The organism is Arsenicibacter rosenii, from assembly GCF_001870735.1.
GTDB classification, from domain to species: domain Bacteria; phylum Bacteroidota; class Bacteroidia; order Cytophagales; family Spirosomataceae; genus Arsenicibacter; species Arsenicibacter rosenii.
This window is the reverse complement of the sequence record NZ_MORL01000006.1, coordinates 230,685-288,355: the sequence shown is the minus strand read 5'-3', so window position 1 is coordinate 288,355 and position 57,671 is coordinate 230,685. Positions and strand designations below refer to the sequence as shown.

Annotated in this window: 42 protein-coding genes and 2 pseudogenes (2 of these 44 cut by a window edge); 19 read left to right on the top strand and 25 right to left on the bottom strand. The window is 54.4% G+C overall.

Going from position 1 to position 57,671, the window contains the following annotated elements; translation table 11 throughout:
* The 13 genes from BLX24_RS33395 to BLX24_RS14085 form a co-directional block, all read right to left on the bottom strand.
* Positions 1–1,462, bottom strand: the 5' end (the start) of a protein-coding gene (locus BLX24_RS33395) for a sodium:solute symporter family transporter (RefSeq protein ID WP_218160694.1). 1,493 nt of this gene lie to the left of the window's left edge; the window shows 1,462 of its 2,955 coding nt (coding positions 1–1,462); the start codon lies at positions 1,460–1,462; its stop codon lies beyond the left edge, outside the window.
* A gap of 15 nt (positions 1,463–1,477) precedes the next feature.
* Positions 1,478–2,623: a four-carbon acid sugar kinase family protein gene (locus tag BLX24_RS14140; protein ID WP_071503797.1), complete on the bottom strand. Its 1,146-nt coding sequence runs from the start codon at positions 2,621–2,623 to the stop codon at positions 1,478–1,480.
* A 184-nt stretch (positions 2,624–2,807) separates the two neighbouring features.
* Positions 2,808–3,869 (bottom strand): 4-hydroxythreonine-4-phosphate dehydrogenase PdxA, encoded by a 1,062-nt coding sequence (gene pdxA, locus BLX24_RS14135; RefSeq protein ID WP_071503796.1) that lies wholly within the window; start codon positions 3,867–3,869, stop codon positions 2,808–2,810.
* A 122-nt stretch (positions 3,870–3,991) separates the two neighbouring features.
* Positions 3,992–4,900: a dihydrodipicolinate synthase family protein gene (locus BLX24_RS14130; RefSeq protein WP_218160693.1), complete on the bottom strand. Its 909-nt coding sequence runs from the start codon at positions 4,898–4,900 to the stop codon at positions 3,992–3,994.
* An 8-nt stretch (positions 4,901–4,908) separates the two neighbouring features.
* A complete protein-coding gene (locus BLX24_RS14125) occupies positions 4,909–6,057 on the bottom strand; it encodes an iron-containing alcohol dehydrogenase (RefSeq protein WP_071503794.1) in 1,149 nt (382 codons plus the stop codon).
* 3 nt (positions 6,058–6,060) lie between these two features.
* On the bottom strand, positions 6,061–7,200 hold the full coding sequence (locus tag BLX24_RS14120) for a sialidase family protein (RefSeq protein WP_071503882.1): 1,140 nt from the start codon (positions 7,198–7,200) through the stop codon (positions 6,061–6,063).
* A 13-nt stretch (positions 7,201–7,213) separates the two neighbouring features.
* The gene (locus BLX24_RS14115) at positions 7,214–9,973 is read right to left on the bottom strand and encodes a glycoside hydrolase family 78 protein (protein ID WP_071503793.1); all 2,760 of its coding nucleotides are present in this window, start codon (positions 9,971–9,973) and stop codon (positions 7,214–7,216) included.
* A 5-nt stretch (positions 9,974–9,978) separates the two neighbouring features.
* Positions 9,979–11,412 carry a sialate O-acetylesterase gene (locus BLX24_RS14110; RefSeq protein WP_071503792.1) on the bottom strand — a complete coding sequence of 478 codons (1,434 nt, stop codon included), beginning with the start codon at positions 11,410–11,412 and terminating at the stop codon, positions 9,979–9,981.
* Positions 11,413–11,523: 111 nt separating this feature from the next.
* Complete coding sequence (locus tag BLX24_RS14105; protein ID WP_071503791.1) at positions 11,524–13,362, bottom strand: sialidase family protein; 1,839 nt, start codon at positions 13,360–13,362, stop codon at positions 11,524–11,526.
* Positions 13,363–13,681: 319 nt separating this feature from the next.
* A complete protein-coding gene (locus BLX24_RS14100; RefSeq protein WP_071503790.1) occupies positions 13,682–14,593 on the bottom strand; it encodes a glycoside hydrolase family 43 protein in 912 nt (303 codons plus the stop codon).
* On the bottom strand, positions 14,590–15,978 hold the full coding sequence (locus BLX24_RS14095) for a glycoside hydrolase family 140 protein (protein ID WP_071503789.1): 1,389 nt from the start codon (positions 15,976–15,978) through the stop codon (positions 14,590–14,592). Before BLX24_RS14095 ends, BLX24_RS14100 begins: the two co-directional genes overlap by 4 nt.
* 6 nt (positions 15,979–15,984) lie before the next feature.
* Positions 15,985–19,113 (bottom strand): DUF6298 domain-containing protein, encoded by a 3,129-nt coding sequence (locus tag BLX24_RS14090; protein WP_071503788.1) that lies wholly within the window; start codon positions 19,111–19,113, stop codon positions 15,985–15,987.
* Between the two features lie 264 nt (positions 19,114–19,377).
* Positions 19,378–21,021, bottom strand: a complete 1,644-nt coding sequence (locus BLX24_RS14085) for a pectate lyase family protein (protein WP_071503787.1) — start codon at positions 21,019–21,021, stop codon at positions 19,378–19,380.
* 264 nt (positions 21,022–21,285) lie between these two features.
* On the opposite strand from BLX24_RS14085, the gene BLX24_RS14080 reads away from it, so the two are divergent.
* The 3 genes from BLX24_RS14080 to BLX24_RS14070 all read left to right on the top strand — a co-directional run bounded on the left by BLX24_RS14080 (position 21,286) and on the right by BLX24_RS14070 (position 27,222).
* Entirely contained in the window at positions 21,286–22,716 is a 1,431-nt protein-coding gene (locus tag BLX24_RS14080) for an alpha-L-fucosidase (protein ID WP_083421979.1), read from the top strand.
* On the top strand, positions 22,691–24,349 hold the full coding sequence (locus tag BLX24_RS14075; protein WP_071503786.1) for a glycoside hydrolase family protein: 1,659 nt from the start codon (positions 22,691–22,693) through the stop codon (positions 24,347–24,349). Before BLX24_RS14080 ends, BLX24_RS14075 begins: the two co-directional genes overlap by 26 nt.
* A gap of 161 nt (positions 24,350–24,510) precedes the next feature.
* Complete coding sequence (locus BLX24_RS14070; RefSeq protein WP_071503785.1) at positions 24,511–27,222, top strand: alpha-d-galacturonidase; 2,712 nt, start codon at positions 24,511–24,513, stop codon at positions 27,220–27,222.
* Between the two features lie 125 nt (positions 27,223–27,347).
* On the opposite strand, the gene BLX24_RS14065 is transcribed toward BLX24_RS14070, so the two are convergent.
* The 3 genes from BLX24_RS14065 to BLX24_RS14055 form a co-directional block, all read right to left on the bottom strand.
* Entirely contained in the window at positions 27,348–29,459 is a 2,112-nt protein-coding gene (locus BLX24_RS14065) for a hypothetical protein (protein ID WP_071503784.1), read from the bottom strand.
* Positions 29,460–29,589: 130 nt separating this feature from the next.
* Positions 29,590–30,336 carry a 3-oxoacyl-[acyl-carrier-protein] reductase gene (gene fabG / locus BLX24_RS14060; protein ID WP_071503783.1) on the bottom strand — a complete coding sequence of 249 codons (747 nt, stop codon included), beginning with the start codon at positions 30,334–30,336 and terminating at the stop codon, positions 29,590–29,592.
* Positions 30,337–30,463: 127 nt separating this feature from the next.
* Positions 30,464–31,630, bottom strand: a complete 1,167-nt coding sequence (locus BLX24_RS14055) for a hypothetical protein (protein WP_071503782.1) — start codon at positions 31,628–31,630, stop codon at positions 30,464–30,466.
* A gap of 218 nt (positions 31,631–31,848) precedes the next feature.
* On the opposite strand from BLX24_RS14055, the gene BLX24_RS14050 reads away from it, so the two are divergent.
* The 4 genes from BLX24_RS14050 to BLX24_RS14035 are packed head-to-tail and all read left to right on the top strand — an operon-like array spanning position 31,849 to position 33,936.
* Positions 31,849–32,772 (top strand): aspartate carbamoyltransferase catalytic subunit, encoded by a 924-nt coding sequence (locus BLX24_RS14050; RefSeq protein ID WP_071503781.1) that lies wholly within the window; start codon positions 31,849–31,851, stop codon positions 32,770–32,772.
* 54 nt (positions 32,773–32,826) lie between these two features.
* Positions 32,827–33,057, top strand: coding sequence for a hypothetical protein (locus BLX24_RS14045; protein ID WP_071503780.1), 231 nt, complete (start codon positions 32,827–32,829; stop codon positions 33,055–33,057).
* Positions 33,054–33,476, top strand: a complete 423-nt coding sequence (locus tag BLX24_RS14040; protein ID WP_071503779.1) for a PIN domain-containing protein — start codon at positions 33,054–33,056, stop codon at positions 33,474–33,476. Before BLX24_RS14045 ends, BLX24_RS14040 begins: the two co-directional genes overlap by 4 nt.
* 4 nt (positions 33,477–33,480) lie before the next feature.
* The gene (locus BLX24_RS14035) at positions 33,481–33,936 is read left to right on the top strand and encodes a DinB family protein (protein ID WP_071503778.1); all 456 of its coding nucleotides are present in this window, start codon (positions 33,481–33,483) and stop codon (positions 33,934–33,936) included.
* Between the two features lie 192 nt (positions 33,937–34,128).
* Here BLX24_RS14035 and BLX24_RS14030 read toward each other — a convergent pair whose 3' ends face one another.
* Both BLX24_RS14030 and BLX24_RS14025 read right to left on the bottom strand, forming a co-directional pair.
* Positions 34,129–35,910: an ABC transporter ATP-binding protein gene (locus BLX24_RS14030; protein ID WP_071503880.1), complete on the bottom strand. Its 1,782-nt coding sequence runs from the start codon at positions 35,908–35,910 to the stop codon at positions 34,129–34,131.
* 638 nt (positions 35,911–36,548) lie between these two features.
* On the bottom strand, positions 36,549–37,193 hold the full coding sequence (locus BLX24_RS14025) for a hypothetical protein (RefSeq protein ID WP_143092671.1): 645 nt from the start codon (positions 37,191–37,193) through the stop codon (positions 36,549–36,551).
* A 165-nt stretch (positions 37,194–37,358) separates the two neighbouring features.
* Here BLX24_RS14025 and nusB point away from each other — a divergent pair, with 165 nt between their 5' ends.
* From nusB to BLX24_RS13965, 12 genes and pseudogenes are all read left to right on the top strand, one after another.
* Positions 37,359–38,495 carry a transcription antitermination factor NusB gene (gene nusB, locus BLX24_RS14020; protein WP_083421978.1) on the top strand — a complete coding sequence of 379 codons (1,137 nt, stop codon included), beginning with the start codon at positions 37,359–37,361 and terminating at the stop codon, positions 38,493–38,495.
* An 89-nt stretch (positions 38,496–38,584) separates the two neighbouring features.
* A complete protein-coding gene (locus tag BLX24_RS14015; RefSeq protein ID WP_071503775.1) occupies positions 38,585–38,887 on the top strand; it encodes a YtxH domain-containing protein in 303 nt (100 codons plus the stop codon).
* Positions 38,888–38,968: 81 nt separating this feature from the next.
* The gene (locus BLX24_RS14010; protein WP_071503774.1) at positions 38,969–39,427 is read left to right on the top strand and encodes a DUF1573 domain-containing protein; all 459 of its coding nucleotides are present in this window, start codon (positions 38,969–38,971) and stop codon (positions 39,425–39,427) included.
* 46 nt (positions 39,428–39,473) lie between these two features.
* Positions 39,474–39,782, top strand: a complete 309-nt coding sequence (yajC, locus tag BLX24_RS14005) for a preprotein translocase subunit YajC (RefSeq protein ID WP_071503773.1) — start codon at positions 39,474–39,476, stop codon at positions 39,780–39,782.
* 101 nt (positions 39,783–39,883) lie between these two features.
* Positions 39,884–40,576, top strand: a complete 693-nt coding sequence (locus BLX24_RS14000) for a YbbR-like domain-containing protein (protein WP_143092670.1) — start codon at positions 39,884–39,886, stop codon at positions 40,574–40,576.
* Positions 40,577–40,582: 6 nt separating this feature from the next.
* Positions 40,583–41,194 carry a dephospho-CoA kinase gene (coaE, locus tag BLX24_RS13995; RefSeq protein ID WP_071503772.1) on the top strand — a complete coding sequence of 204 codons (612 nt, stop codon included), beginning with the start codon at positions 40,583–40,585 and terminating at the stop codon, positions 41,192–41,194.
* A 92-nt stretch (positions 41,195–41,286) separates the two neighbouring features.
* On the top strand, positions 41,287–42,948 hold the full coding sequence (locus BLX24_RS13990; protein ID WP_071503771.1) for an amidase: 1,662 nt from the start codon (positions 41,287–41,289) through the stop codon (positions 42,946–42,948).
* A 158-nt stretch (positions 42,949–43,106) separates the two neighbouring features.
* Positions 43,107–43,514 carry an inner membrane protein YiaA gene (gene yiaA / locus BLX24_RS13985; protein WP_071503770.1) on the top strand — a complete coding sequence of 136 codons (408 nt, stop codon included), beginning with the start codon at positions 43,107–43,109 and terminating at the stop codon, positions 43,512–43,514.
* An 8-nt stretch (positions 43,515–43,522) separates the two neighbouring features.
* Positions 43,523–44,023 (top strand): DUF1648 domain-containing protein, encoded by a 501-nt coding sequence (locus tag BLX24_RS13980; RefSeq protein WP_071503769.1) that lies wholly within the window; start codon positions 43,523–43,525, stop codon positions 44,021–44,023.
* Between the two features lie 38 nt (positions 44,024–44,061).
* Entirely contained in the window at positions 44,062–44,913 is an 852-nt protein-coding gene (locus BLX24_RS13975) for an alpha/beta hydrolase (RefSeq protein WP_071503768.1), read from the top strand.
* 219 nt (positions 44,914–45,132) lie between these two features.
* Positions 45,133–45,228: pseudogene (locus tag BLX24_RS33900) on the top strand (hypothetical protein); the annotation flags it as partial.
* A 17-nt stretch (positions 45,229–45,245) separates the two neighbouring features.
* A complete protein-coding gene (locus BLX24_RS13965) occupies positions 45,246–45,548 on the top strand; it encodes an alpha-L-fucosidase (RefSeq protein ID WP_071503766.1) in 303 nt (100 codons plus the stop codon).
* A 25-nt stretch (positions 45,549–45,573) separates the two neighbouring features.
* Here the strand turns inward: BLX24_RS13965 and BLX24_RS13960 are convergent, their stop codons facing one another.
* The 7 genes and pseudogenes from BLX24_RS13960 to BLX24_RS13930 all read right to left on the bottom strand — a co-directional run.
* Complete coding sequence (locus tag BLX24_RS13960) at positions 45,574–47,523, bottom strand: heparinase II/III domain-containing protein (RefSeq protein WP_071503765.1); 1,950 nt, start codon at positions 47,521–47,523, stop codon at positions 45,574–45,576.
* A gap of 226 nt (positions 47,524–47,749) precedes the next feature.
* A pseudogene (locus BLX24_RS34235) lies at positions 47,750–48,808 on the bottom strand (endo-acting ulvan lysase-like protein); the annotation flags it as partial.
* 1,539 nt (positions 48,809–50,347) lie between these two features.
* A complete protein-coding gene (locus tag BLX24_RS13950; RefSeq protein ID WP_071503763.1) occupies positions 50,348–51,334 on the bottom strand; it encodes a DUF4466 family protein in 987 nt (328 codons plus the stop codon).
* 11 nt (positions 51,335–51,345) lie between these two features.
* Positions 51,346–51,741: an SGBP N-terminal domain-containing protein gene (locus BLX24_RS13945; RefSeq protein ID WP_071503762.1), complete on the bottom strand. Its 396-nt coding sequence runs from the start codon at positions 51,739–51,741 to the stop codon at positions 51,346–51,348.
* 38 nt (positions 51,742–51,779) lie between these two features.
* Positions 51,780–53,531: a RagB/SusD family nutrient uptake outer membrane protein gene (locus tag BLX24_RS13940; RefSeq protein WP_083421976.1), complete on the bottom strand. Its 1,752-nt coding sequence runs from the start codon at positions 53,529–53,531 to the stop codon at positions 51,780–51,782.
* Between the two features lie 14 nt (positions 53,532–53,545).
* Positions 53,546–57,007, bottom strand: a complete 3,462-nt coding sequence (locus tag BLX24_RS13935; protein ID WP_229201798.1) for a SusC/RagA family TonB-linked outer membrane protein — start codon at positions 57,005–57,007, stop codon at positions 53,546–53,548.
* 11 nt (positions 57,008–57,018) lie between these two features.
* A protein-coding gene (locus tag BLX24_RS13930; protein WP_071503761.1) for a FecR family protein crosses the window boundary here: on the bottom strand, positions 57,019–57,671 show its 3' portion. It continues 385 nt past the right edge of the window; only the last 653 of its 1,038 coding nucleotides appear in the window; its start codon lies off the right edge, out of view; it ends in the stop codon at positions 57,019–57,021.

The window sequence follows — 57,671 nt, the reverse complement described above, 5'->3', positions numbered from 1 at the left end:
CGCCCACAACGACCAGGTGGCTGTACACGCCTAACATCAGTTTATGGTGTGAGAAATTGTAAGGTCCCAGGTCGAGGAGCAGCTTCTTATCTTCTCCGTACCCGATTTCAGTAGAGGTCAGAAAAGCATAGGACGTAAACAGGATGCAGACCAGAATGGCAATGTTAACCCCCTGCCAGTTGGCGCGCGGGCTGAAAATGCCCAGCAGAAAAATACCGACGATACCGCCCGAGAAAATGGCGTACAGCGTAAAGACAATGCCCAGCACGCCTTCATTGCCTGCGTTCAGGTAAATGGCCCCGATGCCGATGGCAATCAAACCCGATACGACCACAATCAGCTTACTGACCGTCAGATAGGTCTTGTCGGGTGCGTTGGGACGTAGTTTTTTGTAAAAATCTTCGAGGCCTACGGCCGCCAGCGAGTTCAGGTCGGCGCTGAGACTACAAATGGCCGCCGAGATCATGGCCGCCAGAATAAATCCGATTACCCCTTTCGGGAAATGGGTCATGATGAAGTACGGAAATACGGCATCGGGGCGCATGGCTTCCGGCAACGGATGCTGGCGATAATAGACAAACAGCGCCGTACCGATAAACATAAACAGGCTCCAGACCGGCACCGTCAGCGAGATACCGAGAATCGACGCACGGATGGCGGCTTTATCGGTCTTTGCCGTCAGATACCGCTGCACCACCGTCTGGTCGGTACCGTATTTCTGAATGGCATAAAACGCCCCGTTGATGACCATGACCACGAACGTCAGCTGCGTAAAATCCATGTCGTAGGGCCCGAACCCTGCCCTGCCGTTTGCCGAAGCCACCTCCAGAATTTCAGGCAATCCGCCGTCTACCGAAAAAATCAGTACGGCAACGCACAGGATACCGCTGGCAAACAGCATAAAACCCTGAAACACGTCCAGCCAGATTACGGCTTCGATCCCCCCCAGCAGATTAACCGCAATGATAATGAGTCCGACAACGACAATGACGTAGAACGTATCGGCACCGGTCATGCGGCTCAGCGCCACCGCCAGCAGGAAAAAGACGGTACCCATGCCCGAAAACTGCCGGAGCACAAAGGCAATGGAACTGTAATAACGCGCTACGGTACCGAACCGCTTCTCAAAATATTCGTAGGTACTGAGGCCGATGACTTTCCGGTAGAGCGGAACAATAAACCAGATCGTGCCGAGCAGGACAACGGGCACCATCAGGCCCTGCACCAGCAAAATCCAGTTGTTGGAATAGCCCTCGCTGGGGTAGCCCAGAAACGTGACACTGCTGATCAGGGTCGCCAGCAAGGACATCCCGATCGCCCACGCCGGCACGCGGCCTTTGGCAGCAAAGTAGTTCTCGGTCGTTTGCTGGTTACGGGCATACCGTAAGCCGAAAAACAGGTTAATCAGCAGCACAATGCCGATGATCAGGTAATCAATTACGCTCAGGGTCTGGGTTGGCATGCGTTCAGAAACAAATCAAAAAGTCCAAAGGGTTTCGGGCCATGCATAGCTGCCCGGCTTCATAGTAATGTGCAGGGCCGGCCGCTCAATGGCCTGCATCCGGATCACACCCGGCCCCAGCTCCTGCACCGGAGCCAGCCGCTGAATGCCCAGCTGCCGGAGAATTGCCGACGCCGTTGAGCCGCCTTCGATGATCAGCTCCGGCACCGGCGCTTTATCGAGCACCTGCGCTACGGCCAGCGCCATACATTGGCGGAGATGCAGGGCGTCAAACGTTTCTGTTTCGTTTGGCCGGATGGCCATAATCACCGGCTCCTGTAACAACAGATTCGCTGCCACCAGCGATGTCCACACCTTCAGACCGGCCTCGGTATACGTGCCGGCCCGCATCAGGGGAACAGGCATATAGCTTACAACATATCCTTTGTCAGCAGCTTCTTTCACCAGCGCGACACTCTTGCCAAAGGCCGTCCCACACACAAACAAAGCCGTTTTGGGCGAATAGGACGGTTCCGGCCCGGCCGGTTTCCGTAAGCCATGGGCTTCGAGCAGGGCGGTAAAAAAACCGGCGGCCCCGCCCAGAAACACCTCCGGCCCGACGGCCTGTGCCCACACGGCCAGATCGCTCACCGACGCCGCTTCACCGATGGCAATGCCCCGCTCCGGCAGAAGACTACCGGTTGGGCGGACAAATACCTTCGTACGGTCGGCCCGCAGGCGGGTCAGCACATGGGCGTGCCAGACCGGGAATTCGGGGTCCTGCGCAAAATGTGTTTCGGCAATCGGGACGCCGTTGATGTAGTAAATCCCATCCGTCAGCGTTCGCCCGAGTGCCGGATTGGCAGAAACCAGCAAAGCGTTCGGCCTGCCCGTAACCTCCATCTGGGCAAACACCTCCGCCAGCACATGGCCCCGCATCACGGAATCCATTTTTTTATAGAGCAGGGACGGCTTCAGGGCCTTTATGGCTTGTGTTGCCGCGGTCATCTGCGCCACGGCTTCCGGTTCGGCCACCGACCTTGCATCAGTCGACACCACCAGTAAATCAGCGGTCGACGCCGGATTGGCAGTCATCGCCAGTTCGACCCGCAGGCCGTATGTCATTCCAATACCCGCCAGCTCGGCGGCACCGGTTAAGTCATCAGCAATTACAGCAATCATATTTTTTAAAGAGTGAAAGAGCGATAGAGTGAAAGAGCGACTGCTATGCAGCAATTAGTGCTAAAGCGATTTCAGGCACCCATTACAAGAGGCTAATGTTGCATAGCGTTATTTTGTTCATAACGGCAAATATTACCTTCCCACTTACTCTTTCGCTCTTTCATTCTATCGCTCTTTATCTCTTTCACTCTTTATCACTTTCACTCTTTATCTCTTTCACTCTCTGTCTGGCAAGCTTCACTGCCGACTCAATGGCCAGCAGCATGGCGTCGGGGCTGGCAACACCTTTGCCGGCAATTTCGAAGGCTGTCCCGTGATCAACCGACGTGCGGATAATGGGTAGGCCCATCGTGATGTTAACGCCTTTTACACTGTCCATCTGCTGTTTGGCGGCATTCCATTTAAAGCCGGTCAGTTTGAACGGAATGTGTCCCTGATCGTGGTACATCGCCACAATGCCGCCGTAGTAGCCGGTCGCCGCTTTTGAAAACAGCGTATCGGCCGGCACAGGGCCATCGACATCGTATCCGCGACGGTGGGCTTCTTCGACCGCCGGCAGGATTTCCTGATCGTCTTCGGTGCCGAATAAGCCCGAATCCCCGGCGTGCGGGTTCAGCCCGGCCACACCGATTTTCAGGTTTTCTTCCCCCAGTGATATCAGTCCGTTGTGCAACAGGTCGATTACTTCCAGAATCCGGTCTTTTTTTACCAGATCACAGGCTTGCCGCAGAGACACGTGAGTGGATACGTGGATGACCTTCATCTGCTCCTCCACCAGCAGCATCCCGTACTTTTTGGTGTTGGTATAGTGGGCGTAAATCTCGGTGTGCCCCGCAAAATGGTGCCCCGCTTCGTTGATCGATTTTTTGTTGATCGGACCGGTTACGGTGGCATCTACCGCACCGGCCAGTGCCAGTTCGATCACCGTTTTTACGGCCGCAAACGCCGCTCCTCCGGCCATGGCCGAAATCTCGCCGAACCGCAGCTGACTCAGGTCAACGTTGTTCAGGTCATAGACATCGACCGTTCCCGGCGTAAAGAAGGCGTCGCTTACCTGCGTCACCGGATGGATACTGACGGCAAGGCCCAGCCGTTGCGCAATGTCGGTAAACACACCGGCATCACCGACCAGAATCGGGTTACAGCTGTCGTAAACGGCCGGATCAAGTAGGGCTTTTATCGCAATTTCGGGGCCGATGCTGGCGGGGTCGCCCATCGTTATGCCCACGATTGGTTTTGTTGTCATAATTTTTTCGGGCGACCACGCGGGGTCGGGTTTATCGGTTTCGGGCGACCACGTGGGGTCGCCCCTACGGGGTTGCCCCCCTCCCCTTGTTTTAAGGGGAGGGGTCGGGGGTGGGGTTTATGTTAAACGTTCTCTTTAACCAATAACTCTTCCAGACCGGCGATTAAGGCGGCGGCTTCTTTGACCGACATCGGCTGCAAAGGCGGCATTACGTGCGACTGGCACAAATTAGTTTCCTGCATCAGTATTTTAAGCGCCCATAACGACTCACCCAGTGTACGGCCGCTCTGGTAGAGACTGCCAAAGATATCGGATTGATGCTGACACGAATAGGCCCGTTCATGGTCACCCAGCGCAATGGCTTTCTGCATTTCCTGATAAATAGACGGAAACAGGTTACCGGTACTTGGCACCAGTCCATCACTGCCGTTAATCAGCGCGTAGGCTGATTTGGCGGCCCAGCCCAGAAAATGGCTGAAATCCGGGCGGTTGGCCCACAACTTCAGCGACCGGTCGAGCCGCTCGGTGCTACGCTCCGAATCTTTCGTGCCCACAATATTCGGGTGGTAACTCAGTTCATCCAGCACTTCCAGCGGAATCGACATATGGGTCGTTGCGGTGATGTTGTAAATGATCATGGGACCTTTCACCTTGTCGGCCAGCTGTTCGAAGTAACGCTGCATCTGGCTTTCCGAAAGCGCATAGTACGACGGCAGGGTCGCCGCTACCACATCCACGCCGGCATCGAAACTCTCATGGGCAGCCGCTACCGACTCTTCCAGACAGTTGGACGAAATACCGGCATACAACACCGTACCGGCCGGTTTTACCCGGGCAGCGGTCCGGATAAATTCCCGTTTCAGCTCATTGGGCAACGAAGCCGCTTCGCCGGTTGTCCCCAGAATAAACGGCATGGCTCCGTGGCGATACAGATTCGCCATAATTTTTTCAACGCCCGCCTTGTCTAACGCAAATGTTTCGGTCAGCGGGGTAACCATGGGAACGATGACGCCCCGGTATTTCTTTTTCATAGTCATCTTCAGTAGGCGGCCTCGTATATGGTTATGGCATCGGCGAGGGTAATCTCCCGCGGATTATTCTTCAGCAATCGGGTAATTTTCAGGGCATCTTCCGCCATTTCCGGAATCACATCGTACGGGATATTCACCTCACGCAACCGCGCCGGAATGCCGCATGCCTGATTCAGCTCCCGTATTTTGTCAATTCCCCGCCGCGCCGTTTCTTCATCCGTCTCCCCCCGTTCACAGCCAAGAGCCAGCGCGACCTGCGCGTAACGGGCCGGTGCGGCCGGGGCATTGAACGCCATCACATACGGCAGCAGCAACGCATTGGACAACCCGTGCGGCAGATGGAACAAGCTACCCAGCGGGTAGGCCAGTGCGTGTACACCCGCCGTGTTGACTGGTCCCAGACAAAAACCACCCAGCAGACTGCCCATCGCCACCTGCGACCGGGCTTCTTCGTCGGCTCCGTTGGTCACCGCCCGCACCAGATGCGCGGCAATCAGGCGCATGCCTTCAAACGCATATACGTCGATCAGCGGCTGGGCAAACTTGTTGGTGTAGGCTTCCAGACAGTGCGTCAGGGCATCAATCCCGGTGGCTGCCGTGATGGCCGGAGGGACGCTCAGGGTCAGTAACGGATCGACATACACCATGTCGGGTACCAGAAACGGGCTGATTATCCCTTTTTTCTGGCCATCCGTCTCGTCCACGAGGATCGCATTCGGCGACACTTCGCTGCCGGTGCCTGAGGTAGCCGGTACACAAATCAGTGTCCGGCTGCGGCCTGCCAATAAGCCGATGCCTACGTAGTCGGTCAGCGTTTGGGTATTCCCCAGCTGCGCGGCAACCAGCTTGGCCACGTCGAGGACACTGCCGCCCCCGATCCCCAGCACCACCTCCGGGTCGAAAGGTTCGGCCACGGCCATCAATGCCCGGCAATCGGCAAAGGTCGGTTCCCGCACAATGCTCGTATCGGTCTGCACCGCAATGCCCCTGGCCGTAAGCTGCGCGATCAAGGGTTCCAGTTGCCCCAGCAACGGACTGATGGTCACGATAAACACCTTTTTTTTGCCCATACCGGCCAGATCACCGGCCAGTTGGGAAAGCGTGCCGTTCCCGAAGACCAGCTTACCGGGAAAATGTATGTGTAATGCCTGCGTCATGCGTTAATCTTTTGTAATTTCTCCGGCTACAGGTGGCGTATAGCCGTCCAGGGCAGGCCAGGTACCGTTTTCAATCGTTTTGGTTTTCAGCTTCTTCGGGTTCACGACCGCGTGTTTGATCTTCTGCCGGCGCCAGGTATAAATGACATGCACCATCCCGTCTTTCGTCTGAATCACCGATGGGTATGAATACTGGCTGATCGGCGAATCTTCCAGAATCATCGCCGCTTTCCACGTCTTGCCGTCGTCCGAGACGGACAGGTTCAGCGGGGTGCGGGGACCTTTGGCCAGCGTGCCGGGGGGCAGCACGTGGTTATAGACCAGCACCTGCCGACCATCGCGGAGCGTCACCGCATCCGTCCCCGAATTATTGTTCGGCAGACTGGTTTTAGCCAGTGGCGACCAGGTTTCGCCGTTATCCGACGACCATGCTTCGAGCAATGCCCGGTCGCGGCTGCGCGCCAGTATCTGTAGTTTGCCGTTTTTATGTACCAGCACACTTGGCTGGATACCGTTCAGGGTTTTGCCATCGTTGATCGGCCCTACCTTGCGCCATGTTTTGCCGAAATCCGGCGTTACCTCAAAGTGAATCTTCCAGCCATCGCCTTCCGTGCTTGTCGGGCAGATCAGGTTACCGTTTGCCAGCAGAACCGGCTTATTTTTGACGGGCCCGATAAACCCGTCCGGCAAGGGGTTGGCCGCCGACCAGGTTTTCCCGCCGTCTGCCGACGTTTTCAGCCAGCCTTTCCACTTCGACGGGCTCGGGCCGATTTTGTAAAACAGCATCAGCTCGCCCCCCGGAATCTGGTACAATACCGGATTCCAGCACGCATACCGCAGGGTGTCGTTGACAATGCCGTTGGCTACGTTTTGGGGCGCACCCCACGCCCCGTTTTCGTACCGGCTGACCCAGATACAGACATCCGGATTTCGCTCTTTAGTACCGCCAAACCACGCGGATACCAGGCCATTGTGGGTTTCGGCAATCGTGGCCGCGTGGCTTTCCGGAAACGGCGGATTCTCCACCACAAACTCGTCCTTTATCAGCCCCGTTTGCCATTTGGCCAGCTGTGCCTGACTCAGATGCCCGATACTCAGGCAAACCAGCAGGGGCAGCAGTGCTTTTATTCCATTCAGTTTCATATGCATCATTCGTTTACAGGCTGCTGCTGAACCTATACGTTCCCGACCCAACCTCAAAAACAGCCCGTCCGGCCCCGGTTTTTACCAGTTTTATCCCCGCTGCCGAACCAGCCTTCCTGCCGCCTTCCAGCACCCGGCCCGCATCCTGCGCCGGTATATGCACCAGAGCTTTGGTATTGGCCGGTATCGTTATGTTCCAGCTAAAGCTGTTTTTCTCCCGCTTCCAGTCCGACACAATCTGCCCGTATGGTGAGCGGTAGGCAGCCTTAACGGCATTCAGCCCCGCCGGTAGTTCCGGCTTCATGACAATCGTTTTAAACGCCGGTGCATCCGGCGCCGACTGAATCCCTGCCAGGTGTTCGTAGTACCACACCAACAGGTCGCCCAGCAGCATAATGTGGTTGCCGGAGTTCATTTCAGGATTGGCCGTATCGCCGTTCCAGAGTTCCCAGATGGTGGTAGCCCCGTGATCGGCCATATAGCCCCAGCCCGGGTAATCGCGGTTGGTGGCAATCCGGTAGGCAATATCTGTCCGGCCGTTATCGGTCAGGCCACGCATCAACCATTGGGTGCCGATGACACCGGTGCTGATATGGCCTTTGTTTTCGTTCAGAATTTTATCGGTAATACAGGCCATTACCTGCGGCTTTACCGTTTCCGGCACAATGCCGAATACCAGCGGCAACAGGTTGGCCGTAACGGTATTGTTGCCGTACTGACCCGCCGTCTGGTTCAGGAAGCGCTGGTTGAACGCCGTTTTCATGGTGGTGGCTGTTTTGGTAAAGGTTTCGGCATCGGCCGGTACATCCAGCAGGCGCGCAAACCGCTCCATGGTTTGCAGCAGATGGATGTATGTCGCCGAAGCCAGCAACGCTCCTTCGGTAATCCGCGCCGGATCCTTCGCGTGAATCAGTTCCTTCGCTTCCGGCGGCACGCACCAGTCGCCGTATTTATCTTTGGTCACCAGACCGTTTTCGGTGTAGCGGTCTGCCATGTACAGCATCCACTTTTTCATCGACGGATAATGCTTCCGGACCGTTTCGAGGTCGCCAAACTGCCGGTAAAGCATGTCGGCCACATTCAGGTAGGTACCCGGCCAGGTCACGTTATCACCGTAATAGCGCCAGAAGGCCGGTGCCACATCCGGAATACTGCCATCGGCTTTCTGCGACTGTGCAATGTCATCGAGCCACTTGGCATACAGCCGGCTGTTGTCGAACAGGAAGCTTTCGCCGTAAGAGCCGGTACTGCGGTCGCCCAGCCACGGCTGGCGTTCGTTCCGCTGCGGACAATCGACCGGCATGCCCTTGTAGTTGCTCAGGATACCCCAGTACGCATTCCGGTGAATCTGATTCAGCGTCGGGTCTGAGCTGGTGAAGGTGCCGATGGTAGCCATGTCGTCGTAGACAACCCGCCCGTCGAAGTCGTTCAGGGTCGGGGTACCCGGATAACCGGTAATCTCAACGTACCGGAAACCGTGGTAGATAAAGGTCGGCTCCCAGCTTTCAACAGCCCCGCCTTTGAGGGTATAGATGTCCGTTACTTTGGCGTCGCGCAGGTTCCGGACGTAGAGTTCACCGCCGGGTTGCAGGGTTTCCGCGAACCGCAGTTTCACCTGCGTGCCGCGTTGTCCCGTTACCCGCATCCGTAGCCAGCCCGCCATATTCTGGCCCATATCGAGGATATAGCGTCCGTCGGGCAGGCGGGTCAGCCGCACCGGCCGGATGGTCTGCATCACCTTCATGTTGGGATTCATCTGCGCTTCGTACTGCCCCCCCGGCTCCTGCACCGGTTCAGCCTTCAGCCAGTTTTTATCGTCGAAACCGGCGGTGGTCCAGCCCGTCAGTTCTTTGGTAGCATCGTATTCTTCACCGTCATATTCGTTATTGGTCCGGATCGGTCCTTCGGCCGTGACTTTCCATGACTCGTCGGTCGTGATTACTTCCCTGCTGCCGTCGGCATAGGTAATATCCAGATTCAGCAGCAGCTTTGGATAGCCGAACGTCTTGATTTTGTAGGGTTTATAGTTCTGCCGCATGGCATAATACCGCCCGTTGCCCAGTACGGTTCCGATGGCATTCGCGCCGTTGCGCAGCAGTTTTGTTACATCAAAGGCGTTGTACTTAACGCCCTGTGTATAATCGGTCGGGCCGGGAGCCAGCACCTGATCGCCGACTTTCTGGCCGTTCAGATACAGTTCGTACAGGCCCAGTCCAATGATATAGGCCGTCGCCTGACTGATTTCTTTTTTTGCGGTGAACTCCTTACGGAAATATCGGGCCGACAGCCGGGCGAATGTTTTTTCATCGTCCCACGCAAAGGCACGGTCCAGCCCGATCCAACGGCCTTTCCATTCGACATAATGCAGCATACCCATACTCCAGTAAGCCGGTTCGCTCCAGCTGGTTTCGCCCTGGTTTGTCCAGACTTTTACCTTCCAGAAACAGCGGGTCCGGCTTTTCAGCGCCTTACCGGCATACCCCATATGCAGGCTCTGTGCGGTATTCAGTTTGCCCGAATCCCATAAATCACCCTGGTTGGCCGCCAGTTTTTCGGCGCTCGACGCAACCAGCACCTGACAGGCCGTCTGCACAATCCCCCGGCCCGTGCCGGTAATGGTCCAGCTTAGCCGTGGCCGCAGCGCATCAATACCTTCCGGATTGGTCAGCAGTTCGCACCGCAGCTCACCCGCCGATACGCCGGTATCCGACGCCCCGACGGTTGTCAGCCAGCACCCCATCAGGGTAATCAGAAAAAGACAAGCTCGTTTCATGTTCGTTAGTTCAAGGTCCCGGCCAACGGATTATCTGTCCGGAACGGTCGGGCCGGTAAGCCTTCCTTGTTGATTAAATTCGGCTGTGCCGCTTCGTCCCAGCCGAAGCGCACCGCCACCGGTTTACGCACCGCCTCAGCCCTGACCACCACCGTACGGCCGTCGATGGTGGCCTGCGCCGGATGAAAGACGCCGTCTTTGCCCGCCACCACAAATCCCGTCAGCGGTTGTCCGTCCCGGCTGACCAGGCCAGTGCCCTGGTTGTCAAACGTCAGCACGGCCGCCTGACCTTTCCGTTTCATCTGCCGGAAGGTTGGTCCCGAAGCAACTATCTCCGTGAGACCGTAGGTTTTGTTGAGCGCCACCAGCGCCAGCCGCCGGCCGATTTCCCACTTGTAGGACGGGTGAATGTCCGTGAGGTCGTCGGCCAGATCGGTCGTGACGATCATGCCCGTGTTGGGCAGTTGCAGCACCAGTTCCTGTGCCTCGCGGAAGGCAGGCAGTGTTTCTCTGGTCAGTACCACTTTATTCCCCTTCGACTCCGAGTACATAAACGGAGCGATTGCGACATAGTAAACCGGTAGACCGGCATCCTGCCAGGCAGTTCGCCAGCTGGTAATCAGGGCTTTCATTTTTTGGGCATAAGTCGTTGTTTCGTTCAGGAAACAGTTCGACTCGCCCTGGTACCAGAGAAACCCCGCCAGTCCGAACGGCACCAGCGGCCGGATCATGGGTTCATAAAACTTCCCTGGCTCGCCTTCCAGCTTCTGGTTTGCGAAAAACGGTTCGGCGCGGAACCCCTCTTCCGGAATCCACGGCTCAATCCGGCTCCCCGGCACAGCCGACGAAATCACGCCGACGGGCACCTGCAACCGTTTTTGCAGCTCTTTGGCAAAGAAGTAGGCGGGTGCCGAAAACGACCGCAACGCCGAGTCGCGGGCAACGCTCCAGCCACGGTGCAGCGAGTCGGGTTTGATCAGCTCCTTGCGGTTCACCAGAAAAATGCGGATAGCCGGATTGTTGGCAACCTCCAGCTCATCGACCGGATTCGGGCCATCTACCAACGGCCGCTTCACCTTGCTGTTTTTCCGCATCGTAAACTCCATATTCGACTGCCCCGAACACAGCCACACCTCCCCCACCAGAATGTTTTCCAGCCGGATGGTATTGGTGCCCGTGATCACCATGGCGGCCGGTACGTTCGACGCTGTCAGCGGCTGCAACACCACCTGCCAGCGCCCCTGTGCATCGGCCGTTGTTTCGGGCCGCTGACCGGTAAACTGCACCGACACCCGTTCACCGGCTGTGGCCTTGCCCCAGATCGTCAGCGGCTTGTTCCGTTGCAGGACCATGTTATGCCCCAGAATCCGCGGCAACACCACGGCCCCTTCCACGCGGGCTGATGCTAACAGAGTCAGTATAAGGAGGAATCGGATCATATCTTTTTAATGAGCGAAAGGATGAAAGAGCGGGCGCTACGCGTTCCGGCCACGGGACGATCCGTACGGTGGCCATTCTTTCAACACTGCGGCGGGCGGCTCTTTTGTCTTTCACTCTTTAGTTACAACTCGTTTAATCACATACACCGCTTCCGGGTCCTGATCGCCGGCGTTGGGCAGATCGTAGGCCTGATCAGTCGGCGTGTCGGCATCCGGGAAACGGCGCACACCGCCGGTCCGGAACACCACGCGGCGGAACGATGCTACCGGTGCAAAAAACAACCGGGTGCCCTTCGCCTGGCCATTGACCGAAATCGTGAACATGCGTTTAGCCCGGTCCAGCTCCACGCGGACATCATATGCCTTACCCGCTTCGTATTTCTGAATCCCCGAGTCACGGTAGCCAACCTTGGCTTTAAACGTACTGTCGGCGTCGAACATCAGCCGGACGGCGGGAGTCCCTTTTTCATCCTGAAACTCAATCTGTAACGTACCCTTGTCGGCTTGCTGCGGCACCACCGTAAACGCTACCGTCAGCTTTTTCGACGCCGGAATCACGCGTTCGGCTTTAGCATAGTCGAACTTATCCTTATCGCGAAGTACCAGGGCCTTGCTGCCGTCAGGCTGTTTTTCGATTTTTACCGTTGCCTGTAACGGGCTGTAACTATTCCAGTTGGCCAGTTCGTTACCGGCTGGCAGCTGGTTGAAGTCTTCGTTGGCGTGCGTCGTTACAACATCTGTAACGGGCACCGGAATTTTTGACACCCAGATGTCTTCCTTGTTCATGCTGTAGGTTACCCACAGGTTGCCATCGGGCGGCGTGCCGTTGCCTTCTTCGATGCCACGCACGTATTGCGGGCCATATGATTTGTACGCGCCGCCGTAGCGCATGGGCGAGATTTCGCCGTTTACCAACAGCAGATTCGTGTAATTCAAGCCGTCGGTGCTGGTCGACAGGGCCAGTGGCCAGCGGAACTCCGACGGATTATAGACCGTCACATAGCGACCGTCGGCCGTGCGCTGTCCCCAGATTTTGGCGTTGCTGTTCACAAAGCCGGGTGCCCGCAACGGACTGTAGGCCCATGTTTTGCCGTTGTCGCTGCTGATCGAGGTAAGGGCGTGTTTCCACAAACCGACGACCCGGCCATCGGGCAAATGGTAGTAGCTGAACGCCTTTACCTCTTTTTTGAGCGGGATAAGCGGGTCGTTCCGGTCGGCTTCTTCTACCCACTGCTGCATCATCAGCGGGTTGGCCAGCAGTTCGTTGCAGGCCTCCACAAAGCCTTTATCCTTCGATGTTGTATAGAACGGGTACGCCGATTTGCCGGCATCCCAGGACGAATTGTGGCGGATGAAGTAAATCGGACCCATGCTGCCATCGGCGTAGATTTCGCGGACCACGCGGCCAATGCCGTTACCGTCGTTCGGGTCGTCTTTCGGGCCCATGACAATACCATAAAATGCCAGCGTCAACAGGCGCTTATTTTTTGCCACGAAAAAGCCCATCCGCTGGTGCATGACCGCATCCAGTTTACTGGCCACTTCCGGCCGCCCCGCTTTTTTGAAGCCATCGGGCAGGCGGTAGACGGGAAAAATAACAGCCGGTTTGGTCCAGGTATAGCCGTCTTTCGAGGTCATCAGCAGGGTCTGTCCCGGCGGCACATGCTCACCGACCGGATTGCTCAGGTACTGGAGGTAATACGTGTTATTCCAGTAGGCCAGCATCGGCGCATGGTTGTAGGTCCAGTTGTTGCCCCCTGCCCACTCCGGATGCTCGCGGTTGGCGCGGAATACCTGTATGTTATGTACCCCGACAACCGGACTCAGCTGACCGTGGTGGTAATCCACGTTCGACAGCGTGGTGCCGGTATACCGAACCGTATCCTGGGCCCAAAGCTGCGGGCCACAGAACAACAGGAACAGGCAGAGTATGTGTATGTCTTTTTTCATCGTGTTAATTTCCACAACTAACTAGTTTTTCTCCTTTCGCCTCTGCTTCGGCAGTTTGATACGGAGCCTTTTTGTCGCTTTTTACTAACCCCAAACTTCAGTTTGGGGCCTCTGGCAAGCCTCTTAAACCGGCCTTGCATAGCTATAAGTATTGTCGTCAAGCAGCACATTCGTGCTTCGAGACCATCGTCATGCCCGTTTCACTGGCTTTCCGCAAGCAACCCCGGGCGAAAGCACGGGGTTAGTAATTAAGGCTAACACATTAACAGCTCAACCGTCAGCATATCACTACCCATTACACTAAAAATCAAAAACTTAACTAGTTTTCACCCTTCAGCAACCTGGTCAATATCCGCTTTTTTACCCGCAGAATCGTTCCGTGCTTGTGGCCTTCCGGAACACTGACGCGCGCCGACGCATCGGTGAATGTTTTAAAATCGGTGGTGCTGACTGCACCGTATTTTTTGTCCTGGTACGAATCGAAATAAATCAGCCACTCCTTACCGGTATTGACGACCGACGGGCCTTCGGTGAACTTCTTCGTGAAGGCATCCGACACCCCGGTATAGGGGCCGGTCGCCCGGGTTCCAAAGGCCACTTTAATATTCCGGTTCGGGCGCGTATTGTCTTTCAGCACCAGCACATAATCGTCTGTCTTCCGTTTGGTAATCACCGCATCAATCACGCTGAAGCCAGGATCGAGGAAGAGCTTTGCCGGCGAAAACGTCCTGAAATCAGTGGTTGTCGTGTAATACATCCGGTGATTATTCAACTCGTCCTCAATGCCTTTCTCAAAGCGATACGGCACCGTTGAGGCCCAGATAATGATAAACTGACGGGTAGCTGCGTCGTAAAACAGTTCCGGTGCCCAGACATTGACCGTTGTGGCTTCATGCTCCATCACCGGCAAGAACCGCTGTTCCGACCAATGCATGAGGTCGGTTGAGCTGGCGTATCCAAAGCCCTTATCACCCTTCCAGCTGCTGGTCCAGACAAGGTGGAAGGTACCGTCCGGCCCCTGCACCATGGACGGGTCCCGCATCACTTTCTGCTGCCCGATGGCCGGTTTCAGCAACGTGCGGTTCAGGTCTGTCCAGTGGTAACCGTCCTGGCTGTACAGCATCCGAAGCCCTTCATTGGCCGGTTCGTGAAACGACGTAAACAGGTACGCCTTCGGCGAACAGGCCCCGCAGAGCAACGCCCCGATCAGTATTACCGCGAGTTCTTTCATTTAGCTTCCAGCACCAATACCCAGTCATTGCCGTTGGCCGGCTCACCAGGCGGATTAAACGATTGAACACCCGTGTTCGGCACGGCGCCGATGGCCGTAGTCTTACCGGTACGCGGATCAAACCACGACGCGGTCAGGGTCTTGCCCGGCAGTGCGCCCATATTCAATTCAATGTTCCGGCCGGTGTAGGTATACACCAGCGCATAGGCTGCCCCACGGCTGGCCACCAGCCGGTTATACCGCTCGCCTTGTTTTGCAATCAGCTCCTGCGCCGGTACACGGTCGAAAAACGATTTCGACAGCAGCAGGTTTTTCAGATAGATCATCTGACCGGCCCCTTCGGCATCCAGCGCGGGTCGCCAAAGGGTTTTAGCCCCGAAATCGCCGGTTTTGTCGGCGTCCTTATGCATCTGCATCACCGAGTTGTGGCCATAGGTATACCCAAACCCGCCGGCCAGCACCGACCAATACGCATACCGGCGAACATCGGCGGCTGTCCAGCGCGTCTGTCCGAAATCGTGCAGCCCATGCGGAATATCTTCGTATGACGGCTCGGCATCCACGGTCGGCTTTGTCGGTTTCAGCGACAGGTCATGCTGCATATGCCGCCAGTTATCTTCGCCATAATGTACCTTATCGGTTGATGCGGTGTCCTGCGCATAGCTCTTATGGCCCGACTGCACCATGTTGAAATCCAGCCACGGCTCGTTGTGGAACCACTCGGTCGACGAGGCCCGGCCACGCGGATGGAACGTAATCAGGTGGTTCGGGTCTTCACGGTTGATGGTTTCGCCGATCAGGTTCCAGGTCGCCAGGGAGTCGGCACCGCGCACGTCGCCGCCGTTCAGCCAGATGATATTCGACCGGTTTTTATACCGGTTCGCCATAAACGCGGCATAGGTCTTTGCCTGTTGCCGGCTCACATGCCCCGACTTAACATTGGCCCCCCAAACCGGCACCAGCGCCATGTAAATGCCTTTTTGGGCGGCCTTGTCGATCACAAAATCCATGTGATCCCAGTAATCATACTCCGTCGCATTCGCCGGTGAGCTGCCTTTCGTCAGCCGTGGTTTTGCCACATTCTGATTGATCAGGGCCGAATCCCCGTACGCGTTCTGTACGTTCAGCGTGTGCAGCACCATAACCTGCACCACATTAAAGCCTTTCTGCCGGCGGTTTTCGAGATACGTCTCTGCCTCCTGCCGGTCTAATTTTGACAACAGCAACCAGCCGGTATCACCCAGCCAGAAAAAGGGTTTCCCGTCGGCCGTTTGCAGAAAACGACCGTTTGCCGACACCTTCAGCGGCTTTAGCTGTGCCCGGCTCACGGACACACAAAGGGCTGATAGTAGCAGGATAACCAGTATTTTTTTTGTTGTATGCATCACGTGTTACACCTCTTTTATCCTCTTCAGCCAGATCACGCCCTCGCCGGCCACCGTCACCAGACCGCCCCCTTTGACGGTTTCGGGCAGGGTGGTTACGGCTCCGGTTTTCGGATGAATGCGTTTAACGGTATAGGTTCCCGACATCCCCGCTAAATTCAGGGTTACAGAGCCGCCCGTTTCGGTATAAATCACCAGTCCGTTTTTTTCGTTGCCCATCGCCCAGAGGCTGGCTGGCTGGTCAGGTAGTTGTACGGGTTTCATCGCCGCAACCTCAGCCGTAAACGGCGCATCGGCGACCGGCGGAATATTCGGCAACGACCCGCCCGCCAGTAAGACCGCCCAGCCCATGTTATCAAAGCTGTCACCTGAATAGGTCACAGCCTTGCCCGGAAACTGCGTACGGTACTCGCGCACGGCACGGTATACCTGCTCAAATGAGGTCTTCTTCGGCGGGGTCAGCCGGGCATGCTGTCGGGGGGCAAGGTTCTGACCACCTGCCGGGGCATAGGCGGTGCCATTGGCCTGATAATGCCAGTAGCGGATGTCGATCAGGTCAATAACGGCGGCCCGCCTGGCGTCGGCCAGAATGGCATCCTGTACATCCTTCGTTGTACTGAGGCCGATGGTTACCGGTTTACCGGTTTCGCGCTCCCACTCCTGGATGGTATCCAGCCAGAACTGCACAAACGACAGCGGCCCCGTATACTCAGCACTAATCAGCTGAATAACCCCCGTATTGCCGATGAAATTTGTCAGACACTGCCGGATATAGGCCTTGTGCAGCGCACGGCGCACCGGATGGGTAACGTCGTAAAACTGTTCGGCCATGAAAATGCGCTTGTCACCCGCGTACGGCACCGGTTCCGGAAAACCGGTATTGTTAATGTTATTGGCGGGCCGCCACGGAAAATCGGCGTAGTGGGCACCGGCCTCAATGATGTTATGCTGAAAATAGTTTTCGTGCATCAGCACCAGCCCTTTCTGATCGGCCAGATCGGCGAACTGCTTCAGCCGCCCCCAATACCATTTGTTGTAGCGCGTCAGGTCGTACTTACTCAGGCCGTCCCAGGCCGTTTCGCGGCCGCTGCGGGCAAACGGTAGTTCGTAGAACGGTGCCCAGACCTCACCATCCATCCGCCGGATCCGCTCATGATCGTCGCGCCGGCGCTCATACCACAAGCCGTAGTTATGGTCAATCACCGTTGTGTTCGTACGTTTCATGGAATCGGTCATGGCCTCCAGATCATCGGTCAACCCACGGCCGGTCATCCCCGGCACAAACCGGGTAATGTGTGGTTTGGCCCCCGCCAGCCCATACGGCCGGGCGCTGCCATTCCACCACGGCACTTCCTGGCGGCGACCGGTCAGCAGGGCATTACCCCGTACCAGTACCCCCTGCCGGATCTGCATACCACCCGCCAGCACCGGAGCCGGTGCGGCCGGTACGCCGATAGCATCAATCGTTTTGGCTGATGACTCGACCGGAAGCGGCTGGCGCACCGAAGCGGCGTCGATAAAGGCGGCCAGTGTCGGAGCCGGGTTAACGGCCTGTCTGGTCAGCGCGGCGGCTACCTCGATTTTGGGACTGCTCGATGCTTCCGATTCGACCGGGAGCAGGATGGTCCGGGCCGCAACGCCTTCGCCTAACCGCTCCCGAAGCTGGGCGTAATACAGGCTTCGCGGCTGAATGTGTTCGTTGGACATATCCCAGTAGCCGTCGCCGCTAAACTGGGCCCAGGTTCCGAACGCCCAGTTTTGGGCCGTTGGCGGCCGGAAACACTCCACCCGTGCCGCACTGCACTGCCAGAAGACGCTGTTGGCCACGGCCCAGCCTGCCCCCTGCCCGTCCTGCCCGAGATTGGCAAACCGGAGGGCATGACCGTCGACGGTAACGATGTCGAACAGGACACCGGATGCCCAGCTGTCGATGCCGCCGCTGAAGCTGTACGGCACATGCGATTCACACTGCACAAAGACATTCGGGCCGGTAGCGCAATACCCTACGGCAAAGTCATGGTAGCCCGATTCGGCATAGAGTCGCTGGCAGAGCACCTGCTGCCCTTTTACGTAAAAGGTATTGCGGCGCTCGTTACCGATTTCTGACACCGGCGCGAGCGATTGGCAGTCTTCGACCGTAATCCGGCGGGCGGTCTCCTGTATATTTACCGCCGAACCGGCGAAATGGGCAAACACCACCTGCCGTACCCACGCATCCTGCACATTTTCCAGCGTGATGGCGGTCCAGCGGTGCTCTTCATCTTTCGGCTGCGCCTTATCAAAGGTTGACTCCAGCCGGAGGTTTTCGATACCCGCCTGCTGAATCCGGCCGGGCCACTGGTATTTTGCGACCATGCCTCCGCCGTAGGCCGAGTCCAGGGCAGTTGTCAGGGGGGCGTCCAGTGTCAGTTCAGTTCCCTGAACGGCGACAACGGTACGGTCCCAGAACAGATCGCGCTGGCTGGGCTTCCAGCCAAGGGCCGTTACGCCCCCGCCAAAATGATCGGTGCCTACTGCCTGAATCCATTCTTTGGTCGACGGCCGCTGAATCTGTACCGGATCGCCCACGGCAAACGGCTGTCCGCCGGGCACCTGAATGGTGCGGGCATTAACCGGCACATAGGCATTCGTGATCCGCACCGGCGGTTCGGTCCGGCGATCCGGTTTACCCGAAACAGCCACCAGACTTTCGCGGGAAATACCGGTGCCGAGCAATGTTGTTGCTTTTGTGCCTGAGCCGCGCAAGACGACGCCTGAAGCGGTAATCCGCAAGCTACCGGCCACCTCAAAAACCCCTTTACCGAGCAACACGGCTCCACGGAAGCCATCGGCGCCAACGGGCAGCGTCGCGACGTAGTCCAGGGCTGCCTGAATCCGGCGCGTGGCATCGCCTTTCTGCGCGGGAACCACGACGCGGATGTTCACTGTCGGAATCGCCCGTTCACCGGCCTGGTATCCGGCATACGAAAAGTCGGGAATGCGGTTTCCCCGTTCGTCGGGGGCATAGGTCAAATGCCCGTCCCGCGCGGCGGCTACGGGTGGTACCGGCACGGGCTTTTTCCCCTGCGCTTTTACAGCAGGAGGCAACAGCAGCGAACCGGCAACAAGTCCTATCAGGAATCTGACCTTATTCATACGATATACCCCTTACACTGTCAAAGCACCGGGAGTCTGTTTAGCTTTTTACTATTGTTACTTATTCCTGCCCCTGCCCCCTCCAGAGATACGTTTGTAGGGGTCTTAGCCGTATTTTACCTCACCCCCTGCCCCCTCCCGAATCGTCGGTCCGGCCTGAAAAACAGGAGAGGGGGTACGTTTCAGGGCTCTAAAGCCCCTCCCCTTAATTCAAGGGGAGGGGTTGGGGTGGGGTAGATAGCCGAAGAGCTGATGATTCCGCCACTACTTGCCCGGTTTTACCTGAGCGACCGGTACTACACTGTTCAGGTATACCTCGATGTTGGTATAACCGTCTTTACCCCGCACCTTGCCCGCATCGGAGGCATCTTTCGGGTTCAGACCGTTTTTCGACTCCCAGCTGTCGGGCATGCCGTCGCTGTCAGAATCCACATAAGGCGTACCTTTGTATTCCGGATACCCCCCTACCTGGCTGATGTCGGTGATGATACCGTTTTTGTACGAATCGATTGGCAGGCGACGGTGTTTAAACTGCGTCTCCGGCAGCTTCACATTCGGGAGGTAGTTGATTTTTCCCGTACGCACCTGCTCCGTTATGCGGATATCTACCGGGTCGCGTTTCGGCAGGGTAGCACCGGCATTGGCCAATACGTAGCTGAAGGCGTCTTTTGTCGGCAGAATCGTAATTGCCGGCATCGGCAACGGCTCTTTCCAGTAGATTTCGTCTTTGTATTTACCCGCGTTGGCCAGGTCTTCTACCTGTACGCCGCCATCCCAGTTGTCTTTCGTCACACGTTCGTTTCCTTCAACGATATTGCCGTTTACATACGCGCGGCCGAAGGTCAGATACCCCAGTTTGCTACGGCCCGACTCAGGCTTCAGAATGCGGTAAGCGAGCGGGCTGCTGGTTGGCGTTTGCGGCCCCGGTTTAAAGTAGTTATTGATAATATTGTACATTGCCCGGTAGTCGCCGCCATCCACAGAGCGGTGCACCCAGTTGAAGATGACGTTGTTGGCAAAGTTGAAAATTCCGTTCCAGCCAATCGACGGGTTCCGGCCGGCGTTATCGGCCCAGAGGTTCCGCATGAACGTACAGTTTTCGCCGCCCAGCGTACTGCCGAACGCGTGATTCCAAGTGTCCAGGGCTTCCGAGAAAATCGAGTTCTGAATCGTGATGTTTACCGTACCCAGCTTGTCTTCAACGGTCTTGCCGGTACTGTCGTTATACATGTGGCGGTACATCGACATGTTTTCGTCGAGGCCCCAGCTGGCCGATACGTGATCGATCATGATGTTGCCGATCGGGTTGCCGCCAATCGAGTCATCGCGGCGGCCGACAAACGTCTCGCCCCGACGGAAGCGCATGAAACGGATCACGACATCATGCGTATTGATCCAGACCGATTCACCCGCCACGCAGACTCCGTCACCGGGCGCTGTCTGACCGGCAATGGTAATGTATGGTGCCCTGATAATCAGCGGGCTTTTGAGACGGATAATGCCCGCCACGTTGAACACGACGAAACGTGCCCCCCCCTGTTCGCAGGCATCACGGAGCGTTCCCGGACCGCTGTCTTCCAGGCTGGTAACGACATATACCTTACCACCACGGCCACCGAATGAATAAGCCCCGCCCCCTTCAGCCCCCGGAAACGCCGGAATAGGAGCCTGTGGCAAATCAACCGGGCGGGCCGCCCACGGAATATATGGTTTGCCTTCTTTTGCCTCTTTCTGGATAATCGGCCACGCTTTCCGCCAGGCAATATCCGACTGACGGCGGGCTTCGTCCAGCAGCTCATCGCTCGCCTTCTGTACATCAGGCGGAATGGTCGGATACTGCGCCTTCGCAACGTGCGGAAGGGTGCCCGTCAGAACGGCAAAGAGAATAGGAACCAAACGTTTTTTCATGTCAGTTTTATAGTAAGATTGGCTATCGGTTTATCGCTCGAACCAGGTCACGTCAGCCAATGATAGTTGTTGTTGCTTGTGTGTTTTTGTACAACGGCCGATAAGGGCAAACGATCAGAACGTATAATGAACTCAAAATAAGGCTAAAAAAAAGGGTAATATCTATATCATTTTTTCGACAGATTGTATGATATTATCAATCCCCTCCCGGGCTATTTTAATCCGCCCTACCTTTAATGCATAATAGCCATTTTCAGACGATTTATGCGTGTAAAACCCATCCTTGCCGCTATCCTTTCTGTCTTTATTTGCCGGGTTACGCACGGGCAAACCGTGCCCAAACCGTATGAGCCAACCTGGCAATCGCTCGAAAAACATACCGGAGTTCCGGAATGGATCCGTGACGCCAAATTCGGGATTTATTGCCACTGGGGTGTGTATGCCGTACCTGCCTATAATAATGAGCATTACATCCAGCACATGCACAACGAGGCTGATTATGCCAAGCTGGGTACGCACAAACGACATGTAGCGATCTACGGCCCGCTGACTAAATTCGGCTATCACGACTTTATCCCGATGTTTAAAGGCGAACGTTTCAACGCCGACGAATGGGCCGAACTGTTTCAGAAAGGCGGGGCGCGTTTTGCCGGACCGGTCGCCGAGCACCACGACGGTTTTTCGATGTGGGCCAGTAAACTGACGCCCTTCAACGCAAAGGAAATGGGGCCGCACCGCGATGTGGTCGGTGAACTGGCCGTTGCCATCCGCAAGCGTAACATGAAGTTTTTCACCTCGCTGCACCACGAGCTGAACTACACCAACGTCAAGCTCAAGCCGGGCTGGGCCGGAGCCGACCCGAAGTACGCCAAACTCTACGGCTCGCCCATGAAAAAAGAGGAGTGGGACAAGATGTGGATGGATAAATGCAACGAACTGGTCGACAACTACCACCCCGACATTATTTACCATGATGCGTGGCTGGAGCAGGTGCCGGTCAAAAACATACAGACCTACCTTGCCCATTATTTTAACGAAGCCGCCGCCCGCAAACAGGATGTGATCGTGACCTATAAAGGCGAAGACATTCCGAAAGGCATCGGCATGGAAGACCACGAAAACACCAATCCTGACCGCATCATCGAAACGCCCTGGCTCTGCGATTACTCCATTGGCACCGGCTTTTCGTTCTCATGGGGCTATACCGACGGCATGGAAATCCGCACAGCCGAAGACATTGTCCGGAAAATCGTGGAGGTGGTCAGCAAAAACGGGCAGTTGCTGCTGAACCTGTCCCCGAAAGCCGACGGCACATTCCCCGAAGACCAGAAGCAGGTCGTGTATAAAATCGGGCGCTGGATGTGGTCATTTGGTGAGTCGGTCTACGACACGCGGCCGTTCAGCGTCTACGGCGAAAAAACGGCCGACGGAAAGCAGATCTACTACACCCGCAAGGGCAAAACCGTTTACGCTATTGCGATGGAATGGCCGGGTGCCGGTAAGTCGCTGTCCCTGAAGGAAATTACGCCCGCCAGTCTGGGCGGTCGCCTGAAAGCGGTGAACGTGCTGGGCCTGAAAAATCTGGAGCCCTGCACCACCAGGCTGACCGATACCGGCCTTACGATTACGATTCCCCCTAAAACCCGAACCCCTTCTGATATTGCTGCTTATGTTTTCCGTATTGAAACCGAATAAGTGCCGCGCACTGGCGGCCGGGCTCCTGCTCTGGTCTGTGCAGGCAATTGGCCAGCAAGCACCCGCCCGCTGGCAGGAAGCACCGTTTACGGTTGTTTCACCAGCGGCCAAAACCTTTAAAACGGCGGAGATGGGGCACGTTTTCCGTGGTCAGCGACACTGTCTGGTCCGTATTCCGGCCGAACTCACGGGGCTGACCGGCGTACAGATGCCCAAAACCGGCGACAGTCAGCCGCTTACGATTCAGGTGACTCAACCGGTTCAGGTGCTGATCGGGTTGTTCCGTGACTCCACGCGGCAGACGCAGCCCGCCACCTTACTGAACCGGCAACCAGTGCTGACCAACGGGGTGACCGTTACGGGTATGCCGCGCGTCGACGTGTATGCCCTCCCCTACGGACGCGGCAGGCAGGTTATTCAGCCAACGGGCGAGCCCTTTATTGTCCTAGGTGTTATCAAAGGCAATCAGGCGCTGAGCCCCCGCGACGCGGGCTATCCCGACGGCCGGTTGTGGGAGCCTTACATTGTCGAAGGCTTCTCCGACGAAGAACCCCTGTTTGAGATCGTTGGCGGGCCCGACACGCCGGTAGTTGCCAACGGAATGCCCGGTACCGAAGGTATTCAGGGCGGGTTTGAAGGCGGGGCCTGCGTTAAACTCGGCAACACCTACCACATGTTCCCGACCGAGCGGGCCGGTGAACAAGGCATGCCGGCGTATTACGACCGGATCAAAACCCGCATCGGTCACTGGACCAGCAGCGACGCCATTCACTGGACCCGCCAATCGACCATCTACCAGGCAAGCGGCGTGTATGCCATTACCGACGACGACAACCCGATGAACGACCGCCGTGGCGCCATCTGGTCGTATATGCCGGTGTTCAACGAAAAAACAAACCGCTGGAACGGCTTTTACCTTGCCTATACCTGCCACAAAACGATCCACCCCAACCACTCCTTCGGCCGTATCTGGCGGTGTGAGTCGGTCAAGGAAGGCATGGACGGCATCGGCGGCCCCTACCGCGATCTGGGCATTGTGATGGAGCCGGGCCTCGACTCCCAGCTGTGGGAAGGCCGTCAGGGCGTTGATTCGTTTTTCCCGTATAAAGTCGGCGATAAATGGCTGAGTCTCTACGGCGGGGCGTTCCCCTGGGCCAAATGGGCAGACTATCCCGACAAGCCCAAACAGGGCTGGCTGATCGGTCTGGCGCAGTCGAACACCCTCGAAGGCCCGTGGATCCGGATGGATACCACCATCAACCCGGTCCGGTCGATGCACCCCTGGTTTATCGAAAATCCGCTCATCAGCCGGTTGCCCAACGGGCTCTACATTGCCATGTTCGACGGCGGCCCCGACGACTGGGGGCTGCATCTGCCCAACATGTTCGGCTATTCGCTGTCACAGGACGGCATCCACTGGACCGAAGCGCATTACTTCCCGATTCATACGAAGGTGAAGAAATGGTGGGACATCATGCGGACACCGCTCTGCCTGATCCCCGAAGGCAACGACGAGTTTACGGTTGTGTACGCCGCCATCGACAAAAAACAGCGGTACCACCCGATGGGCATGGTCCGCGTCAGACTCAACACCCGCATCGCCGACGCGAAGCTGAAGCAGCTGAGCAACTAATTTATTTACCACATAGGCACATAGAACACTTAAGAAATTAAAAATCTATGTTTTCTATGTGCCTATGTGGTATAAACATTTTAGCAGGTCAGTAAAACCTTACAGATTTCATCTTCCGGATTGATCAGTAGGAGTCAGTAATTAATGCTACATGTAGACATATGCGATACAACAGACACTATAGTTTTTTGATATGGCTGATTGCCATGCTGTGCGGCGTAGCGGCTCTTGCCGAAAACGTGCGGATTGTGCTGCCGGCTAATCCGCATGCACGGATCCGGTTCGGGGCCGAACGCCTCCGGAAAGCACTCGAACAAACCGGCTACACGGTCAGCACCGGTACAGAACCGGCCAAAGGGAAAACCATTATTCTCGGGCTGCTTTCCGACAAACCGGTCGCGCAGGCTTTCCCGGCTCCTGCCCCGAGGCCGGGAAAGGAGGGTTTTGTGGTGCAGCCGACTCCGCAAGGCTTCGTCATCGGCGGGGCCGACCCGTCGGGAACGCTGTACGGCTGTCTGGCTCTGGCTGACGAGATTACCGCGCGGAAGACCTGGCCGACCAACTGGCGGAAGGCCGATCAGCCCGAAATGGTGCTGCGCGGAGCCTGCATCGGCGTTCAGAAAACAATCTATCTGCCGGGGCGGAATGTGTATGAATACCCGTACACCCCCGAAAATTTCCCGTGGTTTTACGACAAGGCGCTCTGGATCCGCTACCTGGATATGCTGGCCGACAACCGGATGAATTCGCTGTATCTCTGGAATGGCCACCCCTTTGCGTCGCTGGTGCGGCTCAACGACTATCCCTACGCCGTAGAGGTCGATGATGCCACGTTTAAAAAGAATGAGGAGATGTTCCGCTTCCTGACCGAAGAGGCCGACAAGCGGGGTATCTGGGTAATTCAGATGTTTTATAACATCATCGTCTCGAAGCCGTTTGCCGAAAAACACAACCTGAAAACCCAGGACCGCAAACGCCCGATTATCCCGGTCATCGCCGATTATACCCGCAAGTCGATTGCCGCGTTTGTTGAAAAATACCCGAACGTGGGCCTGTTGATCGCGTTGGGCGAAGCCATGGAAGGCGACGAAACGGATGTGGAGTGGTTTACCAAAACCATTATTCCGGGCGTGAAGGACGGCTTGAAAGCGCTCGGCAAAACCGACGAACCCCCGATCGTGCTGCGCGGCCACGACACCAACCCGCAGTTGGTGATGAAAGCCGCCCTGCCGCTCTACAAAAACCTGTACACCGAAAACAAATACAACGGTGAGGCCCTGACAACCTATACGCCGCGCGGACCGTGGGCGGAAATGCACCGCGACCTCAGCCGCCTGGGCTCAACCCACATCGACAATGTGCATATTCTGGCCAATCTGGAGCCTTTCCGCTATGGGTCGGCCGATTTTATCCAGAAAAGCGTACAGGCGATGCATGCCATCCACGGGGCCAACGGGCTGCACCTCTACCCCGAAGCCTCGTACTGGGACTGGCCTTACACAGCCGACAACGTAACGCCCCGGCAGCTGCAGATCGACCGCGATTGGGTCTGGTACGAAGCATGGGGCCGCTACGCATGGAACTGCCACCGCAACCGCACCGACGAAGTGGCCTACTGGTCGGCCAGGCTGGACGGGATGTATGGTACCCGGAAACACGGTCAGGATATTCTGGAGGCCTACGAGCAGGCGGGGGAAATTGCGCCCAAGCTGCTGCGCCGCTTCGGCATAACCAACGGCAACCGGCAGACGCTCACGCTGGGTATGTTTGTGAGTCAGCTGGTGAATCCCTACAAATACCGCGTCTGGCCTGACCTCTATACCTCCGACGGCCCCGAGGGCGAAATGCTCATTGAATGGGCCGAAAAAGAATGGAAGAAACAGCCGCATACCGGCGAAACCCCGCCGCAGATTGTCGATGAGGTAGTGCAGCACGGCAAACTGGCCGTCGAAGCGATTGACCGCGCCACGCCGTTTGTCCGGCAAAACAAAGCTGACTTTGACCGGCTGCGCAACGACATCTACTGTTACCGGGCCCTGGCCGATTTTTATGCCGAAAAGGTTAAAGCCGCCACGCTGGTGCTGCGTTACCACTATTCACAGGATATTCAGGATCTGGAAAAAGCGGTCCCGCATCTGGAGCAAAGTCTGGTCCATTTCCGGAAACTCGCCGACCTGACCCGCGATACCTATCTGTATGCCAACAGCATGCAGACCCAGCAACGGCGGGTGCCGATTGGCGGCAATGACGGTTCCAACAAAACGTGGGTGGAATTGCTGCCGCATTATCAGGCGGAGTTGGCGACGTTCAAAAAGAATCTGGCTAAGCTCAAAGCATCACCGGCGACAACCACTAATTCGCTGGCCAGCACTGCCCTGCCCAAAGCAGCCGTAACGCTGACCGGCGAAACCTATCCCCTGACTAATAACCAGTCGCCGTTTACGGATAAGCCGAATGTCATTCAGACCGTTAGTCCGGCGCTGCAAACGCTGAGCGGGGTTCGTTATGGGATGAAGACCCAGACAGAGACACCAACAGTCGTGCGTTTCAGTACGAAACAGCCGGTGCAGCTGTTGGTTGGCTTTTTTAAATCAACCGATAAGACTACTTATTTGCCCGAGCCAAATCTGGAAACCGATGCCAGCGCCAATGATTTCGGGCAGGCGGAGGTAAAAATCGCCAATGCGCTGGTGGTTGCCGATATGCCGCCGGTACAGGTGCATGCCTACACGTTTCCGGCGGGTGACCATGCGCTGACGCTGGGTAAAGGTGTCTGTCTGGTCCTCGGCTTCGTCGACGGTAACTATGCCATTACGCCGTTTGACGCCGGTCTGGCTTCGCGCAAAGGGGCCGACTGGTTGTTTGAGGAGTAATCTCCCCGAGGCAGGGCCGCCTGGCGGTTTAGACCTCTCGGCGAGTTACCAAAATAGAAATAAAAAGTGGTGGCACGACTGAGAGTCGTGCCACCACTAAGATATACTTCCAGGAAGTTGACCAATCAATACCCGCCAAAGTACTTCCGTGCGCCCCACTCGGCAGCGGCAAGGCCAAGGACCATAAAAAACAGCCACCGCCAGTTGATGAGTTCATCCAGTTCTTCGGTGCTTGTCAGGCGGGCCGGGCTTTTCTTTGAGACAATGTCCTTCACCATATTCTGAACAGAAGCCGAATTGTAGAAACGACCACCGGTTTGTTGGGCGAGTTGCCGGAGCATGGCATGATCAGCCGTGGTATTCATGGCTTCGAGCTGCAGGTCGCGCACAATGAACTGCCCCGACGACAGCTCGGCTTTGTTGTTGATCGTTACGCTTGCCTTGTAGCGGTACGCCCCCTGCGGTAACCGGCTGATTTCAAACCGGCTGTTGTCCTGCGTCGGGGTGTAGGTATAATCGCGCGTGATGCCGCCTTCGTCGGTGATTTCCAGCGTTACCAGCTTGTCATACAGCCGCTCATAAATGTCGTTGTAAAGCTCGGTTTCAAACACCACTTTTTCGCCCACATAAAACTCGTTCCGGATCGGATACACCCGCAGTTTCCGGCGATCTTCCTTCACCGAAATCAGCTGAATTACTTTTTGCAGCAGTTCATCGACGACCTCCTGCTTTTCGGTGAGGGCATATTCTTCCAGACGCCACTGCCAGATGCCTTCACCGGCCAGCACGGCGGCTTTGCGGTTACCCGTCACGTTTAAGGCAAGCAACGGCTTGTTGGTCGCTACGGTCCCGACCTGCTGCCACAATACCACTTCTGTGCCCGGCAACAGCTTGTAGTCGCCGTAGGGAGCGGTCATCGGCGGGAATTTACTCAGAATCTCCAGCCGTTCCGGATCAACGTTGATTTGCTTAAATGTCGAATTCAGCCGCGCCGTTACCTTATCGCCCTGCCCCGGCTGCGCGTTGATCTGCATCACCGGATTCGACGTATTAAACGGCCCCACGGCCGACTGATTGCCCAGTACGAACAGCACCGGCGTGGTGTTCTGGGCCAGTAACCGCTGCATAACGGCGGTTCCGACACCGGCATTATCCGGAATCTGGTGCAGAATAATCAGATCATACGTTTTTTCGACGCTCAACGGACCATCGGCGCTCGTCAGAATCCGGACATCGAGTTCGTAGTTCTGGTTTTTCTCAATGATGGCCCGCAAGGCTTTCACGTCCGGATGCGGCGTTGCGGCCAGCAACAGGACTTTCTCCCGGCCGTCAATCACGTCCAGATACACATCCTGCCGGTTGTTTTTAAGGCTGAACTCACCCGCCTGCGGAATAATTTCGACGGTATAGTGCTGCACCCCTTTCTGGGTAGCCGTTGTCTTAAACGATACCTGACTGAACGTTTCGTTCTGCGCAAAACTAACCGGCTGGCGACCCAGCTCACGACCGCCCTGTTTCAGGACAACCGTGGCAGCACGCCCCTGAAAGCCGAAGCTGGTAATTTCGGCCTGAATCGGAAACTCATTGCCCAGATACGCAATCCGGTTGGCAATGATTCCTTTGAGTTGAATGTCTTTTTTGGGAATGGTATCGCCAAGCCCCACCGCATGCACGGCGAACGGATACTGCCCGAACGTGGGCGAAAGACCCTGATTGAAAATACCGTCGGTGACCAGCACCACATCGGTTAAGTGGCGGCCTTCGTAGTCAGAACGAATGTCGGACAGCAGGCCGGAAAGGTTGGTTGTCCGTTGCGTGAAGGGAATCTGGGTCAGGTCGGCATCGGTAATGGTATCGCCGAAGGTGCGCACCGCCACATCCAGCCCCTCGTCGGCCAGTTCCTGCCGTAGTTGCTGCAGATTGGTCAGGGCCGTATTCAGGGCGGGCCGGCCCGCCGCCGCCACCGATTCGGAGTTGTCGACGGCTAACACCACCTTTGGTTTTTCGGTCAGCGACCGGACATTCCGTACCAGCGGGTTGAGGAACAGAAAGCACAACAGGCTTACAACCAGAAACCGCACACCCGTCAGGGCATAGCGCACGCGGTTATCCCATTGACTGACGCTCCCGGCAGATGCCTGGTTGGGCAAGGGCTGATACATGGCCGCGGCATAGATCGCACCTACAGCAAGGCAGGCCAGTATCCACCACGGTGACGTTTGAAAGATGATGTTCATAAAAGGTTGTATTGGCTTGGGAGCGTGGGGCAGAGGGCAGAGAGCGTAGGGCAAGGGGCGTAGAGCGGGGAGTCAGCAGACCCAACACCCTGCGCTAAGCCCTATGCTCCATACCCCATGCCCTCTGCCATTAAGTAAGCATTCCGCCATCGACCTGCAATACCTGTCCGGTAATGTACCGCGACAGGTCTGAGGCCAGGAAAACGCAGGCATCGGCCACCTCTTCGGGTTGCCCGCCGCGTTTCATCGGAATCGACTGTTTCCATTCTTCAACGGCTTTCTCGTTGATTTCGCCGGTCATTTCGGTTTCGATAAAGCCCGGTGCAATGGCATTTGAGCGAATATTCCGCGAACCCAGTTCGAGCGCCACCGACTTGGTAAAGCCGATGATGCCTGCTTTGGAAGCCGCATAGTTCGCCTGTCCGGCGTTTCCGCGCAGACCGACTACCGATGTCAGGTTAATGATTGACCCCGACTTCGCTTTCATCATCGGTTTGATGGCGGCTTTGGTCAGGTTAAATACCGACTTCAGATTAACGTTAATAACGGTGTCCCATTGTTCTTCCGACATCCGCATCAACAATCCGTCGCGCGTAATACCCGCATTGTTGACCACAACATCAACCTTGCCAAAGTCAGCAACCACCTGCGCAATGAGGTCTTCGGCGGCTGTATAGTCCGACGCATCGGACCGATAGCCTTTCACCCGGCCACCAAACGCACTGAGTTCAGCTTCGAGAGCCTGTCCTTTTTCTACACTCGACAGGTAAGTAAATGCCACATCTGCTCCTTCCTGAGCATACCGTGTGGCGATGGCCCGGCCGATTCCCCGTGAGGCTCCGGTAATTAACGCAACTTTTCCTTTCAGTAAATCCATCTTGTTGTACCACAGAACAGCATTCTGTGTTATTAACCACATAACTCATCACAGTCCAGCGTTCTGTGATGCATAGAAGGCCAAAAATAGCGTATTAACGGGGATTGGACAAACGGCTTAGCGCGTGTTACCGAAATACATAGCGTAAAGCGAACTGGTTACCGAGAGAAGCGGAGGCGTATGGTGATATAGTCTCATAACTGTTACCAAGCCGGCTATAGTCAACACCAACACTTGCCAGAGAGGTTTCAATGATAAACCGCTCGCCTAACATATAGGCAAGCCCAAACTGACCATTAAGACCAAAGGTATTGCCTTGTGCCCCAACCAGTTTCGACCAACTGGCTGAAATCCGGTGAAACGGCGTCAGCCGGCTCGTCAGCCAATACGTTTGCACATACGGAACTACCGAAAACCACTTTGACTTACTTACAGAAGCGTTCTCTCCCTCTGTCCTGCGCTCAGTATACTGATACCCTGCTTCGATACCCAGGACAGTTCGTTCCCGAATAAACTTCCCCGCCGATAAACTCACTTTGTAAATACCCGGGTCGTAGGTTAAATTTCTTTCACCGGGTGTTTTAACGGATGTATTACTAATTGAGAAACTACCGCCAGGCAACCATCCCCCTTTTTTGGTCTGATTAGTCTGTGCCTGATTGTCAAGCGTTAATGCATGATCGCCGGTACGGTAAATAAACCCGGCACCGAGTTGGCCGAATGATACAGGGAAAGCATTTGTAGATATTTTGAGCTCCAGTGCCAGATGCTTTGTGACAAAATAATTCAGCCCTGCTTCAAACGAGGGCGAAATGCCGAAACCAAACATTCTGTTTCCGGAAAAGGTGTAGTCCTCAGCCGGAAACTCTTTATCTCTACTATAAAATCCACTCACGGAGACACCAATGCCCCCTCCGACAAAAAGCTGTATGTTGTTCAGCTCCCAGTAACGTCTTACAAATGGATTCAACGAAACAGCATATGACAAATATCGTGTTCCCGATTCATAGTTGTTCTGACCGCCTACAGCAGAGACTATTTTATTTGATCCGGGAGATAATCCAAGTGACATGTTGATGCCGGTCAGCCAGTTGTTTTGTCTGAACTTCCCTACAGTCAGCTGCACGGCTGACGCAGTAAAGCTGCTGTTGTTCTTTACATCAGTATTCAGGTTATGCGAATACGTATTGCGTGACGAAACTGATCCGCCATACAATCGTTCGCCGGGCTGAATCTGGGCAAAAAGTGTGGAGGTCAGTGTGGCAAGGCAGGCGGTAAGGAATTGTGCTTTCATTGGAGTGTTGTGTTATTGTGAATATTGGCCCAAAGAAAACTTTATCCCCGAATAAGTCAAAAAATAAGTATTTAATAATTGTTAACAGGGTACATATTGGGTAGCTGCGGTGATCCGGTCCACCTGGATAATTACAGGGGCTTACTGAACAATATCACCATTCGCTGTCAGAAAAGGTAAATCCGGTTATCTTTGCCCAATTTTTGTGCGTACTCCTCATGGCTGATTCATTAAGCGTTCGACACCTGCTGGGCATTAAAGACCTCAACGAGAATGACATTAATCTGATTCTCGACACGGCTAAGGAATTTAAGGAAGTCATCAACCGGCCGATCAAGAAGGTCCCTTCGCTGCGTGACATTACGATTGCCAACGTTTTTTTCGAAAATTCTACCCGTACCCGTCTCTCGTTTGAACTCGCTGAAAAACGGCTGTCGGCCGATGTCGTGAATTTTTCGGCGTCGGGCAGTTCGGTGAAAAAAGGAGAAACCCTGCTCGATACAGTAAACAACATCCTGGCCATGAAAGTCGATATGATTGTCATGCGCCACAGCAGTCCCGGTGCCCCGCACTACCTCTCCGGCCGGATTCCGGCCAATGTGGTGAATGCCGGCGACGGTACGCACGAACACCCGACCCAGGCCCTGCTCGACTCGTTCTCGATCCGCGAAAAACTGGGCGATCTGGCCGGTAAACGCGTGGCGATCATCGGCGATATTACCCACTCCCGGGTGGCTCTTTCCAACATTTTCTGCCTGCAGAAGCAAGGTGCCGAGGTGATGGTCTGCGGCCCGACAACGCTCATCCCGAAATACATGAGCGAACTGGGCATTAAAATCAGCCACGATGTGCGGGAAGCCCTGAACTGGTGCGATGTGGCCAACGTACTCCGGATTCAGCTCGAACGTCAGCAGATCAAGTATTTCCCGTCGCTGCGCGAATATTCGATGTACTACGGGATCAGCAAAAAGATGCTGGACGACCTCGACCGCCCGATTGTGCTGATGCACCCCGGTCCGATCAACCGTGGCGTAGAACTAACCTCCGACGCTGCCGACTCGCATCACAGCATCATCCTCGATCAGGTCGAAAACGGGGTTGCTGTCCGCATGGCGGTGTTGTACCTGCTGGCACAGATGTAGGTGCCTGTTTCCACTTATTTTTTGTTATCTTTAAGCAGGATAACCTTTACGACAATGCAGGTAACCGTCGAAATCGAAGATCAGGTAGTTCACTCCGTAGGGATCGAAAAAGTAAAAGCCTATTTAAGGGAGTATGCCGCAAAACTTGAGCTAAAAGTTGCCGCGCAGGAAGCTCTTAGTGAACTTGATCAGTTTGATGTCACAAATGATCCGGCATGGCAGGCTGCCCGAAATGCAGCCTGGGAAGATGTTAAGGACCGGGTTCTGTCAAAGATCCGGAAATGACATTCGTTATTGACACTAACGTGCTCATGAGTATACTCATTAGTGGCCGCTCCTATTACAAAACGATTCTCCATTTGTTCCGCTTCTCAACGCCTGGTCAGGCATTGATTGAGATTGATAAGTACAGTGATGTAATTTTGCGAAACACAACGCTGAACGTTCAGGACCACTGCCAGTATGCTCATAGTATTTTCGCTGAGGTAACGATCTTGCCGGATTACCTTATTGACGAAAAAGCGCTTAAAAGAGCAGCTCAGTTAATCGGACAAATTGACCCTAAAGACGTTAATTTTTTAGCACTGGCGATTCAAACAGATACGATACTACTTACACGCGATAAGCCCATCTATGAAGCCGCCCGTAAAAACGGATACAGAAAAATAATGCTGTTTGATGATTTTTTAAGAAGCCTTACCTAACAATATGCTCCAGGACCTTGCCCGCTTATTTGACCGCGATCTGCAGCGGCTCTATCAGGAAATTGACGCCTATCCGACAACAGACGCCATCTGGAAAGTCGTTGATGGGATTGCAAATTCGGCCGGGAACCTAACCCTGCACCTGCATGGTAATCTGCATGAGTTCATTGGCCGTCAGCTCGGACACATCCCGTTTGAGCGCGACCGGCCCCGCGAATTCAGTGCCACGGGTCTGGAGAAAAGTGAACTGCTGGATATGATCCGGGCGACAAAGGAAACGGTCAGTAAAGCGCTACTGAGCCTGCCGGAAAGTGACTTAATCAAGACCTACCCAAGTGAGGTCTTCGGCTACAGCATGAGCGTGCAGTTCTTTCTGATTCACCTCAACGGCCACCTGAATTACCACCTCGGCCAGATTAACTACCACCGCCGTATCCTGTACTATGATTTACATGATTAAATGATTACTATGATTACAGGATTACTATGATTACAGGATTACTATGATTACAGGATTAGTGGATCGCCTGTAATTCATTTTGCTTCGCGCTATTAATAAAAACGACAGGATTACATGATTCACAGGCTGGGCTATCGGCCATCCTGTGAATCATGTAATCCTGTCAGAATATCTCTATATCTTTCCGGTACTCTATACCTCTTCGGCCTGTAGCTGCTTGTCGTACAGCTCGCGGTAGGTGCCGTTGCGGGCCATCAGCTCGTCGTGCGTACCGGTTTCAATGATGTTGCCGTCGTCCAGCACAATAATCTGATCGGCCAGTTTTGCCGACGATACGCGGTGCGAAATAATCACCGACGTACGGTCGGCCATAATCCGCTTCAGGTTGTTGAGGATAATGTTTTCGGTATTGGTATCAACGGCCGACAGACAGTCATCCAGAATCAGGATTTTCGGGTTACGGGCAATGGCACGGGCGATGCTCAGACGCTGCTTCTGCCCGCCCGACAAGGTAATACCCCGCTCGCCGATCCGTGTCTCGAAGCCTTCCGGGAAATCCACAATATTCTGGTACAAATCAGCGTCCCGAACTGCCTGGTCAACGCGTTCCTGCGACATTTCCGGCAACCCGAAGCGGACGTTGTTACTGATAGAATCTGAAAACAGGAAGACATCCTGCGGCACATACCCGATCTGCCCGCGCAGGGTCGGCAGGCCGTATTCTTCTACCGGAACATCATCAATCCGGATGGTTCCCGAGGTCGGATCGTACATCCGGGTCAGCAGGTTAGCAATTGTACTTTTCCCTGAACCAGTTGTTCCGAGAATCGCGACACTTTCGCCCGCACGGACGTTCATCGAGAAATCTTTCAGCGCCACAATACCCGAATCCGGATAGGTAAACCGGACATGCTCGAAGGTAATTTTGCCCTGAATGTCGCGGTTTAGATGCTTTGTTGACACAATTTCAGTCTTCACCTCAAGGAATTCATTGATCCGCTGCTGCGACGCGGCGGCCCGCTGAGTCTGGCTCATGGTCCAGCCAAGGGCCATCACCGGCCAGGTCAGCATGTTTACATACAGGATAAACTCGGTGATGTTGCCAGGCGTCAGCCGCCCCGAAATCACTTCCTGACCGCCTACATAGATCACCAGCACATTGCTCAGCCCAATCAGCAAGACTGTCATGGGCTGCCAGAGGGCATCTACCAGCGTGAGGCGCAGGGATTTAGCCCGGTATTCATTGGTTTCGTGCTCAAATTTCTCCGTCGAGTTTTTCTCCTGCACAAACGACTTCAACACCCGGATTCCGGAGAAAGCCTCCTGTACAAAGGTCGACATCCGCGACAAACTCCGCTGAATTTCTTCGGAGCGCCGGATCACAATGTTTTCTACCAGATAAATCCCGATGGACAAAACCGGAAGCGGTAGCAGAACAAAGAACGTCAGCCGCATGTTGATGCTTGCCATATAGCTGATTACCAGCGCAAACAACACAATCAGGTTCATGCCATACATCAGGCTCGGACCAACATACATCCGGACCTTACTGACATCCTCGGAAATACGAGCCATCAGGTCGCCGGTATTGTGTTTGCGGTAAAAGCTCAGCGGCAGCGTCTGATAGTGATCGTAAATCTCGTTTTTCAGGTCGTATTCGATATGGCGCGACATGACAATCAGCGTTTGCCGCACCAGAAACAGGAAAAACCCTTTCAGTAAAGCCAACGCTAAAATCAGCAGTCCGTACAGCAAAATGCTGAAGGCGAACATACTGTAAATGGACTCCTGGAGTGACGTACCGGCATATAGGTAATAAATGTCCAGCGTTTCGCGCACCAGATCAAGGGCATACCGTACCAGCTGCGCCGGATAAATCCCGAACAGGTTCGAAATAATGGTAAAGAGAGTCCCCCAAATCAGATACCATTTATACTTAACGAGATACTTATTGAGGTAAAGAAGTGCTTTCACGGGAATCAACGGGGCTTGCTACTCCGAACCTAACAGCAATACAGCAGATTTCGTTTCAATCACCAGGTGAGTGATTGAGCGATTGAGTGATTGAGCGAAAGCCCCGGATTTATCCCTAAGCGCCACTCTTTCATTCTTTATCTCTTTCATTCTTTATCTCTTTCATTCTTTATCTCTTTCATTCTTTATCTCTTTCATTCTTTATCTCTTTCATTCTTTATCTCTTTCATTCTTTATCTCTTTCATTCTTTATCTCTTTCATTCTTTATCTCTTTCATTCTTTATCTCTTTCATTCTTTATCTCTTTCATTCTTTATCTCTTTCATTCTTTATCTCTTTCATTCTTTATCTCTTTCATTCTTTATCTCTTTCATTCTTTATCTCTTTCATTCTTTATCTCTTTCATTCTTTATCTCTTTCATTCTTTATCTCTTTCATTCTTTATCTCTTTCATTCTTTATCTCTTTCATTCTTTATCTCTTTCATTCTTTATCTCTTTCATTCTTTATCTCTTTCATTCTTTATCTCTTTCATTCTTTATCTCTTTCATTCTTTATCTCTTTCATTCTTTATCTCTTTCATTCTTTATCTCTTTCATTCTTTATCTCTTTCACTCTTTATCTCTTTCGCTCTTTATTTCATCCCCAAAACGCTTTGGAGCTGGCGAGGGCGGCGAGAGCGACCCAGGCCATGCCGATGACACCGGTGCCGAGCAGAATCGCACTGATGGCCCAGGCCTTACCGCTGTACTGTTCCCGGTTTTTCTGAATTTTTGTCAGACCGGCCACACCGATCAGGGCTGACAGCAGTGGTAAGGTGGTGACAACGACCCAGATCCAGCCGCCGGACACCGACAGGGTTGATACCAGACAGGAAACGGCACTACCGGCAAAAGCACCATGAGCCAGCACCGGCGTCCGGCGCTTACCGGCGACTACCGGTTTTTCCCGGACATAACCGGTTTCGACCGGCGACAGTATTCCTGTTTGCTGAAGCCAGGCTTTGCGGGGTTTACGGTGGCTGTAATCGGGATTTTGCAGATGGCGGGGCGAAGGCTGAATGACCAGCGCCGGGGCAGCAGGGACAACGACAGAATCAGGGCGGGTACTAATCGAGGCAACGGGTGACAGGGTTCGGACCGGGGCAGAAACGGCTTCAGAAACGGTATTTCGGGCCAATGGGTGGGGCTGACTTTGCAACAAGGCATAGCCGGCCGGACGACATGCAGACACTAAACCGAGCAGCACAGAAACAGCCACGGTCGTCCAACGACAGCAAAACATACGGAAAGGTGTTACGTTAGGATTAATCAAAGATGGTTTCGTTGGGAAAACTACTGAAAAAGCGCTACTTTTGCAACGGATTTTCCGAATGTTCTTTTTCTTATTGGTAGAGTAAATAGATTTATAGGCGGGATGTTAAACCGACGATTGCTCCGAATAAAAGTAATGCAGGCCCTGTATGCGCTTCGCCAGGCCGATATATCAAATCAACAACTTGCACTGGATGGTATCTCCGAGTTATTTCAACCTGATCTGAACTCGATGATTCCACAAGACCGCAAACAACTGGAAGGTAACCGCCAGCTGGCTTCAGCTCTCTTCGAAGAAGCCATTAAAACCAATCAGCCCGCGAAAGATGACGACGCGTCGCAGAAAATTCTCAAAGCGGCCAACGACGGGTATTTGTTCTACCAGAATCGCTCCAAAAAAGATCGCCAGCACCTCTCCCAAATGATGGTCGACGAGGTTCAGGGCATCTATGATGATTATATCCGTGTTTTGACGTTGATGAACGAGCTGGCCCGCCAGTCGCAGATCGACCGTGAACGTGTTCACCGCGATCCGGATGAAGTGCCGTTCCCGTTTGAATCGAATCTGGCCGATAACGTTATTATTAAGGCCCTGACCGATTTCCGCCCGCTGGAAAATGAAGCCCTGCGCCGCAGTATTTCGTGGGCCGACGACATCGGCTTTGTCCGGAAAGCATACCGCGAGGTATTGAAAACGGATGACACGTACCGCGCTTACTGCGAACAGATCTCGCACACGCCCGACGAAGACCAGCAACTGGTTCAGTATCTGCTCCGTACCCTGATTTTCAAAGGAGAACTTATCCGTAACTACCTGGCCGAAATCGACCTGAGCTGGGCCGAAAACAGCGATGTGGTACGCAGCCTGGCCATCAAAACGCTTAAGTCGGCCCAAAGCGCAACAGGTCTGGCCCTTGAGCCCCTGACCGACGACTGGGACGAAGATTACTTCTTCATGACCACACTCTACCAGCGTTCGCTCGACAATAACGGCGAATACGAAAGCCTGCTGACCGAGCAACTCCAGAACTGGGATTTACAGCGCGTGGCCCAACTCGATATGATTATCCTGAAACTGGCTGTTTGTGAAATGCTTAACTTCCCCGGCATTCCGGTTAAGGTAACAATTAACGAATATATTGAGCTCGCAAAAGCGTACAGTACGCCCAAAAGCGGTAAGTTTGTGAACGGAATTTTAGACAATCTTTCGACGAAGCTGACAAACACCGGTAAACTTCGCAAGAGTGGCCGTGGTCTGTTAGATAACAAGTAATTGATTGATCGGAAATTAGCCAATCCTTTGCAAGCGGGGTATCCTGCGGGGCGTTAAGGACAGTTTTCGACCATAAACCAGCTAAAGTTATGAGCCGCACAAGTCGCGATTTATTATTTTTCCTGACCGGCGCTGCTACGGGTGCCGTAGTAGGGTTGTTGTATGCTCCGGAAAAAGGAGAAGTCACACGGGATAAACTGTCGTACCGGTTATCAAAATACCGGAACCAGCTGGAGTCGCTGATCACTGATTTGTTGAATTCGGCTGAACTTCCTGAAAACTTTCAGAAAAGTGAAGGCCAGCGCGTGGTGAACGATGCCCGCGAAAAAGCCGAAAAACTGCTGGAAGATGTTGACCGGCTGATGGCACAAATCAAAAAGCAAAACAGCTAAACGGTATCAAAACCGGTTGACTGCCCGGCCGGGTAGTCAACCGGTTTCGGTCCTGCGGTTTTCACTGAAAATGTCGGGTAAATGAAACAACCACTTATCGCACTGCTGCTGATCGGACTGGGTTGGGGCCAGCTGGCCTGCGACAACCGCAAGCAAGGCGAATCGGCCAGTACGGTGGCTTCGGATAAAATGCCGAAAATCACTTTTAAGGAAAAAGGTATCCATGATTTCGGTAATATCACCGAAGGCGATACCATTGAGCATAAATTCCTGTTTACCAATACCGGCGCCTATCCGCTGATCATTAACAACATTACGGCTTCCTGTGGGTGTACGACCCCCGAATGGCCGCGCGAACCCATCGAGCCGGGCGAAGAATCGTTTGTCAAAGTACGCTTCAACAGCCGCAATAAAGAGGGCGAGCAAAGCAAGACCGTGACCATCTTCGCTAATACGGAGCCCGCCATGACCGACCTCCAGTTCAGGGTCTATGTCGATAAACCGGGGACCGCCAAAAACGATTCAACACAATCCAAATAGCTTGTTTCATGCCTTTGTCTGGCATGAAACCTGAAACCAAAACGTCATGCAATCAATCCTCTTACAAGCACAGTCAAATCAGATGATTTATCAGGTCCTTCTTTGGGTCGGTATCGCTGGTGTGATGTACTTCTTCATGATCCGGCCGCAGCAAAAAAAGCAAAAAGAGCAGCGGTCGTTTGTCGATAGCCTCAAAAAAGGCGACAGTGTTGTTACCATCGGTGGGCTACACGGCAAAATTGCTTCGGTCGATGGCACTACCGTAACCATCGAAGTAGACAAGGGAGTGAAGCTCACCTTCGAAAAAAACTCCATTTCGCGCGAGGCTACCGTTAAAACGCCTGAAACGAAATAACGTCTCTGCTGGCTGCGCTACCGGTGCCGGCACAAGATGCACCGGTAGCGCAGTTTTCTTTTTTGCAGCCCCCTTCTTCGCAGCACGCAAACTTTCTTACAGTGACTCCATCTGCCCGATCAAAAACATTTCAGCCGGTTAAGCTCATCTTATGCCTGCTGGCTGCTTCGTTATTTTGGTTACTGAATGCGCTTAACAAAACGGGATATTCCCGTAATGTGAACTACCCGATTCAGTTTGTTTACGACGATTCGCTTTACATTCCGACCACTCCCCTGCCGCAAACCATCACGCTGAATCTGGTAGGCAGTGGCTGGTATCTGTTTGGTCAGGCCTTTCTGCCTTTTCAGAACGACCCGATCAAATATGTGGTCAACAACCCGCTTCGCGCCAAAAGCATCAATACCTCTGTACTGGCCGAAGCGCTGGATGAACAGGCCAAAAACCTGCGTGTCAACTACATCGTAGCCGACACCTTTGAACTCGGGTTTGACCGGCGTACTATTAAAACCATTCACCTGGTCGCCGATAGCCTGCACCTGAACATGGCGCCCCGTCATGTGGTAACAAGTCTGATCAACATTACCCCGAATACGATCACGGTCGAAGGGCCGGCCAAATTGCTGAAAGGAGTTTCGGATACGCTGGTTGTCCGGATTCCGGGCCAGCGGATTGCCCAGAACTACGATGAAGAACTGTCGATCAACCACTTCAAGCACCCATTGCTTAAGGTTAGCACCGAAAAAGTGTTCGTTAGTTTTGAAGTCGGTGAACTCTTGTCGGTTGAACAATAGTCTTTTATGAGCACGCATTCTCCGCTTCAGATCGGCGTTACGGGTGGTATCGGGTCGGGCAAGAGCCTGGTCTGCCGGATTTTCCAGGCGTTCGGAGTGCCGGTCTATGCCGCCGACGACCGCGCCAAATGGCTTACCCAACACGACCCGATTCTGAAAGCAGACATCATCCGGCTCCTTGGCAAAGAAGCCTATGATGTGCAGGGGCAATACAACCGCGCCTTTGTCGCTTCACACGTGTTTCATAATCCCGATCTGCTCCGGCAGCTGAACGGCCTGATTCATCCCCGCGTGTATGCCGATACCCTAAACTGGGTGCAGCAGCAGCACTATCCGTATGTGATCAAGGAAGCGGCGCTGATGAAGGCGGCCGGTGATCATAATACCCTTGATAAGGTAGTGGTGGTGCATGCTCCGGAAGCCGTACGCATTGAACGCATCCACCGCCGCGACCCGCACCGCTCCGAAACCGAAATCCGGAACATCATTGCCCGCCAGATCAGCGATGAAGAACGCTTCCGGATTGCGGATTTTATTGTCTACAACGACGAAGGCCAACTCCTCTTACCCCAGCTCGCTACGCTCCACCGGACATTGCTGGATTTAGCGAATCAATAATCTGTCGGGGCATTACTGCTGTTTATCGATCAGGCTTGCAACTGTCGGACTGCCGTTTTATATTTTGAGGTTAAATGCATCAACCTAACTACATGAAACGCAAACTTCTACCTGTTGCCGCCTGCATCCTCAGCTTTACGGCGGGGGCCTTCATCGCCAATGATGATCCTAAAAAACCAGTCACCGCCGATCTTGCCGAGGCCGCCTCGCGGGTCTTCGGACTCGACTTTTCGCAGGCTGAGCGCGACTCGATGCTCGATAACCTGAACGACCAGCGCAACGATTTCGAAACCATCCGGAAAGTGGCCCTGACCAATGATGTGGCACCGGCCATTTACTTCAATCCGCAGCCAGCCGGGTTTAAACTGCCGGCCGGCCCGTCTTCGTTCAAAGCCTCACCGGCCGGAAACGTAACGCTGCCCGCCAACCGCGACGAACTGGCGTTTTATACCGTTGCCCAGCTGGGAGAACTAATCCGGACGAAGCAAATCAGTTCTGAAGAACTGACGAAATTCTGCCTGGAGCGGCTCAAAAAATACAGTCCTCAGCTTCTTTGCGTAGTGACGCTGACGGAAGATCTCGCCCTAACCCAGGCGCGTCGGGCCGATGCCGAGCTGAAGGCCGGTAAATACCGCGGGCCGCTCCATGGCATTCCCTACGGTGCGAAAGATCTGCTGGCCAAAAAAGGCTACAAAACAACATGGGGTTCTGTGCCATTCAAAGATCAGGTACTGGACCTTGATGCCACGGTGATTCAGAAGCTCGAACAGGCCGGAGCCGTGCTGTGTGCCAAGCTCTCAATGGGTGAGCTGGCCATGGGCGATGTCTGGTTTGGCGGTATGACCCGCAACCCCTGGGATACCAAAACCGGCTCCAGCGGTTCGTCGGCGGGCTCGGGGTCGTCGGTATCAGCAGGGCTGCTGCCGTTTGCGATTGGTACCGAAACGCTGGGGTCAATTGTCTCGCCTTCGACGGTAAACGGCATTACCGGCCTGCGCCCGACATTCGGCCGTGTGAGCCGCCACGGAGCCATGGCCCTGAGCTGGACCATGGACAAAATCGGTCCTATGGCCCGTACGGTAGAAGACTGTGCGCTGGTGTTCAACGCCATTTACGGACCAGACGGGCAGGACCAGACGGTAGTATCAGCGCCGTTCCGGTATGCGCCCCTGCCTTCGCTGAAGGGAATGAAAATCGGTTATGTAAAAAAAGGGTTTGAGAGCCGGTATGGTGGCCGCGCCAACGACTCGCTGTCATTGAGTGTGCTGCGTAAACTCGGTGCCGAGCTTGTGCCTATCGACCTGCCCGAATTCCGCTACGGGGCACTGACGATGATTATCGGCATTGAAGGGGCCGCCGGCTTCGACGAGCTGACCCGCCTGAACAAAGACGATCAGATGGTCCGGCAGGGCAAAAACGCCTGGCCAAACGAGTTCCGGTCGTCGCGGTTTATCCCGGCGGTTGAGTACATCCAGGCCAACCGGATCCGGACGAAGCTCATCAACGACATGCATCAGGTGTTGCAGAAGGCGGGGGTCGATGTTTATGTGTCGCCGGCCTATGCGGGCGGAAACCTGACCCTAACCAACCTGACCGGTCATCCGTGTGTGGTGCTGCCAAACGGGTTCAACCAGCGTGGCCTGCCGACAAGCATCACCTTCATGGGGCAACTCTATGAAGAAGGCAAAGTGCTGGCCGTCGCCAAAGCCTATCAGGATGCAACGGAATGGCATAAAAAGCATCCGAAACTGTAAGATAATCCCGGTTTACGCAAAAAGGTGGCCTTTGCTGAAGAACAAAGGCCACCTTTTTGCCATTTTATAAATAAACATTTGACAATCAGAAGGCACCTGATAGATTTGAGTTCCGGACCGCTTTTAACCTCAATTCTAAAACATAGCAACTACCAGAAATGGCTCAGAAAACATCAAGTGCATTTATTGCTGCCTCGTGGGTGGCCCTCGGTGTCGGCATGGTTGGTTACCTCGTTGGCCTCTGGCGGGCCGAAATGCTGCTCAACGAAAAAGGCTATTATTTCACCGTGTTGATGCTCGGGTTGTTTGCCGTTGTGTCGTTGCAAAAAAGTGTACGCGACCGGCTGGAAGGCATTCCGGTAACCGATCTCTATTACGGTATCTGCTGGTTTGCCACTATTTTATCAATCGTACTGCTGATTATCGGCCTCTGGAATGCGACCATTCTGCCGAGCGAAAAGGGGTATTACGCTTTCGCCTTCATGCTGGCCCTTTTCGGTGCCATCGCGGTACAGAAGAATACCCGCGACAGTCAGGAAGCCGGTAAGGGCACGCCTTCTGCGTAATAAAACTAATGGAGAACCAGCGCCCCAAACTCAGCATTGACCTCACCCCTGCTGACAAAATCGTTGAAGCCGCTGGCTGGCTTATGCTGGCCGGCATCTGGCTGCTTGTCCTGATCTCATACGCGGATCTCCCCGACAGGATTCCGACGCATTTTAATCTCGCCGGTAAAGCTGACGGATTCGGTAAAAAAGCAGCGATTGTGCTGCTGCCGGTTATTGCCACGGTGCTGTTTGCCGGCATGACGGTCGTTAACCGGTTCCCGCATACCTTTAATTTTGGTGTTCCGGTAACGCCGGAAAATGCTCGTTTTCAGTACACCAACGCAACCCGGATGATGCGCTGTATGAAACTTGGCGTACTGATTCTGTTTGGTTTTCTCACCATCGAAACCATCGGACACGCTACCGGAAAAACCGACGGGTTAGGCAGTTGGTTTCTGCCGGTGACGCTGCTGGTTCAGTTTGTCCTGATAACGTTCTTTCTGGTGAAATCCTTTCGCGGGAAATAGTATCTTCACGTCATCTCTATACATTACACCCGCATCTCATGCACAAACACCTGCGCGTTCTTATTTACTGCTTACTCTCAATACCGGCTTTTGCTCAGAAACCCCAGCCAAAAGCCCCACTGACCATCGGCGTGGTTGATGCCATTCAGTCGAAGGTGCTGGGCGAACGGCGGGTGCTGAATATTTACCTGCCCGACGGATATTCGGCACAGGATACGACAAAATATGCAGTGATTTACCTGCTCGACGGTTCGATTGACGAAGATTTTATCCACGTAGCAGGGCTGGTGCAGTTCAGTACGTTTCCGTGGGTAAACCACATTCCTAAATCCATTGTGGTAGGCATTACCAACGTCGACCGCCGCCGCGACTTTACCTACCCGACCACCATCGAATCGGACCGGCAACGCAACAAAACCGCCGGCCAGTCGGCGAAGTTTATGGCATTTATCGAATCAGAGTTGCAACCATATATTGAAAAAGAATACCGCGTTTCGGGAAGCAAGACCCTGATCGGCCAGTCGTTAGGCGGCCTGCTCGCGACCGAAATCCTGTTGAAAAAACCGGCATTGTTTGATAAATACATCATCATCAGCCCAAGCCTGTGGTGGGATAACGGCTCATTGCTGAAACAGGATGCACCGATACTACAAGCCGGTTTTGCCCGGCCCACTGCGGTCTATATCGGCGTTGGTAAGGAAGGCCTTACACCTGGCGCGAATCCGCGGGTGATGGAAGTGGATGCCAATTTGCTGGCGGATAAACTGAAAGCGGGCAAAAACCCGAAGGTCTCGGTACACTTTGATTACCTGCCGCAGGAAGACCACGCCACCATCGGCCATCAGGCGGTTTCGAATGCATTCAGGATGCTGTATCCTGCTTCTAAATGATCTCCTTATGACAAACCGCGAAGATCAGTATTTGCCTTTGCCGACGGCCGCATGGTGACGCTGACCGACATCAGTTAACAGTACCCGTTATGATCCGCGCAGGTTTACTTATCAGTAGTTTTCTTCTCACACTTACCGGCGTTTTGGCCCAACCGTACAGCGCCGACCGGGCATCGCCCGACAAACGCTGTACCGGGCTGGTTTAAAGACGCCGAATTCGGCATTTTCATCCATTGGGGGTTGTATTCGGTCCCGGCCAGGGCTACTAAGTCAAACGCCGACGGCTTCGGCAGCGGCTTTTTGCCAAAAACCTGAAAATACACCCTGATTTTGTGGCTTTTCACGAGAAAAATTACGGCCGCAATTTTCAGTATCAGGGGTTTGCGTCATGGTTTAAGGCCGAGCTGTTTAATCCCGATCAGTGGGCCACGGTGTTTAAACAGTCCGGGGCCAAATACATTGTCCTGACCTCGAAACACCACGAATGCTTTACGCTATGGCCCAATGCACAGGCGTGGAACTGGAATGCGCAGGACACAGGCCCGTACCGCGACCTGGCCGGTGATCTGGCCAAAGCCGTCCGGGATAAGGGGCTCCGAGCCCCTTCCCTCTGGTTAACGTCCCGAAAGTGTTGAAGTTTCGGGACGTTGCGTGTCCGGACTACTTCAATGCTGACACCGTAAACACCAGTTTGTCAGCCGTTTTCAGTTTCAGTACATTAAAATTAATGCGGTAAATGGTGTCACCCCATTTCGCTTTAATACCACCGTCCTCCATGGCTTCCAGCTTTACCTTCTCTACCGTCGGTACCATGCGTCCGGCATCGTAGGTAATGACAAAATCCCTGGCTTCACCGCCTTTCGGGGCGTAATGAATGACCAGTTCACCAGGCTTACGGACTTCGGCCGGATAAACCGTCATCAGGTGCTGCGTCATGGAACCGGCCTGCTGCAGGCTGATCACATCGGTGATCTGTACGTTTTTGGTACGATTCAGTCGTACAGTACGCTGATACGTATTCACTCCTGCCTCAGCCGGGTATGCCCTGGCTATATCAAGCGAAAACTGCGCGAAGGCCGGTCCCTGCTGATACGCCACACCGGCCGCCTTAAAGGTTGCGCCCGGCGGCTGGGTTTTACCGTTAATGGTCGGCAGGTTGTGGTAATCCGAGCAATTATACCAGATTTCGTAACGCTTGTCGCTGAAGGTTTTACGGGTATATGTGCCGCGGCCAACATCAATCAGCAGGGGTAAACCGTTGTAATACACCACATAATTTCCGATATCGTTATGGTTGTGACTTTCGTCGTTATTACCGCCCTTGGCCGCTACATAAAAGCCATCGGTTGTTCCTTCGCGGTCACGGGCGGCCATTACCTCCAGATCGGGCAACCAGACATCTTTCGGCAGGGGTAGCCCTTTCTCCGCACGCTTAAATTCATCCTGCATAAAGAGCGAATAGAAATGCCGGAAAAAATGAAAATGGCCGAGGTTACCGTCTTCCGCTTTCCGGTAGTACGCCCCGAAGCGCATCATATCCGGATCGTTAATGTCCTTGCCATAACGGTAAATCATGGTAGCGGCCATGCCCGGCTGCGGGTCGGCATCGGCAAAGTTCATGAAGTATTTTTCGTTGATCTGGGCACGGTAGATGTACTTACCCATGTTCCGGAATTTTTCATCCTGATAAACATACTGAAAGGCATTGTTGCTGGCCAGATTCAGCATCGCAATATTGTCGTACAACGATGCCGCAGCAGCTCCCCAATAGCTGGGTCCTTCGTCGCAGCCACCGTCTTTCGGATACGGATTCAGAAATTCGTCGAGCACATCCAGCAGTTTCGCCACGGCCTCAGCGCGTTTGGTATCGTCCCGTTCGAGCAGTAAAACCGAATTCAGCCAGTTGGAGCAAATCCACGGATTCCAGTTGTTCGGCCGGCGTCCGTCTTTGTTATACCCCATCCAGCCGTGGTGCTGCGTCATCAGCGGCTTAAAAATCCGGTTATTGGTCTCGTAGTAAATCCGCTTCCGGATTTGCGGCGAGACGGCATCCAGCTTATCACCCAGATAATAATCAACCCACGCCAGATAGGTCGCGGTCTCAGCCGCGAACAGGTCGACAAACGGCTTCGACACATCCATCAACCCGCCATATTGTTTGCCTCTCGGCAGGTGCGCCGGAACGCCCCAGAACGACTCCTCGCAGATCGACCACACGCCGTTGATAATCGGATCGATAAACCGGCCCTTGTTTTCGTGAATTTCAGCCAGTAACAACAGCCCCAGTACATCGCGCTTCTGAAAACTAACCGTCTGGTATTCGTCACGGTCGCCGGTGCGCTCAATCAGGAGTGATTTTGTGGCCGGAATATAGGGCCAGTCATAGTTCAGATACGACGCTGCTTTGGTAACGATTGCCTGCATCATGGCCGGGTCGGCTTTGGTCCAGCCCGCCCGGTCTTCACGTTTCGGGAAAGGTGTCCAGCCTGCCTGCGGAATCAGAACCTGCTGCAATTGTTCTTTCGTGTATTTACCGCTTAGCAGATCAGCGGGTGGTTGGGCAAAGGTGGTTGTTGCCAGCAACCAGCAAAGCAGGAAGAGTTTTTTCATAGCGTTTTGTCAGTTAATCGATTATGATCAGTCCATCGGTCACCGCAGGAACGGTAAATGATACAGCACCAACTTCGTTTCTGCGGACAGGTAATGCCGTTTGCTTACCGGCCACCGTCAACACAGCTTTACGACCCGCCGGAATACTGACCGCTGTTGCCTGCCGGCAGGTAATCCGCAGCCGTTTCCCGTCAACAGTCAGGTTTGCCGAACCGGCCGCCGTGCCGGTTTGCAGTGTGTATCCCTGCGACTGAATCATACTCCCTTCACCGAGGTACAAATACGAAAGCCCGTCACTGGTCAAACCTACCACCCCGAAATATCCCCGGAAACCAGTATTGGTGGTTTTATGCTCCTTCTCCGCATCAGTAGCCTGCAAAATGAGCTGACGGCTACCGTTCCGGTTCGCGACCGAAAAGGCGGTAAACGCTCCCGGATTGTCAGCAGGTAACCGCGTCAAGGCCCTTACCGATCCGGCTTCGGTAAATGGCTCGTAAACGGCGACAAAGGGCCGGTTCCAGGATTCGCCGGTTTGCCGCATAACCAGCACCGGCACCGGTTTCTGCTGATACACGGCCTCGGCGGTCCCGGCACGGGGAGCCTGGGCGACGTACATGGTCCGGCCTTCTTCCGGCAGCGTGTGCACCTGCATAAACGCAGGGATACCTGCTGTCAGGCTGAAAACGGCACTGCTTACCGGTAAATTACCAACCGGTGTTTTTACCGCCGTAAAATGCCGGAAGCCCGGCGGGTCATTGGCATCGGTTGCCATCGGCAGACTGGCCGCTTCAACCGGTAGCGGTTTCCGGTCTGCGCCCAGCAGCTGCACGGCATCCCCCACGTTGTGGTACAGGTACTCGTTGCTGCGGGCATTGTCGGACCGGTAAATATCCACGTAGTAGCCGGTTTCTGGTGAGGTCCGGATAATGGCTAAGGTGCGCTGTTGCCCCGTTCCTGTCGCCTTATCGGTATAACGGGTATCCGTAAACGAGCATTCTGCCGAAACCGCCGCCTGTCCGGCCCGCGGCTCCATGGCCATTAGTTTTATTTCGCCCATATTCTTGGTACCGCCGCCGCCTCTGAAATACGGCACAGACGCCGAACGGCCATCTGCCACCACCGTGTTGTGTGCCGCCCACTGGGCATAATAGCCGGTGTGCATCGGGTCTTCGTAGCTTGGTCCGTTACCAGGGTCAATACCCATGACCCGCCCCGCACCATATAGTTCAACCGACATGCCGTTGGCGTGGTTGTGGTTATAGCTGGCACCCTGCACCACATACATCAATCCTGTTCCGGGATCGGTCCCGTTGCGCTGAAGGTAGCATTTGGCAAAATCGAGTTCTCCGCTGCGCGGCCATTGGTATTGCTGCCCGCCTGCCTCCGGAATCCGGGGTAAAAAGCACAGTAAGCCCATATACCCGGACTCGCTCCGGTCGTAGCCCTGCTTTTTCTGCACAACCTCCATCGCCGCCAGCAGCGACCCCAACACGGGGCTGTTATACTTCTGCGCCATGGCCACCCCTATTTCCAGACATTCCGCACTTTGCATCGGCCGGCCGGTGTCGCCAAACGACGAAACAGTATAGTTCGGAAAGGCGTATTTCAACATCACATACGACGCCTGAAACAAAGCCGGATACTGCTGAAATACCGGAATCCCTGCGTTTTCGAGCGCCACGCCGGAAATGAGCAGACTGCTGACGGGAAAATTATGGTATCCGCCCGGCTCCTTCCAGTGGCCATCCGGCGTAAACCATTTTTCCATCGCCGTGGGTAACGCCAACTGCCCGCAATTACCGGCAATGGTGTCACGGCGTGTCATGAAGTCGAGGTAATAACGCTGCTGCTGCCTGTTTTCGAGCGACAAGGCCGAAAAGACCAGTACCGGCGTTTCGGCCGCAAACCAGTTGTTATTCCAGAGTCCGCGAAAGGCCATCGTATGGGCAAACCGGTCAAATACCGGTTCGTAATACCCCGTTTCATAGCCAGCCTGCCGCAGGTAATCGTACAGAAAATCATACGCCAGCATCATGGGCTCGTAACTTCCATCACCCAAGGTCTGAATAGACAGAAAACCGGTTCGGCAGGGTCCTTCGATGGGATACTGACGGGAGGCTCCGCGTGCCCACTGGTTCAGCACATCGGCCGCAAACCGGGCATACACCGGTTTATCCGTTAACCAATAGGCAATGGCAGCCTCAAGCACCAGCTGATTTATGTTGCCGTTAATGACCTCGACCATGTGCTGCGGATCGACTACGGCCCACGCCTTGCCCGGACCCGAACTCTGAAGCCGCATGGTCATCGACGTATCGTTGGGGAGCAGTTCCTCGATACGGGGCGTACGGAACCGATAGCCGTCCGGAGCAATAGGCGGGCGCTTGTGAGGCGACACACGCACCGTCGGCACAGGCGCATCACCGGCATACCGGACAAGGGCTGTTCCCTCCGCATCCGAATAAAAACGAGTATAGCGTTTACCGGGCACCCGGTTCATCAGATAGCGGCTCAGGATCCAGTCGGGATCGGTCTGGTGGCGCTCAACGTAGGGGTCAACGTGTTTGAGCAGGTTATCAAACGATTGCCGGGCCCATGGCTGCGTACGGATTTTTTCCAGAACCAGGGCCTTATCCCCCGCTTTTACCAGAATATGCGGATGAGACGATTGCGCAAAACCGGTTAGGCATACCGGACAGATAATGAGTAAGAAAAAGAGACGAAGCATGGATACTGGATGGGGAAATGCCGGACGCTCTGGAGAATGGATGCCGGATGGGGCAGAGCCGGCAGCCGGCATCACCCCATCCAGCCTGCCCGTCTTCTACTTCACCTTAAGCCGTTTCAGGCTCACGGTCATGGTTTTAGCCGTATTGTTAACCGCATTCACAAAAAGATAGGCAACGTATGTACCATCTGCGGATGTCACGAACGCACCCTGATCGGCGGTCAGGCCATAGGCATAGTCAGCGGCGTTGGTAAACGTGGTTTTCTCCAGATCAATATCGTCGATGTATGAGTCAAAGCCACTGCCCCGCAATTGTGCATCGCGGATATCCACCCGCTTATCAAGCCTGGTGGCGGCCTTCGTCCAGGCCGCCGGCAAGTTCAGGTCATTGATGTACGACTTGTTGGCCAGCGATACCATTGCATGCCCGAAGGTGTAGGTAGAAATGGTCGGGCGGTAGATGTACACAAAGTCAATTTTCCCCGACAGGTTACCCTGCTCTACTTCTTCTTTCGTATAGGCTTTCATATCGGCGATGGAAAAATATGCCTTTTTACCATCCTCCAGCACGATCGACCGGGTCATATCCATTTTACTGATCTGGTAGCCCGGCGACGTGAAAGTCACTTCCTTGCCTGCCGATGATGTCCCGCTGAATTTAAAGGTAACCAACTGACCACGGGCCGCTTCCGGTACATTGTAATAGTACCGCAGCGTCACGGCCTTGTTGCTTACATCCAGAATCTTCGCCGTCGATACCATCCCGTTTGTAACGGTATCCGTGGCCGTTTGCAGGGGTTTATCGACACCCGTTGCCCGGTCGGTATACCACGAAAAACCACTGAACCCCGTACCGGTGGCTCCGGCAACAGACGCTTCCGCCTTAACGTTCTGCACCGTTCCGTCGTTGGCGCCGATGGCATAGGCAAACTCAACGCGCGTACCGATCACGGCGGGTCCGGTTGTTTTTTTGAGCAGGTCATTTTTCAACGGTTCCAGCACGGCTACCGTTGTTTTCTCACAGGCAGCCAATCCAAGGCAGCTGATGACTGCCACTGCCAGATATGTCAGATTTTTGTTCATGGCCAAACCGGTTATTTCTGTACAGTTACGGTAATGGTGTATGTTTTGCGCACTTTCCGGTTGCCCGAAACCACAGTATACTGCATCGGTTGTGAGAAATCAACCCACTCTCCCATACGGGGTTCAACCGTGGCATCCGTTACTACGCTGGAATATGGCTTTACACGGGTCATGTTTGTCCCGAACCGGGCAACAGCCGTAACCGTCTGGGCAACGGTGTCGATCTGCATGGAGCCGCTTACCAGTACCGTACGGTGATCAGAACCCAGGAGATCAAAGAAACTCATGTAACATTGCGAGCGGCCCGTGACGAGCAACCCGGCGTCGTCGACCGGCTCTTTGGTACAACCGCCAAACACCAGTAACCCGGCAATGGCGAAAACGATATAGAAAATTCCCTTTTTCATGTGTCAGAATGCTGTGTCGGCTTAGCGACGAATGGTGATTATAACCAGGCGGTATTTTGAATAATTTTCGGATTCACTTCAATTTCGCCGGTCGGAATCCGGAAAATATAGAAGCGTTGATAGTTCCGTTCGGGTGCGTTCACGAATTCGTCGCGTACGCGTGCGCCACGGCTATCGTACAGCACCTGTCCGCCCGGCATCGGCCAGATTTCCTCCGCCTTTTTCCAGCGGCGGATGTCGAAGAAGCGGTGCCCTTCGCCAACCAGTTCGACAATGCGTTCCTGCTCAATGGCTTTGAAGAAGTCAGCCTTCGCAGCAAATTTCGCCTGAGCGAGTGCGGGCAGATTCCCCCGGCGGCGAATCCGGTTCAGCAGTGTAAACAGCTCAGCCGTCGGCCCGTTGTTCACTTCATTCACGGCTTCGGCATACATCAGCCACACATCCGGTAACCGCATCATGTAGAAATCCTGCGGCCCGTCACTACGGCCGATTCCGCCGGTTTGCCGTACCCACTTCCGGAAGATATAACCGGCCGGAGCGCCGTCGTAGTTAATAAACTGCACCCCGTCGCGGCTCCCAAACCGGAAAGGAATACTGTCGAGCACATTAAGCCCGTCGGTCGAGAGAGCCAGCATTTTCTGGCCGTCCCACAGCATGGTAGCCCGCATCCGGTAGTCGCGTCCGGTGTATGAATTCGGGTTGCTGGAGCTGTTGGCTCCGCCCGCATTTGAATTCAATACCAGCGGCGTGGCAAAATCGCCGGTCGACACCAGCTGATAGCGGTTGGCCAGACGGAACGTCGGCGCTACCCAGCACTGGGCATTACCGGTATTCCGGGTGCCGAAGTCGCGGAGCATTTCTTCGCCCTGGCTTAGCTGTGGTCCGCCAAACTGGACCGAGAAGATAATTTCGGGATCGTATTCGTTAAAATACTGGAACAAATAGAAGTAGTTCGGGTCGTTGGCCGGTCCCGGTTCACCGCCCCGAAACAGCGGAATGTTTTTGTCGATAATCTTTTTGAACTCAGCCGCAGCAGCGGTATAGGCTGCTGTCGCGTCACTGCCTTTGCCTTCATTTTTCATCCAGCTGGCCCAGTACAGATTTACCTTACCGGCAAAGCCCCAGGCGGCGTATTTCGACGCACGTCCCAGATTATCGCCCGTATATTTTTCCGGCAGCACGCTGGCGGCAAAGCTCAAGTCGGCCAGGATGGAGTCTTTAACGGCGGCTTTCGGTGTACGGCTCAGCGAGTAGGCTTCGTCGTTACCGTTTAGCCGGCGGCTGAAGTAGGGCACATCACCCCAGAAGTCGATCAGCCGGAAATAGGCCAGTGCCCGCAGAAAGCGCGTTTCGCCAACCAGCCGCGCAACCAGATCCTTTTCAGTCTGTGTCTTCAGATTAGGTTGCAGTTTACTGATGTTCTCCAGCACGTAATTTGCCCGGTTAACGACCCGGTAGCAGTTTGTCCAGTGAAAATCAAAGCTGCTCCCCAGCGCACCCGGACTGAACGAGCCGAGGTTGTTGCTCGTGCCCCGCGTATGGACAAACTCACCGGCTCCGTCAAAATAATAATCGCGGCCAAAGGTTGTCCGGGCAGCATCATACACCCCGTTTACGGCAAAAACAGCATCATCCGTAGTTTTCCAGAACAGATCTGCCGACAGTTCGGTAGTAGGCACCTGGTCCAGCAAATCCTTTGTACAGCTTGTCAGAAACAGTGCACCGGCTGCCAGCAGAGACAACCCACGCAGCAAAAGACTGTTTCTTAATGATTTATAATTCAGTTTCATAGTTCTTGTTGCGATTAGAGACCAATGTTCAGACCAAACGAGTACGTTTTGAGCAGCGGGAAAATATCGTCATTGTTGGAGCCGCCGGTCATTGTACTTTTCTCAGGGTCAACGCCACGGTATTTTGTCAGGGTAAACAGGTTTTCAGACGTTGCATACACCCGTACCTTGTTCATACCGAATAGTTTCGAGTAACGTGTCGGTACGTTATAGCCAAGCTGAATATTTTTCAGGCGCAGGTAACTGAAGTCGTCCAGCCAGAACGTCGATTCGGCCTGGTTGTTGCCACCAGACCCGCTGACCAGACGCGGCAGCGAGGCCGAGCGGTTGTCGAGCGTCCAGGTGTCGTACCACAGGAAGTCGTTGAACGCATTCCGTGCCGACGGGATGTTGACCTGGTTGAAGGGTTCGAGCCAGAAATCGCGGCGACCGGTAGCGGCCTGAAACAGGAAGCTGACATCAAAGCCTTTCCAGTTGGCAAACAGGTTAAGCCCATAAATCATCAGCGGCTGGTCGCGGTTAAACTGCGGCATGGCCTTACGGTCTTCGTTCGTGATCTGTCCGTCGCCGTTCAGGTCTTCATACAGTACGTCGCCCGGCGCAAAATACTGGCCGTGGAACGGTGCATTGGCGATGTCCTCCCAGCTCTGGGCAATGCCTTTCGATTGCAGGGTGTAGGTAAAGTGGTACGGCAAATTCAGATAAACCCAGTCTTTACCCAGGAACTGATTCCACTTCAGCAGCCGGTTTTTGTTGTACGACACGTTCAGGTTAGCCCCTACGTTGATTCCCTGAATGCGTGACCGGTAGCCCAGATTCACCTCGATCCCCCGGTTCCGCATTTCGCCGATATTCAGACGGGGCGCGCTGTAGCCGGCCAGTAAAGTTGACAGCGACGATGGCCGGATCATGCCTTTGGTATATTTCTGATAGGCATCGATTTCGGCCGTCAGCTTACCGCCGAAGAAACCCAGATCCAGACCGAAGTTGGTCACGTTGGTTTGCTCCCACGAGAAATCTTCGTTGATGATTTTGCTGGCGCTGAAACCCTTGGCAATTTTACCGTTCAGAACATAGTTGGTCAGCGAGAAAATATCGCGTTGCTCATACCGGCCAACGCCTGAGTTGTTTCCCAGTTTACCGAGCGAAGCCCGTAACTTACCCGACGACAGAATGGTGGTGTTCAGGTTTTGCCAGAAAGGCTCTTCGGTAAAACGCCAGCCGACCGAAGCCGACGGGAAGAAACCATACTGATAGCCTGGTAAAAACTTCGACGATCCATCGTAACGGGCATTGGCTTCAAACAGATATTTCTCTTTGATGACGTAATTCAGGCGCCCGATCACCGACCGTAACCCTTCCGCATCCGAGCCGCCTCCTGTACCCTGGATGTTGGTCAGGGCGGCATTGATTTCGGTCAGGTTCGGATAAATCCGGTCGTTCCGGCTGGCTGACATCGACCGGGCAAACCAGTATTCTTCGTTATAAGCCGCCAGTACGTTCAGTTGATGGCCGGGAAAAATCTCCTTGTCATAGGTAATCCGGCCCTGAAGAAGTGTTTTATACCCTTGCAGGCTGGCGTTGGAAATACCGGCACTGGCCGCAACCAGCGTACGCGCCAGGGCATCCGTCTGGAAGTTCCATTCGTCGGTCGGGTCAGAATAGCTTTTCTGGAACTGATTGTAGTAGCGCAGGCTGTAATCGCCCCGGACCTTCAGGCCCGGCAACGCTTCCCACTCCCCATAGAGCGTACCGTTAAACTCCTGACGGTCCATGAGATTGTGGTTTACGTTCATCATCGACAGCATGTTCCGCGCAAAGGCGTCTTCCCCATAGGCCATAATGCCGCCGTATTTGCCCGATACCGGATCGTAGGGCGTAATACCGGCCACAGCATACCGGATATCGTATCCGTCGGTTCCTTCATAGTTGATCAGACCATCCTGCCGGGCAAACTCCTGCTTCGACCACTGCCCGTCGATCCGTGTACCGACTTTTACGTTGTCGCGGATTTTGTAATCGAGGTTAAAGCGCATGTTATACCGCTTGTAGTTGTGGTTGATCAGGATACCCAGCTCATCGTATAAACCCGCCGACAGGTAGAAGTTTGCCTTATCGCTGCTGCCTGCCGCCGACAGGTTGTGGGTCTGCACACGGCCGTGGTCGCGCAGAATGACGTCCCACCAGTTGGTGTTGGGATAACGCAGCGGATCGACCATGCTTTTCGACATCCACTCTTCTACGGTACCGTAGCGATAGGTGGTCGAGGAGTTACCGGCGGCCGATGCCCGCAGGTGCATGGTCAGCGAACGGGCGTAGTCGTCGAAATAATTATAGAAGTTTGTGGGCTGCGACATCCCGTAGGTGCCGGTGTAATTAATGGTAGCTTTCTGCGATTTAGAGCCTGTTTTGGTCGTAATCAGGATCACACCATTGGCGGCCCGCGACCCGTATACCGAGGCAGAGGCGGCATCTTTCAGGACCGAGATCGTTTCTACGTCGTTGATGTCGATCCGGTTAATGTCTACATCGGGCATACCGTCCACGACAATCAGCGGCCCCGCATTGTTCACGGTGCCAAGCCCCCTGATCAGGAGGTTAGCGCCGTTACGACCAGCCATACCACTGTTTTGCTGCACCGTCAGGCCAGGCACCAGCCCCGAAAGACCCGACGAAACGTTGGCCAGCGTACGACCGGCAATTTTATCGTCAATCGTCACCGATGCCACGGAGCCGGTCAGGTTTACTTTTTTCTGGGTACCATACCCCACCACAACCACCTCACTCAGTGCCTTCACATCGGCTTTGAGCGAAATGTTGATAGCCGTCTGATTGCCGACAGCGACTTCCTGCGAAAAATATCCGACGAAGGAAAACACCAGCACCGCGCCCGACGATGGTACCGATAAGGTGTATTTGCCCTGGCCATCGGTGGTGGTTCCACGCACCGCCCCTTTGACTACTACATTGACACCGGGAAGCGGCTGATTATTGTCAGCATCTTTCACCAGACCGGAGATGGTAATGTCGGCGTTGGCGACTTCTTTTTCAGGCATTGCCACCGACATCGGCTCAGTCAGGCCGTTTACGCTCCCTGTTTTCGGAGCCACGCTGTCAATTGCCTTTGTCCGGCGGCGAATCACGTACGCTTTATCGTCAATTGCCTGACACTGCAGGTCGTATGCCTGCAATACATCATTCAGTTTGCGGTCGAGCTGACCTTTAAACTCACTTACCTGTACGGGTTCAATAAGTACGTCCCGGACAAGCCCCGCCTTATAGTTGAACCGGACATTATAAGCCGACTCAAGCCGGGTCAGGAGCATCCGCAGGCTGGTACGGGCCGGCGCATTTCCTGTCTGCCGTGTCACCGGTTGGCTGGCCGATGCCAGAATCTGGGCCGATGCCCCCGAGACGGCCCCCGTTACTAATAAGCCCAACAAACTCAGGCGAATTTTACGTAAGGTTTTTTTCATAGATCTGCATGTTAAGGAACTTCAGTAGTAGTTGTAAAATAGACACGCTGACCGTCCTTTACAGCCTGCATATCAAAGGTTTTTGATAAGATTAAAAGCGCTTTATTGAGGTCATTGACAGGTAGTTCACCCGTAAACTGCTGATCGGAGAAGGCATCCCCTTCCAGAATCAGGGATACGCCGTAAATCTCGCTGAACCGGCGGCCCAGCTCAGTCATACCGGCATCCGTAAAAATGAGCAGATTACGTTTCCACGCATTAACCTGCCGGCTTTGTGCGGCCGGAATGGTTTTAATGATGGCATTGGTCTTTTCCTGGCCATATTCGACAAACTGTCCGGGGCGCATCAGCACGGGCGGTTGGTGGCCGGGACGATCAAGTTCGACACGACCCTCATCGAGTAAGACCTGTGTTTTTTGCGGCCGGGTATAAATGTTGAAGCGGGTACCAAGCACTGTTACATCAACGCGGTGCGTATGAACGGTAAATTTGCGGTAGGTATGCCCGTCGGGAGCAGCTTGTTTCCGGACAGTAAAATAGGCTTCGCCATTGAGCCAGACCTCACGTTTGGTGCGCCAATCCAGGCGCGACGGCAGATTCAGGGTACTGTTCGCATTGAGCGTTACCAGAGAACCATCATACAGTTCTACGTCTCTTAGTTCAC

What these genes read in the sequence shown, in the direction of transcription:
- coaE (WP_071503772.1), top strand. Translation starts at nt 40,583, where the DNA reads ATGAGCACGCATTCTCCGCTTCAGATCGGCGTTACGGGTGGTATCGGG.
- yiaA (WP_071503770.1), top strand. Translation starts at nt 43,107, where the DNA reads ATGGCTCAGAAAACATCAAGTGCATTTATTGCTGCCTCGTGGGTGGCC.
- BLX24_RS14040 (WP_071503779.1), top strand. Translation starts at nt 33,054, where the DNA reads ATGACATTCGTTATTGACACTAACGTGCTCATGAGTATACTCATTAGT.
- BLX24_RS13990 (WP_071503771.1), top strand. Translation starts at nt 41,287, where the DNA reads ATGAAACGCAAACTTCTACCTGTTGCCGCCTGCATCCTCAGCTTTACG.
- BLX24_RS13980 (WP_071503769.1), top strand. Translation starts at nt 43,523, where the DNA reads ATGGAGAACCAGCGCCCCAAACTCAGCATTGACCTCACCCCTGCTGAC.
- BLX24_RS13940 (WP_083421976.1), bottom strand. Translation starts at nt 53,531, where the DNA reads ATGAAACTGAATTATAAATCATTAAGAAACAGTCTTTTGCTGCGTGGG.
- BLX24_RS13950 (WP_071503763.1), bottom strand. Translation starts at nt 51,334, where the DNA reads ATGAACAAAAATCTGACATATCTGGCAGTGGCAGTCATCAGCTGCCTT.
- BLX24_RS14055 (WP_071503782.1), bottom strand. Translation starts at nt 31,630, where the DNA reads ATGAAAGCACAATTCCTTACCGCCTGCCTTGCCACACTGACCTCCACA.
- BLX24_RS14065 (WP_071503784.1), bottom strand. Translation starts at nt 29,459, where the DNA reads ATGAACATCATCTTTCAAACGTCACCGTGGTGGATACTGGCCTGCCTT.
- BLX24_RS14035 (WP_071503778.1), top strand. Translation starts at nt 33,481, where the DNA reads ATGCTCCAGGACCTTGCCCGCTTATTTGACCGCGATCTGCAGCGGCTC.
- BLX24_RS14085 (WP_071503787.1), bottom strand. Translation starts at nt 21,021, where the DNA reads ATGAAAAAACGTTTGGTTCCTATTCTCTTTGCCGTTCTGACGGGCACC.
- BLX24_RS14090 (WP_071503788.1), bottom strand. Translation starts at nt 19,113, where the DNA reads ATGAATAAGGTCAGATTCCTGATAGGACTTGTTGCCGGTTCGCTGCTG.
- BLX24_RS14110 (WP_071503792.1), bottom strand. Translation starts at nt 11,412, where the DNA reads ATGATCCGATTCCTCCTTATACTGACTCTGTTAGCATCAGCCCGCGTG.
- BLX24_RS13945 (WP_071503762.1), bottom strand. Translation starts at nt 51,741, where the DNA reads ATGAAAAAGGGAATTTTCTATATCGTTTTCGCCATTGCCGGGTTACTG.
- BLX24_RS14010 (WP_071503774.1), top strand. Translation starts at nt 38,969, where the DNA reads ATGAAACAACCACTTATCGCACTGCTGCTGATCGGACTGGGTTGGGGC.
- BLX24_RS13975 (WP_071503768.1), top strand. Translation starts at nt 44,062, where the DNA reads ATGCACAAACACCTGCGCGTTCTTATTTACTGCTTACTCTCAATACCG.
- BLX24_RS14125 (WP_071503794.1), bottom strand. Translation starts at nt 6,057, where the DNA reads ATGACGCAGGCATTACACATACATTTTCCCGGTAAGCTGGTCTTCGGG.
- BLX24_RS14025 (WP_143092671.1), bottom strand. Translation starts at nt 37,193, where the DNA reads ATGTTTTGCTGTCGTTGGACGACCGTGGCTGTTTCTGTGCTGCTCGGT.
- BLX24_RS14115 (WP_071503793.1), bottom strand. Translation starts at nt 9,973, where the DNA reads ATGAAACGAGCTTGTCTTTTTCTGATTACCCTGATGGGGTGCTGGCTG.
- BLX24_RS14015 (WP_071503775.1), top strand. Translation starts at nt 38,585, where the DNA reads ATGAGCCGCACAAGTCGCGATTTATTATTTTTCCTGACCGGCGCTGCT.
- BLX24_RS14045 (WP_071503780.1), top strand. Translation starts at nt 32,827, where the DNA reads ATGCAGGTAACCGTCGAAATCGAAGATCAGGTAGTTCACTCCGTAGGG.
- nusB (WP_083421978.1), top strand. Translation starts at nt 37,359, where the DNA reads ATGCAGGCCCTGTATGCGCTTCGCCAGGCCGATATATCAAATCAACAA.
- BLX24_RS14130 (WP_218160693.1), bottom strand. Translation starts at nt 4,900, where the DNA reads ATGAAAAAGAAATACCGGGGCGTCATCGTTCCCATGGTTACCCCGCTG.
- BLX24_RS14140 (WP_071503797.1), bottom strand. Translation starts at nt 2,623, where the DNA reads ATGATTGCTGTAATTGCTGATGACTTAACCGGTGCCGCCGAGCTGGCG.
- fabG (WP_071503783.1), bottom strand. Translation starts at nt 30,336, where the DNA reads ATGGATTTACTGAAAGGAAAAGTTGCGTTAATTACCGGAGCCTCACGG.
- BLX24_RS14120 (WP_071503882.1), bottom strand. Translation starts at nt 7,200, where the DNA reads ATGAAACTGAATGGAATAAAAGCACTGCTGCCCCTGCTGGTTTGCCTG.
- BLX24_RS13935 (WP_229201798.1), bottom strand. Translation starts at nt 57,007, where the DNA reads ATGAAAAAAACCTTACGTAAAATTCGCCTGAGTTTGTTGGGCTTATTA.
- BLX24_RS13960 (WP_071503765.1), bottom strand. Translation starts at nt 47,523, where the DNA reads ATGAAAAAACTCTTCCTGCTTTGCTGGTTGCTGGCAACAACCACCTTT.
- BLX24_RS14095 (WP_071503789.1), bottom strand. Translation starts at nt 15,978, where the DNA reads ATGCATACAACAAAAAAAATACTGGTTATCCTGCTACTATCAGCCCTT.
- BLX24_RS14100 (WP_071503790.1), bottom strand. Translation starts at nt 14,593, where the DNA reads ATGAAAGAACTCGCGGTAATACTGATCGGGGCGTTGCTCTGCGGGGCC.
- pdxA (WP_071503796.1), bottom strand. Translation starts at nt 3,869, where the DNA reads ATGACAACAAAACCAATCGTGGGCATAACGATGGGCGACCCCGCCAGC.
- BLX24_RS14050 (WP_071503781.1), top strand. Translation starts at nt 31,849, where the DNA reads ATGGCTGATTCATTAAGCGTTCGACACCTGCTGGGCATTAAAGACCTC.
- BLX24_RS14070 (WP_071503785.1), top strand. Translation starts at nt 24,511, where the DNA reads ATGCGATACAACAGACACTATAGTTTTTTGATATGGCTGATTGCCATG.
- yajC (WP_071503773.1), top strand. Translation starts at nt 39,474, where the DNA reads ATGCAATCAATCCTCTTACAAGCACAGTCAAATCAGATGATTTATCAG.
- BLX24_RS14075 (WP_071503786.1), top strand. Translation starts at nt 22,691, where the DNA reads ATGTTTTCCGTATTGAAACCGAATAAGTGCCGCGCACTGGCGGCCGGG.
- BLX24_RS14080 (WP_083421979.1), top strand. Translation starts at nt 21,286, where the DNA reads ATGCGTGTAAAACCCATCCTTGCCGCTATCCTTTCTGTCTTTATTTGC.
- BLX24_RS14105 (WP_071503791.1), bottom strand. Translation starts at nt 13,362, where the DNA reads ATGAAAAAAGACATACACATACTCTGCCTGTTCCTGTTGTTCTGTGGC.